The 57,671-nt window shown below is 71.7% G+C and carries 49 protein-coding genes and 1 tRNA gene (1 of these 50 running past the window's edge); 27 read left to right on the top strand and 23 right to left on the bottom strand.

What is annotated here, in order from left to right; all coding sequences use genetic code 11:
• Positions 1-405: the final stretch of a class I SAM-dependent methyltransferase gene (locus RR3_RS00250; protein WP_064065917.1), read on the top strand. 756 nt of this gene lie to the left of the window's left edge; only the last 405 of its 1,161 coding nucleotides appear in the window; the start codon falls outside the window, past its left edge; its stop codon occupies positions 403-405.
• On the top strand, positions 402-1,856 hold the full coding sequence (locus RR3_RS00245; protein WP_064065916.1) for a sugar transferase: 1,455 nt from the start codon (positions 402-404) through the stop codon (positions 1,854-1,856). Before RR3_RS00250 ends, RR3_RS00245 begins: the two co-directional genes overlap by 4 nt.
• 24 nt (positions 1,857-1,880) lie before the next feature.
• Here RR3_RS00245 and RR3_RS00240 read toward each other — a convergent pair whose 3' ends face one another.
• A complete protein-coding gene (locus RR3_RS00240; RefSeq protein WP_064065915.1) occupies positions 1,881-2,711 on the bottom strand; it encodes a glycosyltransferase family 2 protein in 831 nt (276 codons plus the stop codon).
• Between the two features lie 231 nt (positions 2,712-2,942).
• Between RR3_RS00240 and RR3_RS00235 the strand changes: the two genes are divergently transcribed.
• Genes RR3_RS00235 through RR3_RS00205 form a run of 7 tightly spaced genes read left to right on the top strand, consistent with a single transcriptional unit; the run spans position 2,943 to position 11,619 of the window.
• Positions 2,943-4,004 carry a glycosyltransferase family 4 protein gene (locus tag RR3_RS00235; protein ID WP_064065914.1) on the top strand — a complete coding sequence of 354 codons (1,062 nt, stop codon included), beginning with the start codon at positions 2,943-2,945 and terminating at the stop codon, positions 4,002-4,004.
• Positions 4,001-5,155 carry a glycosyltransferase family 4 protein gene (locus tag RR3_RS00230; RefSeq protein ID WP_064065913.1) on the top strand — a complete coding sequence of 385 codons (1,155 nt, stop codon included), beginning with the start codon at positions 4,001-4,003 and terminating at the stop codon, positions 5,153-5,155. Before RR3_RS00235 ends, RR3_RS00230 begins: the two co-directional genes overlap by 4 nt.
• The gene (locus RR3_RS00225; protein WP_010592930.1) at positions 5,152-6,444 is read left to right on the top strand and encodes a lipopolysaccharide biosynthesis protein; all 1,293 of its coding nucleotides are present in this window, start codon (positions 5,152-5,154) and stop codon (positions 6,442-6,444) included. The genes RR3_RS00230 and RR3_RS00225 overlap by 4 nt, the downstream gene beginning before the upstream one ends.
• Complete coding sequence (locus tag RR3_RS00220) at positions 6,441-7,532, top strand: CgeB family protein (RefSeq protein ID WP_010592931.1); 1,092 nt, start codon at positions 6,441-6,443, stop codon at positions 7,530-7,532. Before RR3_RS00225 ends, RR3_RS00220 begins: the two co-directional genes overlap by 4 nt.
• The gene (locus RR3_RS00215; protein ID WP_064065912.1) at positions 7,529-8,917 is read left to right on the top strand and encodes a hypothetical protein; all 1,389 of its coding nucleotides are present in this window, start codon (positions 7,529-7,531) and stop codon (positions 8,915-8,917) included. The genes RR3_RS00220 and RR3_RS00215 overlap by 4 nt, the downstream gene beginning before the upstream one ends.
• Positions 8,904-10,238, top strand: coding sequence for a tyrosine-protein kinase domain-containing protein (locus tag RR3_RS00210; protein WP_029539903.1), 1,335 nt, complete (start codon positions 8,904-8,906; stop codon positions 10,236-10,238). Before RR3_RS00215 ends, RR3_RS00210 begins: the two co-directional genes overlap by 14 nt.
• A gap of 25 nt (positions 10,239-10,263) precedes the next feature.
• Positions 10,264-11,619, top strand: a complete 1,356-nt coding sequence (locus RR3_RS00205) for a glycosyl hydrolase family 28-related protein (protein ID WP_064065911.1) — start codon at positions 10,264-10,266, stop codon at positions 11,617-11,619.
• Between the two features lie 30 nt (positions 11,620-11,649).
• Here the strand turns inward: RR3_RS00205 and RR3_RS00200 are convergent, their stop codons facing one another.
• A complete protein-coding gene (locus tag RR3_RS00200; RefSeq protein ID WP_064065910.1) occupies positions 11,650-12,759 on the bottom strand; it encodes a glycosyltransferase in 1,110 nt (369 codons plus the stop codon).
• A gap of 329 nt (positions 12,760-13,088) precedes the next feature.
• On the opposite strand from RR3_RS00200, the gene RR3_RS00195 reads away from it, so the two are divergent.
• Positions 13,089-13,787, top strand: coding sequence for a GNAT family N-acetyltransferase (locus RR3_RS00195; protein WP_010592936.1), 699 nt, complete (start codon positions 13,089-13,091; stop codon positions 13,785-13,787).
• On the opposite strand, the gene RR3_RS00190 is transcribed toward RR3_RS00195, so the two are convergent.
• The gene (locus RR3_RS00190) at positions 13,729-15,138 is read right to left on the bottom strand and encodes a polysaccharide pyruvyl transferase family protein (RefSeq protein WP_010592937.1); all 1,410 of its coding nucleotides are present in this window, start codon (positions 15,136-15,138) and stop codon (positions 13,729-13,731) included. The two genes, RR3_RS00195 and RR3_RS00190, sit on opposite strands and share 59 nt — an antisense overlap.
• Before the next feature lie 255 nt (positions 15,139-15,393).
• Between RR3_RS00190 and RR3_RS00185 the strand changes: the two genes are divergently transcribed.
• Positions 15,394-16,773, top strand: a complete 1,380-nt coding sequence (locus RR3_RS00185) for a glutamate-1-semialdehyde 2,1-aminomutase (RefSeq protein ID WP_064065909.1) — start codon at positions 15,394-15,396, stop codon at positions 16,771-16,773.
• On the opposite strand, the gene RR3_RS00180 is transcribed toward RR3_RS00185, so the two are convergent.
• The 6 genes from RR3_RS00180 to RR3_RS00155 all read right to left on the bottom strand — a co-directional run bounded on the left by RR3_RS00180 (position 16,758) and on the right by RR3_RS00155 (position 23,895).
• Complete coding sequence (locus RR3_RS00180) at positions 16,758-17,645, bottom strand: nucleoside triphosphate pyrophosphohydrolase (protein WP_064065908.1); 888 nt, start codon at positions 17,643-17,645, stop codon at positions 16,758-16,760. The genes RR3_RS00185 and RR3_RS00180 overlap by 16 nt on opposite strands.
• Before the next feature lie 100 nt (positions 17,646-17,745).
• Positions 17,746-21,378, bottom strand: coding sequence for a transcription-repair coupling factor (gene mfd, locus RR3_RS00175; RefSeq protein WP_064065907.1), 3,633 nt, complete (start codon positions 21,376-21,378; stop codon positions 17,746-17,748).
• A gap of 163 nt (positions 21,379-21,541) precedes the next feature.
• Complete coding sequence (locus RR3_RS00170; RefSeq protein WP_010592941.1) at positions 21,542-22,111, bottom strand: PIN domain-containing protein; 570 nt, start codon at positions 22,109-22,111, stop codon at positions 21,542-21,544.
• Between the two features lie 11 nt (positions 22,112-22,122).
• A complete protein-coding gene (locus tag RR3_RS00165) occupies positions 22,123-22,455 on the bottom strand; it encodes a helix-turn-helix domain-containing protein (RefSeq protein WP_040274480.1) in 333 nt (110 codons plus the stop codon).
• 51 nt (positions 22,456-22,506) lie between these two features.
• Entirely contained in the window at positions 22,507-23,142 is a 636-nt protein-coding gene (locus RR3_RS00160; protein ID WP_010592943.1) for a ScbR family autoregulator-binding transcription factor, read from the bottom strand.
• Positions 23,143-23,301: 159 nt separating this feature from the next.
• Complete coding sequence (locus RR3_RS00155; protein WP_010592944.1) at positions 23,302-23,895, bottom strand: TetR/AcrR family transcriptional regulator; 594 nt, start codon at positions 23,893-23,895, stop codon at positions 23,302-23,304.
• Positions 23,896-24,131: 236 nt separating this feature from the next.
• Here RR3_RS00155 and RR3_RS00150 point away from each other — a divergent pair.
• From RR3_RS00150 to RR3_RS00125, 6 genes are all read left to right on the top strand, one after another.
• Positions 24,132-24,203: transfer RNA gene (locus RR3_RS00150), tRNA-Gln, on the top strand.
• Positions 24,204-24,274: 71 nt separating this feature from the next.
• Positions 24,275-25,753, top strand: coding sequence for a bifunctional UDP-N-acetylglucosamine diphosphorylase/glucosamine-1-phosphate N-acetyltransferase GlmU (glmU, locus tag RR3_RS00145; protein WP_026137480.1), 1,479 nt, complete (start codon positions 24,275-24,277; stop codon positions 25,751-25,753).
• Positions 25,750-26,730 (top strand): ribose-phosphate diphosphokinase, encoded by a 981-nt coding sequence (locus RR3_RS00140; protein WP_003937863.1) that lies wholly within the window; start codon positions 25,750-25,752, stop codon positions 26,728-26,730. The genes glmU and RR3_RS00140 overlap by 4 nt, the downstream gene beginning before the upstream one ends.
• Before the next feature lie 53 nt (positions 26,731-26,783).
• Entirely contained in the window at positions 26,784-27,413 is a 630-nt protein-coding gene (locus RR3_RS00135) for a DUF2461 domain-containing protein (protein ID WP_010592946.1), read from the top strand.
• Between the two features lie 193 nt (positions 27,414-27,606).
• A complete protein-coding gene (locus RR3_RS00130) occupies positions 27,607-28,260 on the top strand; it encodes a hypothetical protein (RefSeq protein ID WP_010592947.1) in 654 nt (217 codons plus the stop codon).
• Positions 28,261-28,492: 232 nt separating this feature from the next.
• Positions 28,493-31,054 carry a LuxR C-terminal-related transcriptional regulator gene (locus RR3_RS00125; RefSeq protein ID WP_064065906.1) on the top strand — a complete coding sequence of 854 codons (2,562 nt, stop codon included), beginning with the start codon at positions 28,493-28,495 and terminating at the stop codon, positions 31,052-31,054.
• A 109-nt stretch (positions 31,055-31,163) separates the two neighbouring features.
• Here the strand turns inward: RR3_RS00125 and RR3_RS00120 are convergent, their stop codons facing one another.
• On the bottom strand, positions 31,164-31,805 hold the full coding sequence (locus RR3_RS00120; RefSeq protein ID WP_010592950.1) for a class I SAM-dependent methyltransferase: 642 nt from the start codon (positions 31,803-31,805) through the stop codon (positions 31,164-31,166).
• Between the two features lie 54 nt (positions 31,806-31,859).
• Here RR3_RS00120 and RR3_RS00115 point away from each other — a divergent pair, with 54 nt between their 5' ends.
• A complete protein-coding gene (locus RR3_RS00115; protein WP_040274475.1) occupies positions 31,860-33,089 on the top strand; it encodes an MFS transporter in 1,230 nt (409 codons plus the stop codon).
• Positions 33,090-33,093: 4 nt separating this feature from the next.
• Here the strand turns inward: RR3_RS00115 and RR3_RS00110 are convergent, their stop codons facing one another.
• The 6 genes from RR3_RS00110 to RR3_RS00085 form a co-directional block, all read right to left on the bottom strand.
• On the bottom strand, positions 33,094-34,290 hold the full coding sequence (locus RR3_RS00110) for an MFS transporter (RefSeq protein WP_083600053.1): 1,197 nt from the start codon (positions 34,288-34,290) through the stop codon (positions 33,094-33,096).
• Between the two features lie 71 nt (positions 34,291-34,361).
• A complete protein-coding gene (gene egtD, locus RR3_RS00105; RefSeq protein WP_064065645.1) occupies positions 34,362-35,318 on the bottom strand; it encodes an L-histidine N(alpha)-methyltransferase in 957 nt (318 codons plus the stop codon).
• Positions 35,315-36,061, bottom strand: coding sequence for an ergothioneine biosynthesis protein EgtC (gene egtC / locus RR3_RS00100; protein ID WP_064065646.1), 747 nt, complete (start codon positions 36,059-36,061; stop codon positions 35,315-35,317). Before egtC ends, egtD begins: the two co-directional genes overlap by 4 nt.
• A complete protein-coding gene (egtB, locus tag RR3_RS00095; protein WP_010592956.1) occupies positions 36,054-37,349 on the bottom strand; it encodes an ergothioneine biosynthesis protein EgtB in 1,296 nt (431 codons plus the stop codon). Before egtB ends, egtC begins: the two co-directional genes overlap by 8 nt.
• Positions 37,346-38,578: an ergothioneine biosynthesis glutamate--cysteine ligase EgtA gene (egtA, locus tag RR3_RS00090; RefSeq protein WP_017679502.1), complete on the bottom strand. Its 1,233-nt coding sequence runs from the start codon at positions 38,576-38,578 to the stop codon at positions 37,346-37,348. Before egtA ends, egtB begins: the two co-directional genes overlap by 4 nt.
• Before the next feature lie 79 nt (positions 38,579-38,657).
• A complete protein-coding gene (locus tag RR3_RS00085; RefSeq protein WP_064065647.1) occupies positions 38,658-39,899 on the bottom strand; it encodes an APC family permease in 1,242 nt (413 codons plus the stop codon).
• Between the two features lie 45 nt (positions 39,900-39,944).
• On the opposite strand from RR3_RS00085, the gene RR3_RS00080 reads away from it, so the two are divergent.
• The 4 genes from RR3_RS00080 to pth all read left to right on the top strand — a co-directional run bounded on the left by RR3_RS00080 (position 39,945) and on the right by pth (position 44,169).
• Positions 39,945-41,123: an aminotransferase class V-fold PLP-dependent enzyme gene (locus tag RR3_RS00080; protein WP_064065648.1), complete on the top strand. Its 1,179-nt coding sequence runs from the start codon at positions 39,945-39,947 to the stop codon at positions 41,121-41,123.
• Between the two features lie 88 nt (positions 41,124-41,211).
• Positions 41,212-42,681: an FAD-dependent oxidoreductase gene (locus tag RR3_RS00075; protein ID WP_010592960.1), complete on the top strand. Its 1,470-nt coding sequence runs from the start codon at positions 41,212-41,214 to the stop codon at positions 42,679-42,681.
• 206 nt (positions 42,682-42,887) lie between these two features.
• Positions 42,888-43,493 carry a 50S ribosomal protein L25/general stress protein Ctc gene (locus RR3_RS00070; RefSeq protein WP_017679498.1) on the top strand — a complete coding sequence of 202 codons (606 nt, stop codon included), beginning with the start codon at positions 42,888-42,890 and terminating at the stop codon, positions 43,491-43,493.
• Positions 43,494-43,596: 103 nt separating this feature from the next.
• The gene (gene pth, locus RR3_RS00065) at positions 43,597-44,169 is read left to right on the top strand and encodes an aminoacyl-tRNA hydrolase (protein WP_010592962.1); all 573 of its coding nucleotides are present in this window, start codon (positions 43,597-43,599) and stop codon (positions 44,167-44,169) included.
• Between the two features lie 45 nt (positions 44,170-44,214).
• Here the strand turns inward: pth and RR3_RS00060 are convergent, their stop codons facing one another.
• Positions 44,215-45,849, bottom strand: coding sequence for a fatty acyl-AMP ligase (locus RR3_RS00060; protein ID WP_010592963.1), 1,635 nt, complete (start codon positions 45,847-45,849; stop codon positions 44,215-44,217).
• Between the two features lie 217 nt (positions 45,850-46,066).
• Between RR3_RS00060 and RR3_RS00055 the strand changes: the two genes are divergently transcribed.
• Together RR3_RS00055 and RR3_RS00050 are read left to right on the top strand one after the other, a co-directional pair.
• Entirely contained in the window at positions 46,067-47,737 is a 1,671-nt protein-coding gene (locus tag RR3_RS00055) for a peptide chain release factor 3 (RefSeq protein WP_010592964.1), read from the top strand.
• A 104-nt stretch (positions 47,738-47,841) separates the two neighbouring features.
• Positions 47,842-48,375, top strand: coding sequence for a hypothetical protein (locus tag RR3_RS00050; protein WP_048771946.1), 534 nt, complete (start codon positions 47,842-47,844; stop codon positions 48,373-48,375).
• Between the two features lie 95 nt (positions 48,376-48,470).
• On the opposite strand, the gene RR3_RS00045 is transcribed toward RR3_RS00050, so the two are convergent.
• From RR3_RS00045 to RR3_RS00030, 4 genes are all read right to left on the bottom strand, one after another.
• Positions 48,471-49,508, bottom strand: coding sequence for an enoyl-CoA hydratase/isomerase family protein (locus tag RR3_RS00045; RefSeq protein WP_017679495.1), 1,038 nt, complete (start codon positions 49,506-49,508; stop codon positions 48,471-48,473).
• An 83-nt stretch (positions 49,509-49,591) separates the two neighbouring features.
• Entirely contained in the window at positions 49,592-50,038 is a 447-nt protein-coding gene (locus tag RR3_RS00040; protein WP_017679494.1) for a VOC family protein, read from the bottom strand.
• A 44-nt stretch (positions 50,039-50,082) separates the two neighbouring features.
• Complete coding sequence (locus RR3_RS00035; protein ID WP_017679493.1) at positions 50,083-50,562, bottom strand: nuclear transport factor 2 family protein; 480 nt, start codon at positions 50,560-50,562, stop codon at positions 50,083-50,085.
• 97 nt (positions 50,563-50,659) lie between these two features.
• Positions 50,660-51,283, bottom strand: coding sequence for a TetR/AcrR family transcriptional regulator (locus RR3_RS00030; RefSeq protein WP_017679492.1), 624 nt, complete (start codon positions 51,281-51,283; stop codon positions 50,660-50,662).
• Positions 51,284-51,374: 91 nt separating this feature from the next.
• Between RR3_RS00030 and RR3_RS00025 the strand changes: the two genes are divergently transcribed.
• Complete coding sequence (locus RR3_RS00025; RefSeq protein ID WP_064065649.1) at positions 51,375-52,889, top strand: TLP1 C-terminal extension domain-containing protein; 1,515 nt, start codon at positions 51,375-51,377, stop codon at positions 52,887-52,889.
• Positions 52,886-53,680 carry an enoyl-CoA hydratase-related protein gene (locus RR3_RS00020; RefSeq protein ID WP_017679490.1) on the top strand — a complete coding sequence of 265 codons (795 nt, stop codon included), beginning with the start codon at positions 52,886-52,888 and terminating at the stop codon, positions 53,678-53,680. Before RR3_RS00025 ends, RR3_RS00020 begins: the two co-directional genes overlap by 4 nt.
• Before the next feature lie 100 nt (positions 53,681-53,780).
• Here RR3_RS00020 and RR3_RS00015 read toward each other — a convergent pair whose 3' ends face one another.
• Together RR3_RS00015 and RR3_RS00010 are read right to left on the bottom strand one after the other, a co-directional pair.
• Complete coding sequence (locus RR3_RS00015) at positions 53,781-55,577, bottom strand: ABC-F family ATP-binding cassette domain-containing protein (protein WP_017679489.1); 1,797 nt, start codon at positions 55,575-55,577, stop codon at positions 53,781-53,783.
• 21 nt (positions 55,578-55,598) lie between these two features.
• Positions 55,599-56,525, bottom strand: a complete 927-nt coding sequence (locus RR3_RS00010; RefSeq protein ID WP_017679488.1) for a 4-(cytidine 5'-diphospho)-2-C-methyl-D-erythritol kinase — start codon at positions 56,523-56,525, stop codon at positions 55,599-55,601.
• A gap of 75 nt (positions 56,526-56,600) precedes the next feature.
• Between RR3_RS00010 and RR3_RS00005 the strand changes: the two genes are divergently transcribed.
• The gene (locus tag RR3_RS00005) at positions 56,601-57,590 is read left to right on the top strand and encodes a helix-turn-helix transcriptional regulator (RefSeq protein ID WP_017679487.1); all 990 of its coding nucleotides are present in this window, start codon (positions 56,601-56,603) and stop codon (positions 57,588-57,590) included.
• Positions 57,591-57,671 lie beyond the last annotated feature (81 nt).

Here is a 57,671-nt window from a genome sequence, read left to right as displayed (position 1 = left end):
GCCGACGAGCAGGCCGTTGCCTTGCGCACCTGCCTGCAGGCGATGGCGCGGCAGGGACGGCGTGTCTACGCCTACGGCGCGGCGTCCCGCGCGGTCGCGCTGTTCGCCCGGGCCGGCCTCGATCAGCACCTGGTGGCGGGGGTCGCAGACGCCTCCCCCGCCAAGCAGGGCCGGCGGATGCCCGGCACCGACGTGCCGATCATCTCTCCCGAGCAGTTGCTGCGCCTACGGCCGGATCGCGTGCTCCTGACCCTGCCCGACCTGCTGCCAGAGGTGCGGCGGCGTTATCCGGAACTCGACGGACGGTGGATGATCCCGGCCGACCATGCGGCGCCGCGACGCGGGACGCACGGCCTGCGAGCCGCGCGGGTGACCACCGGCGCCGGAAGCGAGGTGCAATCGTGACCACCAACGCGCGCCGCGGCCCACGGGCCGTGTTCCTCCACCGGCCGCAGGCCGTGCAGCCCCGCGGCGCCCTGCCGGCCTCCGGTTCGGACGCCGCGGCGGGGCCGATCACCCCACGGCACTTCGCCGCTCGGTTGCGGGCGCACATCGACTTCTTCCCACTGACCGCGGACCTGGTGGTGCTCTCGGTGGTCTTCGCGCTCACCGCGGCCGGCGGACCGGTCGCGAGCGCCGCGCTGCTCGTCCTGCTCATGACGATCCTGGGCACCTACCGGGCACACCTGACGCTCTCGGTGCTCGACGACCTGCCACGCATGCTCGCCGCCGTCACCCTCGCCGGGGTGGTCACGGCGCTGACACTCGCACCCTACGGACCGTCCTTCGGCGCCGTGAAGGTGACCGCCGTCGCCTTCACGGTCGTGACGCTCTCCCGTACCGCCGCCTACGCCGCCGAGCGGCGTGTCCGGCGGAACGCGCGTCACCGGCGCCGCACCGTGATCGTCGGGGGCGGTGAGATCGCCGCGATGCTGGCGGACGAGATCGCCGGCGAGCCGTCGTGCGGACTCGAACTGGTGGGTCTTCTCGACGACGACCCCCGGCCCGATACCGTGCGCCGCCTCGACGTACCCGTCCTGCCACTGAGTGGAAACCTGCGAGAATTTCTCACCGCCAAGCAGATCAGCACGGCCATCCTCGCCTTCTCCCTCGTTCGCGACTGCGACATGCTGAAGATCCTGCGCGAGTGCGACCGCCTCGACTGCGAGATCTACGTCGTGCCCCGACTGTGGGAGATGGCGGCCGTGAGCGGGGACATGGAGCGCATCGGGGCGATGCCCCTCACGCGGGTCCGCCGTGCGGCGCACCGTTCGCTCACATGGGGAATCAAGTTGTGGACGAGCCGGGTCCTCAGCGCCGTCGCGCTCGTCGTGCTGGCGCCGCTGCTGGTGGTGACCGCTGCCGCCGTCTGGTTCTCCGACAGATCGGCACCGATCCTGTTCCGGCAGCGACGCATCGGCCTGGACGGCCGGGATTTCGAGCTGTTGAAGTTCCGCACCCTGAAGCCTGCGAACGAGGACGAATCCGCCACGAACTGGTGCATCGCCGGTGACGCCCGCCTCGGCCGCGTGGGCAAGGTACTGCGCGCGACGTCGCTGGACGAGCTGCCGCAACTGTGGAACGTCGTCCGCGGCGACATGACTCTCGTCGGGCCCCGGCCCGAGCGGCCGCACTTCGTCGACAAGTTCGGTGCGACGATCCCCAGCTACACGGCACGACACCGGGTTCCGGCCGGCCTGACCGGCTGGGCGGCCGTGAACGGGCTGCGTGGTGACACGTCGATCGTCTCGCGGGCCCGGTACGACAACTTCTACATCGAGAACTGGGGGCTGTGGTTCGACCTCAAGATCATGCTGCGCACCGTCTCGGCGGTCCTCTCGATGAAGGGACGATGATGGACACCCGGAGCGGCCGTGCCGTCAACGTCGCAGTGTCGCCAGCATTCCCCGGGACCGCGCCGACAACCGTTCGAACGCGGCCCGCACGAGGCGCGAGTCCCCGGCGATCACGTCCTTCCGGGACACCAGGTCCGGGTAGTCCTTCGCGATTCGGTGGTGAAAACGCATCATGTCCGTGAGCTTGCTGAGCGAGGACGTCCGGCTGCACAGGTTGAACGTCGAGTCACGCCATGCCGCAACACGTTCGGACATCCCGAAGAACATCCCGAAGGTCGAGACCCGGGCGAACAGGTCCACGTCCATCGGGAACACCAGGTCACCCCGGAAGCCGCCCACCCGGTCGAAGTGCTCACGCCGGAACATCGCGGCGGCGGTGGGACCGAAGTCGGCCGGCCCGCGGCGCACGATCGTGCCGATGAGGGCGCGCGGGGTGTGCAGGCCCTCGAGTCCGGGGATGCCCAGCCCGCTCTCCCGGATGTCGCCGGCTTCGTCGATGACGTCGAACCGTGCGGAGGTGAGCGCGACGGTCGGATCGGCCATCACCCTCGCCTGTGCCTCGATCGACCCGGGACGCAACAGGTCGTCGGCGCACACGATCTTCACGAGCGTCCCGCCGGACAGGGACACGGCCTTGTTCCAGTTGTCGCCGATCGAGAGCACCGCGTCGTTGCGGACCACCCGGACGCGGGAGTCGTCGAACGAGCGCGCGATGTCCGCGGTGCCGTCCTCGGTCGCGTTGTCCAGCACCAGGACGTCGAGGTCGGCGTCCTGTTCGAGGATCGAGCGCATGGTCGCGTCGAGAGTGCGGACTGCGTTGTACGCGGGGACGCAGACAGAGATCGAAGCGGTCATGAGAACCCTCCGTGACGTTCGAGTTCCGTCGCCGGAAGGGCGTCACCACCCAGGCGGCGGATCGTGCGGGGTGCCGGCTCGGACCTGCGTCGGAGCGTACCCGCATTCGAATCGGGATCGCACCGCATTCCCTCGACCCCTCGCGGACGCCGGGCAGCCGACGGCGGTGTCGCCGTGACACCCTCCGCCCCTACCTCCGATCGTCGGCCCGGCCCGCCGCTGCGGATCCACATGACCGGATCCGAGTGGTTCGCCACGGCACCCGGCGGGCTGAACCGGTACTTCACCGACCTGTACCGCGCCCTGCGCCACCGGCCGGGCGTCGACGTGTCCGCGATCGCGTTCGGCGACCCGGAAACGGGCGGGCAGAGCTGGGGCCCGACGGGCGGATCGACGCTGCGCCGAGCCTGCGCCGCCTTCCGGGACCGCACCGCGCTGCCCCGCCAGGCGATCATCGACCGGCATTTCAGCCTCTACGGGCGTCCGTCCGTCGGCCGGCGCGGCCCGCACCCGCTCGTGGTGCATTTCCACGGGCCGTGGGCAGCGGAGAGCCGCCTGGCCGGATCCAGCGAGATCGCCGCACGCGCCAAGTACCAGCTCGAGCGCGCGCGATATGCCGGCGCCGACCGGTACGTGGTGTTGTCCGGACACTTCCGGGACGTACTCGTCCACTCGTACCGCGTCCCACAGGACCGCATCCGGGTCCTCCCGCCCGGGGTCGACCTCGACCGCTTCCGTGCGACGGACGTCCCGGGTTCCGCACGCACGGTGCTGTGTGTGCGCCGGCTCGAGCGGCGGATGGGCGTGCACGTCCTTCTCCGCGCCTGGCCGGGCGTCGTCGCCGCACATCCGGACGCCCGCCTGGTGATCGTCGGCACCGGCACCGAGGAGGCCGCGCTGCGGGCTCAGGCCGCCGAGTCCGCGGTAGGCGATTCCGTCGTATTCGAGGGCCGCACCGACGATGCGCGGCTGGCACACCTGTACGAGCAGGCCGCCGCGACGGTCGTGCCGTCGGTGGCACTCGAGGGCTTCGGGTTGATCGCGCTCGAGTCGCTGGCTGCGGGCCGCGCCCCTGTCGTCACCGACTGCGGCGGTCTGCCCGACGCCGTGCGCGGACTCGACCCGTCGCTGATCGTGCCCGCAGGCGACGCCGAGGCCCTGGCCGACCGGATCGCCGGTGCGCTCTCGGGCCGGGTGCCGGGGCGACGGGGATGCCGCATCCACGCCGAAACCTACTCCTGGGACGTGGCCGCCCAGCGGCACGTCGCGCTGTACGCGGAGCTGGTGTCGTGACCAGCGCGCTCTTCGTGACCCACACGGCCGCACCGTCCGGCGCCGAGATCGCCACCGCCCGGTTGGCGAAGGCGCTACGGGACCTCGGTGTCGACGTGGCCGTGGCCTTCGCCCAGGACGGTCCGATGGCAGAGCGGTTGCGAGCGGTCGGCGTCGGCACCACGATCCTGCAGGGCACGTTCGACAGCCGGGCGATGACGGTCACCGATCCCACCCTGCCCGGGTTGCTCGCCGGTGCCGCTCGGCTGGTCCGGCTCGGATGGGAGCTGGGAGCCGTGGCTGCCGAGCGGGGTGCCACGGTGGTGATCGCCGAGAGCTCGAAGGCACTGATCATGGGCGCCGTGGCGGCGCGCCGAGCGCGAGTTCCCCTGATCTGGCACGTGCACGACCGGGTCTCCGCCGAGTACTTCGGTCCGGTGCTCGCCACGATCGTCCGGGGTCTGGGCCGCTCGCTCAGCCGCGGTTACATCGCCAACAGCAGATCGACGATGTCCTCGTTGATCCCGCGCCGGTGCGCCCTCGTGGCGTATCCCGGCGTCGAGCCGGCACGGAGTGCACCGCGGCCGCCGCAACGGGAACCGGCGGAGACGGTCGTCGCGGTCGTCGGACGGCTGACGCCGTGGAAGGGACAGGACGTGTTCCTGCGTGCCGTCGCGGAAACGGCAGTGCGTCCGGCGCACATCTACCTGGTCGGCGGCACGTTCTTCGACGAGGAACCGTACCGCGAGCGACTCGAACGCCTCGCCTCCGACCTCGACCTACCCGTGACCTTCACCGGGCATGTGGACGACCCCGAGGGCTACATGCGGGCCGCAGACATCCTCGTGCACTGCTCGGTCATCGCAGAGCCGTTCGGCCAGGTGGTGGTGGAGGGGATGCGGGCCGGATGCGCGGTGATCGCCTCCCGCCCGGGTGGCCCCACCGAGATCGTCGATCCCGGAGTGAACGGACTGCTGGTCGACGCCGGTGACCGACACGGGCTCACCGCAGCGCTGGACACCCTGATCGGCGACCCGGACCTGCGCAGCCGGTTGGCGGTCGCGGCCCGGCAGCGCGCCGAGAGCTTCGACATCACCGAATCCGCGCGGGCGGTGGCGCGTTTCCTGGACACGCTCGGAGTCCCCTCCCACGCGGAGGTGGACGCCACATGATCGAGGAACGCGGAATGAACAAGGCCGTCGCGCTGGTGCGGGACATCGGCTTCGTCAGCTTCGGCAAGTACGGTCAGTACGTCGTCACGGCCGTGACCCTCCCCCTCATCGCGCGCGTCCTCGGGCCGGAAGGGCTGGGACTGCTCGCGATCGGAATGTCGGCCTACTTCATCGGATCACTCCTCGTCGATCTCGGGATCACCCAGTTCCTGGCGGCGAAAGTCCCCAACTCGGACGTCAACCAGATCCGCGGCGACTATCTCACCATCCGCCTCACTGTTCTCGGCACCCTCGGCACGGCGCTCGTCGCCGGCCTGATGCTGGGCGTCGACCCCCACGTCCACATGATCCTGCTCGGCTTGTTCGCCGGAGGCTTCTGGTCGGTGTCGGAGGACTGGGTGTTGATCGGGCAGGGCAGGTTCGTCGCCTCGACGGTCTACCAAGGGGCCGGCCGGCTCGCGTACCTCGCGCTGTTGCTGGTGGTGCTCCCGCGCTTCCCGAGCGCCTCGGTGGCATTGCTCTGCATGCTCGTCTCGTCGATCCTCACCGTGGCGCTCACCTGGCGGGATTCGCTGCGCAAGTACGGACGTCCCGCGCGGCCGCGCCGGATCGTTCCCACCGTCCGGATGGCCGCACCCGTGTTCACCTCCCGCCTGCTCGTGGTCAGCTACGGGCAGGGGGCCGCGGCCATCTACTCGGCCGTGCTCGACGCGGCATCGCTCGGCCTGTACTCGGCCGGCGACCGCCTGGTGCGGGCCGTGCAGTCCATGCTGGATCCGATCGGTTTCGCGCTCCTGCCGCGCATGGCCCGTAGCAGCGGCGGCGCTCGGTTCTGGCGGCGCGCGACCCTCGCGATGCTCGCGTGCGTCGGCATCGCCGTCCTCGTCACCGCGGCATTGTGGATCGCCGCGCCGCTCGCGGTGCGACTCGTCTTCGGCAGCGACTTCGCCGACGCCGTCCCGCTCCTTCGCGTCGAGGTCCTCATCCTGCCGGCGACCGCACTGAGTTCCTTCGTCACGACGGCGGTACTGCCGGTGCGGGAGGACACCTCCGGCGTCCTGATCGGCGCGATCATCGGCACCTGCATCGCGGCCGTCGCGCTCTACATGGCCTTCCGGACCCATTCGGTGTGGGCGCTCGTGTACGGCACCGTCGCCTGCGAGTTCGGCGTGGCCCTGTGGTACGTCCTGCGGACACGGCACCTGGCTCTGCGCGAACGGCGACCCGCGCCGTCCGAAGCGGACGTCGACGCCGCCGACGTCCCCGTTCCCCGGGGGGAGAAACGATGAGAATCCTCTACATCGGCGACGACTGGGTCGGCAGCAACGCCCGCTCGCTGGCCGACGGCTTCCGGCAGGCGGGACACGACGTGGTCGTCGTGGACACGACCTCCGTGACGCTCCCGGCGCGGTTCTCGCCGCCGTGGATCTACTCGAAGACCCGAGGACAGCGCGCACCGTGGGACCTCGACGCCGTGCACCACCGGATCGAGTCGATTGCGGCGGACTTCCGGCCCGATCTCCTGTTCTGTTTCCGCACAGTACATCTCGACCAGCGCCGGTTGCTCGACACACCGGCCCGCCTGCACGTGCACTACAGCCCCGACGATGCCTCGAATCCGTACAACACGTCACCGGGTTACCTCCGGTGCGAACGCGAGTGGGATCTGGTGGTCACCACGAAACGGCACAACGTGCCGGAACTGATCGATCGCGGAGCCCGCGCGGTGAAATTCGTCCCGAGCGCCTACGATCCGGCCTGGCACCACCTCTCGGCGCGTCGGGACCCGCGCCGGTACCTGGTCGGATTCGTCGGCAACTGCCGGCCCGACCGCCGCGACACCGCCGTCGCCCTGGCCCGCCGTTACGGCGAGCGGATGCTCGTCCGTGGCCCCGGCTGGCGACGCGTGCCGGCACTGCGTCGCACCCACGCCGTCGTCGGCGGGCCGGTGTACGGGGAGCACTTCTCCGTGTCGGTCGCCTCGATCACGGCCAATCTGGTGTTCCTCAACTCCGACAACCGCGACACCCACACGTGCCGCACGTTCGAGGTGCCGGCGGCCGGCGGGTTGTTCGTCGGGCAGCGCACGAACGAGCACGCGGCGCTGCTCGCGGAAGGCCGCGAGTGCCTGCTCTTCTCCGACGACGACGAGCTGCTCGAGATCCTGCAATGGTGCGAACAGCATCCCGAGCAAGCCCGCGCGATCGCCGAGGCCGGACACCGACGGATCGTCACCGGTCACCATCGGTACGTCGACCGGGCGGCGGAGATCGTCGCGGTGCTGGAGGACGGAGAGAGCTCGCCCGGCGCGGGCATCGCCGGGCTCGCACCCGCCGTGGTGGACCGCGACCGCGGAGTGCAGGAGGGGGCACGGTGACCGGCCCCGGCATCGAACTCGTCCTCGTGGGCACCGCGCTGATCACGATCGTCGTCGCGGCCGCCTACATCCGCGGCGTCGCGCGGGTGTTCCTGATCGCGCAGGCCGTCTACTGGACCCTGTCGTACATCGCGCGTCCGCTCGTGTTGCTCGCGGTGCAGCCGCGACCACGGTACGCGGACAACATCGCCGACCCGCGGCTGGCCACGATGGGCTACGACCGTGGCATCGCGGAGGTCCTGCAGCCGGTGGCGTTCGGCCTGTGGGTGTACGCCGGTGCCGTGGTGGCCTACGCGATCTGGGCTCGCCGGCACCACCCCGCACCGCGGCCGGCCGCCGGTGACTTCGTCCCCACCCTGGCGGCCGTGTACGCCCTCGGTCTCCTCGGACGCGCGGTCACGTACCTCACCGGATCGACGGGGCAGGCCGGTGACGTCCAGAGTTCCAATCCCATACTGGGATTCGTCGCCCAGCTCGCCACTGTCGGGGCGATCGGCCTGATCATCTTCATCCGGCCTGCGGACCGCCGGACGACCGTCGCACTGCTCGCAGCGCTGCTGACGGTGGAGTTGCTGTGGACCGTCGTGGTCGAATCGAAGACGCCGATCATGAGCGCCGCGATGGCCGTGGCCGTCCGCTTCGCCATGTACGGCTGGACGCGACTGCGCGTGGTGTACGTCGCCGTGATCTCCGTGGTGGGCATCGGCGGGTTCGGGTGGCTGCAGTCGATCAAGCAGCCCGACTACATACAATCCGAAGTCCTGGCCCGAGATTCGGCGTATCCGCCGTGGGTGCAGCCGTATCTGAGCATCCTGCGGCGGTTCGATCTGCTCGAGGCGGCCACGGACAGCTACTACATGACCATGCGCCCGTGGATGACCCCGTTCGAGGTAGTTCAGCACGGTCTCCAGAGCCTGATTCCCGCGCAACTCCTCGGCACCGAGAAGCTGCGATCCGGCACGGCGTGGGCCACCGAGGTACGGGGGTCGTCCATGGACATGAGCCGGGTGTCGGTATCCCTCGCCGACGGGAACATCAACGAGGGCTTCGTCATCGCCGGCTACGCGGGCGTGGCGGCCGGGGTGCTGTTCACCTTCGGCCTGCTCCTGCTCGGCGTGCGGGCGCTGCAGGCGCGGCACATCGTGGTCGTCGGCCTGGGCCTGGCGATCACGGCATCCCCGATCCTCTTCGAACGGGGAATTCTCGGCAGCATGGAGGTCATCGGCAAGTCCCTCCAGCTCGTAGTGCTGATCTGGCTCGTCGACATGACGGTGCGCGAATACCGCACACGCACCGGCGCGGCGAAAGACCCGGTCTCGGCACCACACGAAATCGGCACAGTCGTCGGGGTACGAACAAAGGGGTGGAGCAATGGCACTGAGTGACTACACGGGCATAATCCGGCGCAGATGGTTGACGGTGGTGGCGACGGTCCTCGCCTGCACGGCCCTGGCGTGGGCGTACGCGTCGACCATTCCGACCGCGTACGTGTCGACGACCCGGATGTACGTGTCGATGGCGACCGGAACGTCGGTCAACGACTCGTACCAGGGCGGTCTCGCGGCGCAGCAGCGCATCACGTCGTACCCGTACGTCGCGACGGGCGCCACCGTCGCGGACCGGGTGGTCGACAGGCTCGGGCTGACCATCTCCCCGGGCGAGCTCCAGGGCAAGGTGTCGGCGACGTTCCCGCCGGCCACGACCCTGCTGGACATCACGGTCACCGAGACCACCCCCGAAGCCGCGCGGCAGCTCTCCCGGGCCGTCGCGGACGAGTTCGCGCAGCTCGTCGCGGAGATGGAGACCACGGTGATCGGAGCGGCACCCGCCGCCCGGGCCTCCGTGATCGATCCGGCCCCGCTGCCCAGCGCACCCGTCGGCCCCGACACGAAGCGCATCCTCGCACTCGGCGTCCTCGCCGGTCTCGGACTCGGATTCCTCCTCGCGTTCCTCCGGGACCGGTTCGACCCGACGATCCGGACACCGGAGCAGCTCGGCCGCACCGTCGGCCTGCCGATCCTCGGGACGATCTCGCGCAGCAACACCGACGCGGCGAAGGACATCGGGCGCCTGCGGGCCCACATCACCGCCGCCCGCGGTGACCGGGACCGGATGGTGGTGATGCTGACGAGCTTCACCGAGCGCTCGAAGCCGTGCGTCGCGGCCCGGCTCGCGAAAGCACTGGCGGACACGGGTGCCCGCGTGGCGCTGATCGACGCCGACACCTCCGGGGACGGAGTCACGGGCCGGCTCGACATGCAGTCCTACGCCGGTATCGCGGAATGGCTGCGCGACCAGTACCCGCCGCTGACCGAGCTGCCGACGTGGTCGGAGGCCGGAGTTTCGGTCCTGCCCCTCGGCGCCGCCGACGAACGCACGCCGGACCTGCTGACGTCCGAGCGGTTCGCCGACATCCTGTCCGGGCTCGGGGAGCATTTCGACTACGTCCTCGTCGCCACCGCCCCCGTGCTCACGGACTCGGCCGCCCTGAGCCTGTCCGCGCACTGCGACGCGACGATCGCCGTGGTCGAACTCGGGACGACGAAGGCACCCCGGGTACGGGCTGCCGCGGACAGCTTCGCCGCGTCCGGAACCGGCCTCGTCGGTGCGGTGGCGACCGTCCCGGCACGCGCGCGCCGGTTCCCCCAGCCGAAGAAGCGGCGCACGCAAGCGGAACCGGACCTCGGTCTCGTCTACTCCCCCTAGTCCCGAGGGTCCCGGAGGTGAATGCATGGCCGACGAGGTGGTGAGCCGCCGGCGACTGCTGGCCGCGTCGCTGGGCGCGGCCGCAGTGCTGCCACTGGCGGCGTGCCCGTCACAGCAGGCGCCACCGAACGTCGAAAGGGAGGTCCCCGAGGTGTCGAGAGTGTCGCCAGGGCGCAACGTACGGGACTTCGGGGCGGTCGGCGACGGCATGGCCGACGACACCGAGTCCATCGCCCGCGCGGCGGCGGCCGGGGAGGGTCCCGCAGTGCTGTACCTGCCGGCCGGGTACTACCGCGTCACCGCGTGGCCGGATCTGCCCGACTTCTCGACGGTCACCGGCGACGGCGGCGACGTCACCATCGTCTTCTACGAGGGCGACGGCACCCTGGTCTCCCTCCGCGACCGGCACCGCGTGCGGTTCGCGCGGATCGGGTTCTATCTCACGGGCCCGGAAGCGGTGGCCGTGTCGCTGTCGGGCTCGTTCCGGTGTTCGTTCGACTCCGTCGTGCTGCGGGGCAGCCACCTCAGCGAGAATTTTCCGCAGTACCGGGCGCAACAGGGTGTCGTCCTCGAGGGGAACACCGGCGGAACGGCGTTCGTCGACTGCGACATCAACAACTTCGGCATCGGGATCGTCACCTCGTGCATCCAGAACTACCTGACGGCGTCGAAACTGACCAACAACTACGTCGGCGTCCTGGGCACCGGCAACGACAACAATGCGGGATTGTCGCTGACCAACGTCGAATTCGTCTCCGACAACGACCCGAGGACGACGGACAAGCACATCCGCATCGACGGCGCCGCGAACAACTGGTGGCTGACCAACGTGTGGTTCGAGGGCGCCGACATCGCTCTGTCCGTCGGTGAGCGCGGCCGCGGCGGCCCCTCCCAGTTCGGACTGATCAACTGCAAGATCGCGGCCAGGAACGTGTGCCTGGACCTGATCCATTGCCGGCAGCCGTATCTCGCCAATGTCCGCTTCGATCCGGACACCGAGGTCTTCCCCACCGAGTTGCGGATAGACCCGGAGGGCTGCCCGGAAGGCACGGCCGTCAACCTCGTCTCCAGCGCGTCGACCGACATCGATCTCGCGGTGTTTCCGGAGGGCTGGAACGTGACCGGACGCGGAATCGTCTCGGGCGCGGTCTTCGCGGGGCCGGTCGTGGCCCGCGCGGTCGGCGACGACGACCTGCTGCAGGCGCAGAATCGCGACGGTGAAACACTTTCCGCGATCCTGTCCGACGGGTCGTGGCTGTCGGACAGGCCCGAGTCGGGTCCCATCCTCAAGGACGACGACGGGCGGTACTGGCGGTTGCGGGTCACCACCGACGGCAGGCTCGGAACCGCGCCACTGGGCGATCGACGGCCGGCGGGATGAGCGGGAACCACACCGCCCGTGCGGGACCGGTCACGACAGCACGCCGTCGACGACGTGCTGCATCCGCTCCCGGAACACCGCGCGCGAGAACGTCTCGGCATGGGCGCGGATCACGGCGGGATCGTAGGGAGCCCCGTCGAAGCCCGTCATGGCGGCGGCGAAGTTGTCCACCAGCTCGGTGTCCCTGCCGCCTGGAACGAGCCGCCCGCTCACCTCCGGGACGACACTGTCGAGGGCCCCGCCCGCGCCGAGGGCGAGCACCGGCGTGCCGCAGGCCATGGCCTCGACCGGCACGATCCCGAAGTCCTCGACCCCGGGCATCACTAGAGCCCTGGCCCGCCGATACATGTCGACCAGCTGCTCGTGCGGCGCCCGCCCGAGGAACGTCACCGTCGGCCCCGCGATACTGCGACAATGGTCGAGGCTGCGGCCGTCGCCGACGACCACGAGACGCACCCCGGCCGCGTTGGCGGCCAGGATCGCCAGATCGGGCCGCTTGTAGGGCACCAGGCGCCCCGCGAGCAGGAAGAAGTCCTCCCGGGGAAGACGAGGATCGGGGGTGAACGACTCCGTGTCGACCGGCGGATGCACGACCACGGCGTCGCGGTGCCACCACCGGTTGATCCGGTCGGCGACGGCCGTGGAGTTCGCCACGATCCGGCGCAACCGCGGCGCGGCGGCGAGTTCGGCGCGCCGGGCGGACGACGCGAGCAACGCCAGCGCCGCCCCTCCGAGCCGGCCACCGGCCTCGCCCTTGCGCAGCGAGGCGTCCCACGCCCACCGGGCCGGGCTGTGCACGTACGCGATCGTCGGCACGGTCGTGGCGAACACGGCCTGCGTGGCGAACGCGTGATGGCTGACGAGCACGACGTCCGCGTCGGCCAGGTGCATCCCGCGAAAAGCCCGCGGCATCAACGGCAGAAGCGGCGCGTACGACCGCTCCCCGCCCAGGTGGTACAACCGGTCGAGCCACGTCGTGTCGGTCCGCGTGCGCAGGACGGGTGGGATTCCCGACGAGCGCGCGATCGGCACGTGGGCCCGCGCGTCCGGCCACTGCACGGCCAGCTGCTCGACGACGTGTTCCGAGCCCGCGATCTCGGTGAACCGCTCGTGGACGAGGGCGACGCGGGGGGCGTTCATGGACCGGGACGACCGGCGGCACCGGCGCCGCGAGACGTACGCGGGGATCCTCGATCCGGACGGATCATGCACCACCCCTTTCGGTCCGGACTGCTCGGACGACCTCCACCCCAGCATGGACGGTACCAGCACGCGACCTCCGCGTCAGGGCATTCGGGCTGCTCGCACGGGCTCCGCGGGCGGGCGGCCCCGACCCGATTCCGGATCCGATTCGACCGTTCCGGTCGAAACCGTACGGCTCCTACGGGTACGCTTGGCACACACCCTCGACCGCCGATGCCGCCGTTGTCTCGTCCACCCCGGCCGGACCGCTGAGCAGAGGTGAACGCGTGAAACGTCCCAGGCCGTCGGTCGTGCTGTCGTCAGCCGGCCGCCTCTATACCCGCCCCCTGCGGCACCGGTTCCGCCGCCGGCAAGGGCGCACCCTGTGCTTGCGGATCGGTCCGGTCGAGGTGTCCGGACACGTTGTGTCCCTGCGGTCGCCACGGTTGTCCGATTGGCCGCAGTGGCAGGCCATCCGGCTACGGGATCAGAAGTTCATCGAGCCGTTCTGGACGTCGTCCCCGCGCCCCTGGGCGCAACGGCACACCGAACGGGACTGGGCCGACGAGTTCCTGCACGCCCGACGCGAGGCGCGCGCCGGGCGGGCACTGCCCCTCGTCATCGAGGTGGACGGCCGGCTCGCCGGTCAGTTCAACCTCGAGCGCATCGACCGGTGGGCCGGCTTGGCCGAGGCGGGAGTGTGGATCGACTCGACCCTCGCCGGCGAGGGAATCGCCCTCGCCGCCGGTTACCTCCTCGCCGAGTACGCGTTCGGCACCGTCGGACTGCACCGCATCACCGCGCCCGTGTGCGTCGGCAACGCGCCGGCGGCGCACTGCGCCGAGCAGGGCGGGATGCGCCGGGAAGGCACCATGGTCAGTTATCTCGATGTGGGCGGCCGGCGCAAGGACCACGACCTGTGGGCCATCACCGCGGAGATGTGGGCGGCGCAGAAGGACCGGATTCCAGATCGCGCCCGTCGGTGAGCTCGCCGTCGACAAACCGCGCGATGCGGTCGAAGACGGCCCTGCTCGCCCGGATCTGGTCCTCGGCCCGGGCCAGCAACGCGGGCCGCGACTCGGGCGCGCCGGCCCACATGCTCCGGATTGCATCGCGGAGCCGGTCCTCCATCCCGTCCCGGTCGAGCCGCACCGTCTCGATGCCGGTCCCGAACATGGAATTCAGGCCGGCGAACTTGTCGTCGTAGTACCGGGACGTCGACAGTCCCACCACCGATATCCCCTGGGACAGCGCGAAGACCGCGACGTGGTAGGCGCCGGTGACGATGATCCGGCACCGGCCGACCTGCCGCGAGAGTGCGCGAGCGCCGGCGAACCGGCCGAGGGGCCGCACCGCGCCGGGATATCCGTCCAGGAGCGGCATCGTGGACCGTCGGTCCTCCGCGTCGTGCTCGGACACGATCAGCGGAACGATTCCGCCACCGTATCCGGCCGCCGCATCGCGCACGACACGACCGACGGAGTCCTGGATCACGGCCCCGACCGGTGAGTACTCCGCGACCCTCAGGCACACCCCGAGGTCCGTGCCGAGCTCGGCCCGGCGCGTGGAATAGCCCAGTTCGACCGCATCGTCGCCGGTCACCACGATGCGCTCCGGCGGAACCCCCAGGGAGCGCAGCAGTTCCGGGCCCCGCACGTCCTCGCGCAGTGCGATCAGGTCGACCCGCGGAAGCACGCGCGCCGCCCGCTCGAGCAGGTCCGGTTCGGTCAGCGGGCCGAGACCCTGACCCGTCATCGCCGTGGGGATTCCACGCTCGGTGGCGTATTCGAGCAGATCCAGAGTACGTTCGGTCTGGAACCGATCGACGTCGGTCATGTATCCACCGCCGATCGCCACCACGACCGAGGCCGTGTCCACCGCGTTCGGCACGCATCCACCGTCCCTGCTGAGTGCAGCGCGGCCCGGAACGACTGTCCTCGACGCGGGCTCGTTGCTCGCGGCGCCGCGGCCGACAACTCGCCACACCCGCCGCGCGACCCTCCCCGGAAGAGCGACGGCGGCGTCCCAGCCGTTCATCGGCACACCCGCGACCTCGGGGCCGATCCGGCTCATCGGACCCGGCCGCCGGCGCCACCGCGGCCAGTTCCCGCCCCGCTGGTAGCAAATCGGATCGACACGCGATTCGTAGGCGCGCAACAACGCCGGGGCGGAGGTGAGAACCCCGATCCGTGCATCCGGCCACCGTTCGGCGAACCGCCGGACGGTCACGTCGAGAATCGCCAGATCGCCCCTGTTGTTGAGCCAGTACTCCCCGTTCTCGAGGAGGACGCGGACTTCGGACCGGGGGGACGCCGCGCGTGGAATGCGATTCGCCATGTCAACACCTTCGGGCATTCGCAGAGTCGGGGATCTCGGGCCGCAAGCCACACGCGCCTGCCCGAATTGTCCGGGCCGGCAAGGTAGGTCGAGTCGACTCGAACAATACCCGATTCCGTGCGGCCGCGTCCGTACCGTGGGCGCTGCCGGTCGGGGCGGGCCGGGTACGCAACACCGAATTCACCCGTTCACCACGACGATCGTCGCCGCGGATGAAACAATCGAAGCCCGCGCAAGTTCTCCGGGGGTTCGCGCATGAGTCACCCGTCCGAACATCTCCGTCGATCGTTCACCCGGTCGACCGCACTCCAGGCCCGGCTCCACGAGATCGTGCCCGGCGGTGCGCACACGTATGCCCGGGGCTCCGACCAGTACCCGGAATCCATGGCACCCGTCCTCGAACGCGGGGCGGGGGCCCGCGTGTGGGACGCCGACGGAAACAGCTACGTCGAGTACGGGATGGGCCTGCGGTCGGTGACGCTCGGGCACGGCTACCGTCCCGTCGTCGACGCCGTCGCCACCGCGATCGCCGACGGCACCAACTTCAGCCGGCCCACCACTCTCGAGGTGGCCGCAGCCGAGGACTTCCTCGCCCTGGTGCCCGGCGCCGACATGGTGAAGTTCGCCAAGAACGGCTCCGACGCCACGACCGCCGCGGTGCGCCTGGCCCGGGCCGTCACCGGCCGCCGGCACGTGGTGGCGTGCGACCAGCCGTTCTTCTCCGTCGACGACTGGTTCATCGGCACCACCCCGATGAAGGCAGGAATCCCCGAGGAGATCACCGAGCACACCCACCGGTTCCGGTACAACGACCTCGACTCGCTCGACCGGGCGCTGTCGGCCAGGCCGACCGCGTGCGTGATCCTCGAGGCCGCCACCGCCCTCGCCGAACCCGATCCCGGCTTCCTACCCGGCGTGCGCCGACTGTGCGACAGGCACGGGGCCCTGCTGATCTTCGACGAGATGATCACCGGATTCCGCTGGTCCGAGCACGGGGCACAGGGCGTGTACGGCGTGCGGCCGGACCTGTCGTGCTGGGGCAAGGCGATGGGGAACGGCTTCCCCGTCGCGGCCCTCGCCGGCCGGCGCGAATTCATGGAGCTCGGCGGTCTGCGCACCGACGGGGACCGGGTGTTCCTCCTGTCGACCACGCACGGACCGGAGTCCGGCGGACTGGCCGCGTTCCGCGCGGTGGTGCGTGCCTATGCGACCGAGGACCCGATCGGCCGGATGGAAGCGGCGGGCCGCAGACTGGCCGACGCCGTCAACGCCGCGGCCGCGGACCTCGGCGTGGACCGGTACGTCCAGGTGATCGGTCGACCGTCCTGCCTGATCTTCGTCACCCGCGACCCGAACCTGCAGCCGTCTCAGGAATTCCGCACGCTGTTCCTGCAGGAGATGCTCCTCCGGGGTGTACTCGGGCAGTCGTTCGTGATCTCGGCGGCCCACACCGACGCCGACCTCGAAGAGACGGTGGAGGCGGCGCGCGGCGCCCTCGCGGTGTACCGGCAGGCGCTCGACGCGGGCGGGGTCGCCGGCTTCCTGCACGGCCGGCCCGTCGCCCCGGCTCTGCGCGCCCGTGCGGAGCCGCGGCGGCTCGGCGAGGCGCCGGTCGGAACTCACTTCTCCCAGTAACGCACCCATGCGTCCGCGTCGAGACCGCCGTACGGCACGCCGTCGGCGTGAGCGGCCTTCTCCGTCGCGCGCACCGTCGCGACGAACTGCAGCGTCGCGCTGCGCAGCGCGTCCTCCGCGCCACCGTCGCCGGTGACGTACACCGTCCGGAGTTCGGGCGGGACGAGGTGCGCGGGAAGCCCCGCCCGGGTGGCCCGGGCGATCACCTTGTCGGTCAGCGCCAGCGCCGGCTGCGCCGTCGCGATGCCGTCGAGGCAGGAGGGCCGCGCCTTCTCCGCCGCCTTCGCCACCTCCCACGCCGCCTCCTGCTCGGCCACGTCGATCGGGCCGGTGTGACCGTTGGTCAGGTGCGGGCTGCGCGACGCGAGCTTGGCGGCGAGCGTGTCGGCGACATCGTCGACGGTGAACGGGTCGGTGCCGGACTCCTGCGCGATCCGCGAGTGGAACAGCACCTGGAGCAACAGGTCTCCCAGTTCCTCGCGCAGGCCGTGCGGGTCACCCTCCTCGATCGCGTCCAGCAGCTCGTACGTCTCCTCGAGCAGGTAGCGGCGCAACGAGTCGTGTGTCTGGGTGACCTCCCAGCCGCCGAAGCCCCACAGCCGGTCCATCACGTCCACGGCACGCAGCAGGCGCTCCCCCGGCGCGGGCGGGGCGGCGATCACCCGCTCTCCCCGCCGTACGCGGTCGCGCACCGCCTCGTGTCCCGCATCGACGGCGATCAGCGTCTCGGCGCCGGATCCCACGGGGGCGCCCAGGGTTTCGCGCACCGACACCGGCACGTCGTCGGTGCAGTCGAGCGGCCCGGTCAGCAGCGGCACCGCCTCGAGCGGCACCGATCCGGGCCGGTACGGGTCGAGCAGAATCACCGTCACCGCCGTCGCCTCACATTCCCCGTCGCTGCGCTCGCCCCGGTCGTCTTCCCCGTCGCTGCGCTCGCCCCGGTCGTCTTCCCCGTCGCTGCGCTCGCCCCGGTCACACGCTCGCGGCGGTCGGCACGCGCACGTCCACCGATCCCTGCGCCTTGCCGTCCAGGGCGAGCAGGAAGTCCGCTATGTACTGCAGCAACTCGACGTCGCGCACCCGCTCGGAACCCACGCCGCCGGTCCGCGGCAACGGCAGTTGCACGATGCCGCTCGTGGCGCGGTACTGCGCCGCCGGATAGAGCCGCTTGAGCCGCATCTGCTTCGAATCCGGCAGGTGCATCGGCGAGATCTTCAACTGGGTGCCGGAGACCGCGACCTCCTCGAGGTCGTACTCGCGGCACAGCAGGCGCAGCTTGGCCACCGACACGAGCCGGCCGACCTCCTCGGGCAGCGGACCGTACCGGTCGACGAGTTCCTCGACCACCGCGGCGATCGCGTCGTCGTCGTGCGCCGCCGCGAGCTTGCGGTAGGCCTCGAGCCGCAGCCGGTCGGAGGTCACGTAGTCCGGCGGGATGTGGGCGTCGACCGGAAGATCCACGCGCACCTCCTTGGCGGCCTCCTCCGTGGCGACGGGGCGGCCGTCCGCGGCGGCCCGGAACGCCTCCACCGCTTCGCCGACGAGACGCACGTACAGATCGAATCCGACGCCGGCGACGTGACCTGACTGCTCCGCGCCCAGAACGTTTCCCGCGCCGCGGATCTCGAGGTCCTTCATGGCCACGGCCATGCCCGCGCCGAGATCGGAGTTCTGGGAGATCGTGGCGAGCCGGTCGTACGCCGTCTCGGTCAGCGGCTTCTCGGGCGGGTACAGGAAGTACGCGTAACCCCGCTCGCGGGAACGGCCGACGCGTCCGCGTAGCTGGTGCAGCTGCGACAGCCCGAGCGAGTCGGCGCGTTCGACGACGAGGGTGTTGGCGTTGGAGATGTCGAGGCCCGTCTCGACGATGGTGGTGCACACCAGGACGTCGTACTGACGCTCCCAGAAGCCCTGCACGGTCTTTTCGAGGGTGTCCTCGTTCATCTGTCCGTGCGCGACCGCGACCCGCGCCTCGGGGACGAGGTCGCGAATTCGCTTGGCGGCCTTGTCGATCGAGCTCACGCGGTTGTGCACGTAGAACACCTGTCCGTCGCGCAGCAGCTCGCGGCGGATGGCGGCGGCGACCTGCTTGTCCGCGTAGGCGCCCACGTAGGTGAGCACCGGGTGCCGCTCCTCGGGCGGGGTGAGGATCGTCGACATCTCGCGGATGCCGGCCATGCTCATCTCCAGGGTGCGCGGAATCGGCGTAGCGGACATGGTCAGCACGTCGACGTGCGTGCGCAGGGCCTTGATGTGCTCCTTGTGCTCGACGCCGAATCGCTGCTCCTCGTCGACGATCACGAGACCGAGGTCCTTCCATCGCACGCCGGTCTGCAGCAGCCGGTGGGTGCCGACGACGATGTCGACCTCGCCGTCGGCGAGGGCGGCGATCGTCTCCTTCGCCTCGGCGGAATCGGTGAAGCGGCTCAAGCCCTTGACGGTGACGGGGAACGACGCCATCCGCTCCGTGAAGGTCTGCAGATGCTGCTGCGCCAGCAGCGTGGTGGGCACCAGCACCGCGACCTGTTTGCCGTCCTGCACGGCCTTGAACGCGGCACGCACCGCGATCTCGGTCTTGCCGTAGCCGACGTCGCCGATGACGACGCGATCCATCGGGACCGCCTTCTCCATGTCGGCCTTGACCTCGGAGATGACGGTGAGCTGATCCTGGGTCTCGGTGAACGCGAACGCGTCCTCCATCTCCTTCTGCCACGGGGTGTCCGGCGCGAACGCGTGCCCCGGGGCGGCCTGGCGGGCCGCGTACAGCTGCACCAGCTCCCCCGCGATCTCGCGGACGGCCTTGCGCGCCTTGCGTTTCGTGTTGGCCCAGTCGGAGCCGCCGAGCTTGCTCAAGGCGGGCATCTCGCCGCCGACGTAGCGGGAGAGCTGGTCGAGGGACTCCATCGGCACGAACAGCCGGTCACCCGGCTGCCCGCGTTTGCCCGGCGCGTACTCGATGACCAGGTACTCGCGGCGGGCGCCGCCCACGGTCCGCTCCACCATCTCCACGAACCGGCCGATGCCGTGCTGATCGTGGACCACCATGTCTCCGGCGGTGAGTGCCAGCGGATCCACCTGGTTGCGGCGCTTGACCGGCGTGCGCCGGCCCTCGGCGGCGGTCACCCGGTTGCCCGTGAGATCGGACTCGGTGACGAGCACCAGTCCGGGCACGTCCGCGCCGTCGCCCGGCAGCACCAGGCCGTCGTGCAGCGCGCCGCACAGCACCCCGACCGTGCCGCGAACCGGTTCGGCCCCCGGATCGAGCCGCGCTGCGGGTACGTCGTTCTCCTGAAGCCGCTCGAGCACCCGCTGCCCGGTGCCGGCACCTGCAACGACGATCGCCGCCCGCCCGCCGGTGGTTACGTGCGCGCGCAGGTTCGCGAAGAGCATCGTCAGCAGTTCCTCGGACCCGCGCACCTCCGGCGCCGACTGCACGTCGAGCACGACCTCGGTGTCGGCGCCCGACGCCAGCGGGCTCAGCGTCCACCACGGCCGGCCCGCCGCTTCCGCCGTCTCCCGCACCCCGGTCAGCGGGCGGTATGCGGAGGCGGCCAGGTCCACGCCCTTCATGTTCGCGGTGTCCAGCGGCGCGGCCCCGCCGAGCGAGGCCGCGGTCCACGACGCCTCGAGGAACTCCTGGCCGGTGCGCATCAGGTCCGCCGCGCGGGTGCGGACCTTCTCCGGATCGCACAGCAGCACGTGCGTACCGTCCGGCACGACGTCGGTCAGCAACTGCAGTTCGCCGGTCTGCAGCACCGGCAGCAGCGCCTCCATGCCCTCGACCGGAATGCCGGAGGCCATCTTGTCGAGCATCTCCACCAGGGCCGCGTCGGCCGGGTTGTCCTGGGCGAGGCGCGCCGCGCGTTCCTTGACCTGCTCGGTCAGCAGCAGTTCCCGGCAGGGCGGGGCGATGAGGGTGCTCACCTCGAGTTCGGGGATGGACCGCTGGTCGGCGACGGAGAACGGGCGCAGCTCGGTGACCTCGTCACCCCAGAACTCGACTCGCACCGGGTGGTCCGCGGTCGGCGGGAAGACGTCGAGGATGCCGCCGCGCACCGCGAACTCGCCGCGCTTGCCGACCATGTCGGCACGGGTGTAGGCCAGCTCGACGAGCCGCTCGATCAGCTCGTCGAAGTCGTGCTCCGCGCCGACACGCAGGGTGACGGGCTCGATGTCGCCCAGACCGGGGGCCATCGGCTGCACCAGCGAGCGCACGGTCGCGACGATCACCCGCAACTCGGGTCCGTAGTCGCGGTCCTCGGGGTGCGCGAGCCGGCGCAGCACCTGTAACCGGCGGCCGACGGTGTCGGCGCTGGGCGAGAGCCGCTCGTGCGGCAGCGTCTCCCACGAGGGGAACTGCGCGACGACGTCGCCGAGCATTTCGCGCAGCTCCGCCGTGAGATCGTCCGCCTGACGGCCGGTCGCGGTCACCACGAGCAGCGGCGTCTTCGCGGCGAGCGCGGCAGCGACGAACGGCCGGGCCGCGGGCGGGGCCACCAGGGCCTGTGCGGCGGTCCCGGCGAGGGCGGCCACACGCTCGAGCTGCGCGTCGGCCAGCGCGATCCGCGCCAATCCGGACAGGGGGGTGACGGACACGTCGGACACGGGAAGGGCGCTCCTGGGGTTCGAGAAGAGGACCGTCCGAGTCTATGCGGTGTCCGGTTCGAACGGCCAGGACCACTGCCGCGGGCGGCACGGCAACACAGCCGCGGGCGGCACGGCAACACAGCCGCGGGCGGCACGGCAACACAGCCGCGGGCGGGACGGTTCAGGGCGGGTCCGCTGCCAGTAGGTCGGCGCTGTTGTCGCCGAGCGCTGCGCGCGCCCACGCGGCCAGCCGCGACCGCAGAGCGGCGTCGGCGAGCTCCTCGCCGGGCCCGAGCCATCGCCGTCGCGCCATCTGGTGCAGCACACGCACGGCCCGCCGGGGATCGGCGTCGAGGACGTACGCGACGAAGGCGTCGGGTGTCTGTGGCTCGACTCCGGACCGCTCGAGCGAGCGCGCGAGACCGGCGTCCGTGGTGACGACGACGTCGGCCTGTGCGAACAGCGCCACCGCCGTCAGGTGCGCGTCGCGGGGATCGCTGACGTACGGCACCTCGCGCAGCACCGTGGCGGGCCAGCTCACCCGTGCCTCGGGGAAGGCCGTGTCGAGTTCGGAGAACAGGAAGTCCCGCGCCGGGCGCGACATGTGCGCCGGCAGCCTCCGCTCCACCTCGGCGACGATGCCGTCGCTCCAGTAGGGCCGGTACAGCGCGTCCTCGGCGAGGGCGAGCAGCACGTCGCGCACGCGCGGCGGCGTCAGTGCCGGCGCGTCGAGTACCGCCCGGATCGGCACGATCGTTCCCCCTAGAAGTCGTCGTCGTACAGGCCGTCGCGTCGGCTCAGGTCGGCGACGGCGTCCAGGGCCCGGCTCCGGGCTTCGGCCCTCCGGGCGGCACAGGCGAGGACGTCGGCGCGGCGGATGCGCCGGTGCAGGCCGTGGAACCGGGAGGGCAGGGTGCCGTCGTCGACGAGACGGGCCACGTACGCCCGGCCGACACCGAGCACGTCCGCCGCCTGTGCCGTGGTCAGCAGCGCGGGCACCGGGACGATGGTCACCGCGGCGTCGGCTCCGGACTCGTCGAGGATGCGGGCGAGTGCCGCGCCGGCCGCAGCCGCGTCGAAGGGTCCCAGGGTCACGGCGGCGATCGTGTCAGGCGAGGGCGGCCGGCGCAACGATTGCCTCCGGGATCAGACCCGGAGCCGGCGCGAGGCGAACTGCTTGAAGTACTCGGCCTTGGCGGGCGGGACCAGGGCCGGCAGCATCAGTCCCCACGCGTTCTCGAGGTATTCGACGAGGGCCTCACGACAGTCGAGCGCCGCCGCGACCATGCGTACCCCGGTGAGCACCTGCAGGAGGAACAGACCGACCATGTCGGGGTCCACGTCCTCGTTCAGGTCACCTTCGGCCAGGGCGCGCTTCGCGAGGTCGCGCATCGTCGCCAGCCAGGTGTCGAACAGGCGGTCGCCGGTCCCCCGGTAGTCCCCGATCTCCACGGCCAGGCGGAACATCGCCCGGACGACCGGATCGTTCCGGGACAGGTCGACGGTGAGGACGGACAGCTCGATCAGTGTCTCGAGGGCCGGGGTGCGGTCGTTGATGGTCGTCACCGCGGCCTCGGCGAGACGCGCGAAGCCCGCGTCGACGACGCCGCGGGCGAGCTCTTCCTTGGACGCGAAGTGGAAGTACAACGCACCTTTGGTGACGCCGGACTCCTGGATGATCTCGTTGAGGCTGGCGTTCGCGTAGCCGAGGTTCATGAAGATCTCCGCGGCACCGCGGACCACGGATTCGCGGGTGACTTCCGCGCGGACCTGCCGAGCCATTCACGGCCTCCCGGACGGACTCGTACGCAGGAGACGATCCGGGCGATCGGCGCCGATCGCCGCTCGGTTGATCACCGCGATCACCTGGCATCCCTTCTCGAGTCGGCTGGGCAACGATACCACCTGGTAGAGGGACGATCGGGGGACTGCGCCACCGGCTCAGGAGGTCCCGAGCTGCGGGTCCGCCTCGAGGTGCGTGAGTCCGTTCCAGCACAGGTTCACCAGGTGGGCGGCCACGACCTCCTTCGACGGGCTGCGCTCGTCCAGCCACCACGTCGCGGCCGTCGCGACCATGCCCACCAGTGCCTGCGCGTAGAGCGGAGCCAGGTCCGGGTCGAAGCCGCGGCGGGAGAAGTCGCCGGCGAGGATGTGCGCCACCTGCCGCACCGCCTCGTTCAGCAGGGACGAGTACGTGCCCTCCTCCGCGGTGACCGGGGAGTCCCGCACGAGGATGCGGAAGCCGTCGGTGCGTTCCTCGACGTAGGTGAGCAGGGCCAGCGCCACCCGCTCGACCCGGACGCGCGAGCGGTTCTGCGTCAGGCTCGCGCTGATCATCGACATCAGGGTCGACATCTCCCGGTCCACGACGACGGCGTACAGCCCCTCCTTGCCACCGAAGTGCTCGTAGACCACCGGCTTGGAGACCTGGGCCCGATGGGCGATCTCCTCGATCGACGCCGCCTCGTAGCCGCGCTCGGCGAAGATCGCCCGGCCGATCTCGATGAGCTGTTCCCGGCGCTGGGTGCCCGTCATCCGGACCCGCGGGCTGCGGTCGGCGTGGTTCTGCGACGGTTTCGACACGTAGTACATCCTTTCCGGCACCCGGCCGGACCCCGGGGCCACCGGAAAACCCCGGGGACGACGCGCGGCGGGTTGCGCTCAGCCTATCCGGGACGACGACGCGCCCGGCCCCGCGTTCGACTCCGGGCGTGGCGGCATGCGAGGATCACAGACGCATGACCGGGGCGTCGGCGCCGGGAATGCGGCAGTCCGCCGTGGTGTAATCGGCAGCACCTCTGATTTTGGTTCAGATAGTTCAGGTTCGAGTCCTGGCGGCGGAGCAGGGCAGTCGGGGCCCGTGAGCTCCCCTGCCGGTGCCGAACCTGCGCATGTCGAACGTCGAGGGAGCTTCATGCAAGTGCAGACCGCAGTTGTCGTCCTGGCGGCCGGAGCGGGTACGCGAATGCGGTCCAAGACCCCCAAGGTGCTGCACACCCTCGGGGGCCGCACGATGCTCGCCCATTCGCTGCACGCGGCCGCGGAGCTGGACCCGGACCACCTCGTGGTGGTCGTCGGGCACGAGCGCGAGCGGGTGTCCGCCGCGACCGCCGACATCGCCGAGACGCTCGACCGCAAGGTGTCGATCGCGGTCCAGGACCGGCAGCTCGGCACCGGCCATGCGGTGCAGTGCGGGCTCGACGCCCTGCCCGGCGACTTCTCCGGCGTGGTCGTCGTCACCAACGCCGACGTCCCGCTGCTCGACGGCCACACGCTCGAGGCGCTCGAAGCCGAGCACCTCGCCGAGCCGATGCAGTCCGCGGTGACCGTCCTGACGTTCCTCGCCGACGATCCCACCGGGTACGGCCGCATCGTCCGGAACGGCCACGGCGAGATCCGCGAGATCGTCGAGGAGGCCGACGCCGACGCCGAACAGGCCGCCATCGACGAGGTCAACGCCGGCATCTACGCCTTCGACGCCGAGTTCCTCCGCGGCGCACTGACCCGGCTGCGGGCCCACAACGCCCAGGGCGAGCTGTACCTGACGGACGTGGTCACGATCGCGCGGCAGGACGGCCGGGCGGTGTTCGCCGCCCAGCTCGCCGACGCGACGAAGGTCGCGGGCGCGAACGACCGGGTGCAGCTCGCCGCGCTCGCGGCGCAGCTGAACCGGCGCACCCTCGAGCACTGGATGCGCTCGGGCGTGACCGTCGTCGACCCGGCCAGCACCTGGGTGGACGTGGACGTCGTCCTCGCCCGGGACGTGACCCTGCTCCCCGGGGTGCAGCTGCACGGCCGGACCGTGGTCGGCGAGGACGCGGTGATCGGCCCGGACACCACGCTGACGAACGTGCGGGTCGGTGCCGGAGCGTCGGTGGTGCGCACCCACGGTTCGGACTCCGTGATCGGCGAGGGGGCGACCGTCGGTCCGTTCGCCTACCTGCGTCCGGGCACCGACCTCGGCGAATCCGGCAAGATCGGCACCTTCGTGGAGACGAAGAACGCCGAGATCGGACCGCACTCGAAGGTGCCGCACCTGACCTACGTCGGCGACGCCACCATCGGCGAGCACTCGAACATCGGGGCTTCGAGCGTGTTCGTCAACTACGACGGCGTGCACAAGTCGCACACGGTCGTCGGATCCCACGTCCGGACCGGATCGGACACCATGTTCGTGGCGCCCGTGACGGTCGGCGACGGCGCCTACACCGGCGCCGGCACGGTCCTGCGCCGCAACGTTCCACCGGGGGCGCTTGCGGTGTCGGGTGCGCCACAGCGCAATATTGAAGGCTGGGTCCAGCGGAACCGCCCCGGGACCCCCGCGGCCGAGGCAGCGACTGCAGCACGGCAGCAGCAAGAGATCGAACGGCAAAAGGACGGCCAGGACCAGTGACCTCCAATTGGATCGACAACCAGAAGAACTTGATGCTCTTCTCCGGCCGGGCCCACCCCGAGCTGGCGGAGCAGGTGGCGAAGGAGCTCGACGTCCAGGTCACCCCGCAGACCGCGCGGGACTTCGCCAACGGCGAGATCTTCGTGCGGTTCGAGGAGTCCGTCCGCGGCTCCGACGCGTTCGTGCTGCAGAGTCACCCGTTCCCGCTCAACCAGTGGGTGATGGAACAGCTCATCATGATCGACGCGCTCAAGCGAGGATCGGCCAAGCGCATCACCGCCGTTCTGCCGTTCTACCCCTACGCCCGCCAGGACAAGAAGCACCGCGGCCGTGAGCCCATCTCCGCCCGCCTGATCGCCGATCTGCTCAAGACCGCCGGCGCGGACCGCATCATCACCGTCGACCTGCACACCGACCAGATCCAGGGCTTCTTCGACGGCCCCGTCGACCACATGCACGCCCAGGGCCAGCTCGCCGAGTACATCCGCGACAAGTACGGCGTCGAGAACATCGCCGTGGTCTCCCCCGACTCCGGTCGCGTCCGCGTCGCCGAGAAGTGGGCCGACACCCTCGGCGGTGCCCCGCTGGCGTTCATCCACAAGACCCGCGACCCGCTCGTGCCGAACCAGGTCAAGTCCAACCGTGTCGTCGGCGAGGTCGAGGGCCGCACCTGCATCCTCATCGACGACATGATCGACACCGGCGGCACGATCGCCGGCGCCGTGAAGATCCTGAAGGAGGCCGGCGCGGGCGACGTCGTCATCGCCGCCACCCACGGTGTGCTCTCGCATCCGGCCTCCGAGCGCCTGGCGTCGTGCGGCGCCAAGGAGGTCATCGTCACCAACACGCTGCCGATCGACGACGAGAAGCGTTTCCCGACGCTCACCGTCCTGTCGATCGCACCGCTGCTCGCGCGCACCATCCAGGAGGTGTTCGAGAACGGCTCGGTGACGTCGCTGTTCAACGGTTCCGCGTAGCCGCGGGAGGCGGTGTACTTTCGGACCGTCACCGGACCGAAAGGACACCCGGCATGTTCACCGGCTTCCCCGTTGCCGCCCTCGACTTCTACGAGGATCTCGAGGCGGACAACAGCAAGCCGTTCTGGGCCGCGCACAAGGCCGTCTACGACGACTGCGTGCGCGGCCCGATGCTTGCGCTGCTCGCGGAGCTCGAACCGGAGTTCGGAGCGGGCAAGGCGTTCCGCCCGCACCGCGACGTGCGCTTCAGCACGGACAAGTCGCCGTACAAGACCCATCAGGGCGGCTTCGTGCAGACCGGGCCCGGCGTCGGCTTCTACGTGCAGATCGACGCGGCCGGGCTGCGGGTCGCCGGCGGCTTCTACCGGGGCTCGTCCGACCAGGTCGCCGCATACCGTGCCGCCGTGGACGATTCGCGCCGCGGACCGCGACTCGAACCGCTCGTCCGGCGGCTGCACCGGGCCGGGTACGAGATCGGTGGCGAACGGCTGAAGACCCGTCCGCGCGGTGTCGCCGAGGACCACCCCCGACTCGACCTGCTGCGGCACAAGTCCCTCACCGCCGCGCGGGCACACCCCTCGCCCGAGTGGATCGACACCCCGCGCACCCTCGACGAGGTGCGCTCCGCCTGGCGCGACGTCCGGCCCCTCGTGGAGTGGCTGACCGCCGCCACCGCCACCTGAAAAGCGTTCGCATCGCGGACGATCCGAGGGTTTGCGTGCCGTACCGATCGGTACGGAAAGTGCTGTGGCACAAGAGTTTGCCGCCCGTACACCTGCCGTCGGCATGATCTTCGTCACGCCGACACCTTCAGTCGCAGGTCGCGCCGGACCCGCCCGAGCGGACCCCACCGGTCTTCACTTAAGGTGGCTCCTCGTGATCGACGCGCGAACCCTCGAGGCCCCCACCGAAAACGCGAAACTCGAGACCGTCCGACGGTGGAAACCCGGAGCCTGCGTCTGGTGCGGCGACACCGAGTCCGTCGAGCCGTTCCGTAACGAACCCCGTTGCGGCACTTGCCGCACGCACGAATCCATCATCGACGAGGCCCGCAAGTTCGTCGGCATGTACGGTCTGCGCCCCATCGGCGGCACACTGCAGTCGGACGACGAGGAGGAGTACGAGCACCGCAAGGCCGCCCGCGACTCGCGCCGCGTCCTCAACGACATCCGGCTCGCCGAGCAACCCGATCCCGCCCTCGTGCGCAAGGCCCTGCGCCCCCGCGCCGCCGCCGTCGTCGCCGAGACCGTGCGCCGGCCCGCCACCCCGCGCACGCCCTCGGTGCGCCCGTCGCAGCGCGCCGCCGAACCGGCGCCGGTACGCACCGGCGGCGTCGACGTCGACGAGATCCAGAACCGCGCCCTCGCGCTGCTCGATCAGCTCTCCGCGATCGATGCGCAGCTCGCGCTCGTCGCCGAGCAGTCCGGCCTCGCCGCCCGCGCCCGCCGCGGCGACCTCGAGAAGCAGAAGGCCACCATCCTGCGCACCCTGGCCGCCCTGGAGAAGGCGCGGCTCAGCGCGACGAGGTAGGAGCTCTCGCCCCCAGGGGAGGTTGTCGCGGCACCGTCCGGTGCCGCAGTCGACAACCTCCCCTCGTCGTCTGTAACGCCTGGTCGGACTACGCAAACCGGACATCCCTCTCCTCGGCCCGGAAGAGACCGGGTAGTCTGCCCGTGCCGAGGGGTCTGTCGGGGACACCGGGGACAACGGTGGAGACCGCACATGCCGGCGTGCGTCGACAGACCGAGCGAGAGGAGTTGCCGTGAGTGTCCCCGGCGCCGTCCGTACCGGGGTACCGACGTGGCGGACGCTGGCCACCGCCGTGCCCCGCGCCCGCCTGTTCGACATGCTCGACCGCGGGTCCGCGCTCACGGTGGTCCACGCACCGGGCGGATTCGGCAAGAGCACGCTCCTGGCCACGTGGCTGCACCGGGGCGGCGCACCCGAACGCGACATCGCGTGGGTGCCGGTGGCGGACGACGCGGCACCGGACCGCATCTGGTCCGACGTCTGCACGGTGCTGGGCGAACACGTCGCGCCCGGTGACCCGGCCGAACAGCTCGCCGAGGTCCTCCGATCCCGCCCGGCGCCGTCCCTGCTCGTCCTGGACGGGCTCCCCGCCACCGCGCTCGACGACCTGCTGCCGGCGATCCGGCACCTGCTCGACCGCTGCCCGTCCGTCGACGTCGCCGTCTGCGTACGGGGCAGCGCCGCATCGGCGGCCGTAGCCACGGCCGGCGTGGACTGCACGTTCGTCTCCGCCCACGATCTGCGGTTCACGCCGCGCGAGACCGCGGAGTTCTTCCGCGCCGCCGGGGTGGAGCTCGCGGCCGACGAGTACGGCGACCTCTGCCGCGCGCTGGGCGGGTTGCCGCAGTTGATCTCGGGTGCGCTGAACGTCGCGCGGCTGCACCGGGGCGCACCGGTCGACCAGGAGGGCCGGCCGTCGCCCGAACTGGCCGTCGCCATCGCCGGGTCCGCATCGGTTCTGCTCGACACGCTGACCGCCGAGGAGCGCGCGTTCGCGCTGCGCGTGGTCGCCGCCCGTGCTCTCGACGCGGAACTCGCCGCCGAGCTCACCGGCCGGTCGGACGCGGCCGGACTTCTCGACCGGCTCGAAGCGCGGGGCCTGCTCGTCGTCGACGAGGCAGCCGAGACCCGGACGTGGGCGTGGCCGTCGGCCCTGCGGCTCGCGGTGCTCGACCAGGCCCGGCAGGAGGAACCCGGGCGGGTCGACGAGCTGATGACCGCGCTCGCGCGCCGCCATCGGGACGCGGGCCGGCCGGCGCCGGCCGCGACGTATGCGGCCGAGGCCCGCAACTGGGCGATGGCCGCGGGCATCGTCGAACGCAGCTGGGGCCAGATGGTCGCCGAGCATCTCGAGGAACTCATTCTCGTGCTGCGGACGATTCCCGAGGACTTTCTGCAGGACTACCCGGCCGTGCTCGCCGGGCGGGCACTGTTCGTGCAGATGCTCGCCGACCATCCCATCCTGCGGGCCTCGCTCCCCGGCGAGCCCGACGAACTGCACGCACTCGGCGCCGGGCCGGACGCCGCGAACGTCCTGCACCTGGCGACCGTGCAGTCGCTCGCGCTGCGGGTCGCCGGCGACTACGTCCGGGGTGCCGCGTGCACGCGGCGGCTCGAACCCCTGGTGCAGAGCATGCTCGCGCACCAGCCGGACAACATCACCCCGCAGTTGCCGCTGCTGCGCGTCCAGTGGGCGATCACCTTCCAGCTCGCCGCGGATCTCGCCGAATCCAACCGGCAGTTCGAATCGGCCTACCGGGGCGGCGTCGCCGCGGGCACCCCGTACATCGTCCAGAACGCCGCCGGCAGTTCGGCGCTGAACTGGGCACTGGTCGGCGACGTGCCGCGTGCCCGCCGGTGGCTCGCCCGGGAGGCGACGGCGGAACCGTCCGACGGGCTCTTCGGCGAACTCGTCAAGGTCGGCGGCCGGGTCGCCACTGCCCTGACCCATCTCGACGCCCTCGACGTCGACGCGGCCGAGGCGATGATCGACCTGCTCGGCGCGCCCAGCGACCGGGAGGAGCTGTGGGGATTCGTCGCCTACGCCCACGCCCAGCACGCGCTGCTCACCGTCGAGGCGTACGCGGGTCTGACGTGGTTGCACCACACCGTCGCCGGCCACGCCCATCGGCACGGCGACGGCGCGTTCTCCCGAACGCTGCTCACCGCGACGGAGATCGACCTGCACCTGGCTCTCGGCAACGGCAACCTGGCGCGCGCCGTGGCAGATCTCGAGCCCCGGCACCACCCGATCCTCGTCGTGCCGGACGCTCGGGTGGATCTGCTCGGCGGGAATCCCGGCCGGGCCGTCAAGAAGCTCGCGCGGGTGTCCTGGCCGGACTGCGGCTTCCCGCGGGCCCACCTCGAGGCGCTGCTGCTCGAGGCCGCCGCCCAGCTCGACCTGGGTAATCCGGGGGCCGCGGCCGTGTGCTGGGAGCGCGCCTGCGCCCTCGGGCAGACGCTGGGCAATCGGCGCGCGTTCACCACCGTGCCGGACCGGCACCGGCGCGAACTCGAAGAGCGCAGCGGAATTGCGGTGCCCGGCGGTCCCGTCGGGGCGGTGTTCCCGGACGAGGTCGCACGGGTCGAGCTGTCCCCGCGGGAGAGGGAGGTGCTCGCGCTACTGGCCGAGGGATGCCCGCAGAGCGAGATCGCCCGCCTCCTGTTCGTCTCTCCGAACACGGTCAAGACGCAGCTGCGCAGCATCTATCGCAAGCTCGGGGTTCACACACGGGTCGAGGCGATCACCCGCGCGCGCGAGCTGCGGCTGCTGCCCGTCACCAGCGATCTCTAGACCCGCCCCACGGGCGGTAGGTCTCGCCGCCGCCCGCCCGACCCGAGCGGAGGTATCGCTCACCCGCTCGGACCGACGCAACGGCACAGGCGCTCGGCTCCGGGGAAGGTCAGGCCGGCTTGTGGGCGAGCACCCGGAACACGATGCCCATCCGCCCGGTGCGGTGCACGTCGTCGACGACGAACCCGGCCTCGGTGAGATAGGGCGCCGGGTCGCGGAGCAGGTGGTCGGCGCCGAAGCGGATGCTGAGCGGCTCGATGCCCCGCTGCAGGGCACGCAGCACCCGGTTCGTCGACGGCCCGTGCTCGGCGAGCACGATCCTGCCCCCGGGGACGAGCACGCGGTACGCCTGGGCCGCGGCGCGGGCCGGGTCGGGCACGGTGCAGAACGTGAAGGTCGAGAGCACGGTGTCCGCGCTCGCGTCGGGCAGGTCGAGGGCCTGCACGTCGCCCTCGCGCAGTTCGACGCGCGGGTCGGCGGCGGCCTTCGTCCGGGCGAGGTCGAGCATCCTCGGCGAGATGTCGACGCCGACGACGTGTTCGACCTCGGGTCCGTAGAGCGGCAGGTTGAGGCCCGTGCCGACGGCGAGTTCGACGACGCGGCCGCGAGCCTGCGCGGCCGCCCAGTGCCGGGCGGGGCCGAGTATCAACCGCTCGACCAGGCTCATGCCGCGGTCGTAGTTCTTCGACATCTCGTCGAAGATCCGCGAGACGCGGGCGTTCTCGTTCTCGACCTGCTCCGAATCGGTCACTGTGTCTCCTCACCGAAGTGTCACCGCCGACGGTACCGGCGTACCGTCCCGGCTGTGACCGAACCGATCCCGGAACAGCGCCGCGTCCTGACCGTACTGGTGGCCGCGCAGATTCTCAGCGGCGCGGGCCTGGCGGCCGGCGTGACCGTCGGCGCGCTCCTCGCGCAAGACATGCTGGGCAGCACGAGTCTCGCCGGGGTGCCCAGCGCCCTGTTCACGATCGGGTCGGCGGCGGCGGCCGTCGCCGTGGGGCGGATCTCGCAGCGCGCCGGGCGCCGTGGCGGGCTGACGTTCGGGTACGCCGCCGGCGCGCTCGGCAGCGCGGGTGTGGTGGCCGCCGCGGCGCTCGACACCGCGGTGCTGCTGTTCGCGGCCCTGTTCGTCTACGGAGCGGGCACCGCGACGAGCCTGCAGGCGCGCTACGCCGGCGCCGACCTGGCCGCTCCGGAGCGCCGGGGGCGCGCGGTGAGCACGGTGCTGGTGGCGACGACGCTCGGGGCGGTGGTCGGCCCGAACCTGACCGCCGTCATGGGCGACGCCGCCGAATCCTGGGGCATTCCCCGGCTGTCCGGGCCGTTCGTGCTCTCCGGCGTCGCCTACGGGCTCGCCGCGGTCGTCCTGTGGGTCCTGCTGCGTCCGGATCCGCTCCTGCTCGCCCGCAGCCGCGCGGCGGCCGCGGAGCCGGCGCCGGACGGCGAGCGGCCGGCCGTGGCCCGGCAGTGGTCGCCCGCGGTGACCGCCGGGGTGGTGGTGATGATCGTGACACAGCTCGTGATGGTGGCGGTGATGACGATGACGCCGATCCACATGCGCGACCACGGGCACGACGTCGGGGCGACGGGCGTGGTCATCGCGATCCACGTCGCGGCGATGTTCCTGCCGTCCCCGATCGCGGGGATGCTCGTGGACCGGGTCGGGCCCTACCGGGTCGCGGCCGCCGCGGGACTCGTCCTGCTGGCCTCCGGGGTGTCGGCGGCGCTGGCCCCGCCGCATTCGGTGCCCGCCCTCGCGTTCGCGCTGGGCCTGCTCGGTTTCGGGTGGAGCCTGGGTCTGGTAAGCGGCACCGCGCTCGTCACCGATGCGGTGCCGCTCGAGTCCCGCGCGGCCACGCAGGGCACCGCGGACCTGTTCGTCGCGCTGGCGGGGGCGGGCGGCGGTCTGGGTTCGGGTCTGGTCGTCGCGGCGGCGGGGTTCCCGGCGCTGGCGCTGACCGGTGCGGCGGTGTCGCTGGTGATCCTTCCGGTCCTCGCGCGACGGTCCGCCGCGCAGCCCGCCCTCCGCTAGCGGGTCAGGCCGGCACCGCGACCGCTCGTCGCGCCACCCGCAGATCCGCAAGCCACACCAGGGCGGTCGCGGCGGCCGCCGCGACACCGAACAGGCACACCCCGGTCCAGCCGGCGCTCGTCCACGCGAGCGCGCCGAGCGCCGAACCGGCCGCGGCACCGATGAAGTACGTCGTCATGTACACCGCGTTGATGCGGGAGCGGGCCGCGGGCGCCAGCGCGTAGACGATGCTCTGGTTGCTGATGTGGACGGCCTGCAGTGCCAGGTCGACCGCGACCATCCCGACCAGGAACCACGCCAGCGAGTGGGCTCCGGCCGCCAGCGCGGCCCAGGACACGACGAGCACTGCCGCGCCGGCGCCGGAGGCGAGCTGCGCGAGGCCACGGTCGGCGAGACGGCCGGTGAGGTTGGCCATCACCGCGCCGGCGACCCCGGCCAGGCCCACCAGCCCGATCTGCACCTCGTCGAATCCGTAGGGTTCGCCGGACAGCAGGAACGCCATCGTGGAGAACAGGGCGCTGACGGATGCGAACGACAGGGCGCCGAGCAGCGACCGGGTCCGCAGCCGCGGCTGGGTGCGCACGAGGGTGCCGAGCGAACGCAGGGTGGTCCCGTAGCCGATGCGCTCGGCGGGGCGCGACGTCGGCAGCGCTCGCCACAGGGCCAGCGCGACGAGGACCATCACGGCGGCGCTCACCCGGTAGACGGTGGCCCACCCGCCGAGACCGGCGAGCAGCCCGGCGACGCTGCGGGCGAGCAGGATGCCGAGCACCAGGCCGCTCATCACCGTCCCGACGGCCTGCCCGCTGCGCTCCGGTTCGGCCAGGGTGGCGGCGAACGGCACCAGCACCTGCGCGGCGACCGAGAACAGCCCGGCGATCGCCGTGCCGACGGCCAGCACCGCGATGGTCGGGGCGAAACCGCTCAGCGCCTGGCCGGCCGCGGCGGCGAGCATGAGCCCCACCGTGAGGCGGCGCTTGTCGAACATGTCGCCGAGCGGCACCAGGAACAGCAGCCCGAGGCCGTAGGAGACCTGGGCGACGGTGACGGTGGCCGCGGCGGCGGAGTGGGAGGTGCCCAGGGCGACGGCGATCGAGTCGAGCAGGGGCTGGTTGAAGTAGTTGCCGCCCACGCACAGGCCGGTGGCCGCCGCCATCAACAGCAGGACGGGGGTGGTCAGCACGGGTCGGGGGGACGTCACGTCTGCCAGCCTCGCGCGGCCGGGACCGCGCTGTCCAACCGGCGTCGCGTCGGCGGCCGGGACCGCGCGGGTCAGCTGCGGCTCGCGCCGATCAGCGCGAACCGGCCGTCGGGATCAATCCACTCGCGCCGTACGACGAACCCGGCCTCGGTCAGTTCGCGGCCCATGCCGTCGAGCCGGAACTTGGCGGAGATCTCGGTGCGCAGCTGCTCGCCCGCCTCGAACGCGATCTCGAGGTCGAGGCCGGGAATCCGGACGGTCATGGGCTCGGTGGCCTCGAGTCGCATCTCGATCCACTCGTTGATCGGGTCCCACACGGCGAGGTGCCGGAACTTCCCGGGTTCGAAGTCCGCGCCGAGCCGGGCATTGAGCACGTTCAGCACGTTGCGGTCGAACTCCGCGGTGACCCCGGCGGCGTCGTCGTAGGCCGGCACGAGCACGTCGGGATCGGTGACGAGGCCGATTCCGAGCAGTAGCCACTCCCCCGGCTCGAGCACCGCGGCGAGGTCGGTGAGGAACGCGGCGCGCTCGGTGGGCGCCAGATTGCCGATGGTGCCGCCGAGGAACGCGATCAGGCGGCGTCCGCCGCCGGGCAGGTGCGTGAGCGACCCGGTGAAGTCGCCGACGACGCCCCGCACGGTCAGGTCCGGGTATTCGACGGAGAGCCGGGTCACCGCGGACTGCAGGGCGACCTCGGAGACGTCCTGCGGTACGTACGTATGGATGTACGGTCGCAGCGCGTCGAGCAGGATCTCCGTCTTCTCCGAGGATCCCGATCCGAGCTCGACGAGCATCTCGGGCCGCGCCTCGTCGGCGAGCTCCGACGAATGCTGTTGCAGCAGAGACCGTTCGGTGCGGGTGGGATAGTACTCCGGGAGCCGGGTGATCTGATCGAACAGCTCGCCGCCGCGCTCGTCGTAGAGCCACGTCGGCGAGAGCCACTTCGGCGACGCCGTCAGCCCGCGGCGCGCGTCGGCCCGCAGCGACTCGTCGAGCTGCTCCGGCGTCAGGTACACGTCCACCGTCATGAGACGGCCACCTCCATGGGGGACACGATGAGGTGCCCCGGTCGGGCGCTGACCAGGTGCCGGTCCGGCACCTGGCGCCAGCGCGGATCGTCGTCGTACGGTTCCGAGGACACCACGGCGACGTCCTCGTCGACGAGGGTCCACAGCGAGTGGTACCAGGCCGTCGCCCACAGCCCGGAACCGTTGCCCAGCAACAGGTTCAGCCGCGAAGCCGGGGCGACGTCGAGCACGTCGTGCACGAGCCGCATCAACGCCTGCTCGGGCCGCGAGGAACGCAGCCGCGAATACAACAGCAGCCACAGCGCGGCGGCGTCGGTGGGCGACTCGAGCCGCAGCAGTTCGGCCACCGGCAGGCGCTCGGCCAGCGAGACGAGCGACCCGGGCCAGCCACGGACGACGCCGTTGAGGCTGAACGCCCAGCCGTCGCGGGTGAACGGGGCGCACGCCGAGCGCTCCACCGGCATACCTTCCGTCGCCGAACGCAGCGACGCCATGACGGCTCCGGCGCTGATATGCGAAAGACCCTCGGTGACAAAGGGATCGGACCAGATGGGGGCGGGGTTCCGATAGCGGCCGAAGCCGTCCGCACCCCACCATGCCACTCCGAACCCGTCGGCGTTGATCGTGCCGCCACCGCGCATGTCCTTCGGCGCCCACGACTGGCGCACCAGCGACCGGGGCCCCTCGGTCACCAGGGAACTGACCGAGCGGACCGGCCCGAGGTATCCCAGGTGTCTACACATCCGGCACGTCCCGCGCGCAGCGGAAGCCGGCGAAGATCTGCCGCCGGATCGGCAGGTCCCAGTTGCGGAAGGTGCCGCGGCAGGCTGCAGGATCGGTGCCGAAGGAGCCGCCGCGCAGCACCCGGAAGTCGCCCCCGAAGAACACCTCCGAGTACTCCCGGTACGGGAAGGCCGCGAATCCGGGGTACGGCTCGAATCCGGACGCCGTCCATTCCCACACGTCCCCGATCAGCTGGTGCACCCCGAGACGCGACGCACCCGCGGGGTACGCCCCGACGACGGCCGGCTCGAGGTGCCGCTGGCCGAGGTTGGCGTGGGCCTCGGTCGGTTCCTCGTCGCCCCACGGGTAGCGCCGGCTCTGCCCGGTCAGCGGGTCCCAGCGGGCGGCCTTCTCCCACTCGGCCTCGCTGGGCAACCGGCGTCCGGCCCAGCGGGCGAACGCCTCGGCCTCGTGGAAGCACACGTGCACGACGGGCTCGTCGGGGTCGAGCGGCACCGTCACCCCGAACCGGCGGCGCCACCACGTGCCCGCGTCGTCGCGGGTCCAGAACTGGGGAGCCTCGAGTCCCGCCTGCTCGCGGTGCAGCCACCCCTGCGGGCTCCACAGTTCCCGGCGGGCGTAGCCGCCGTCGGCGAGGAACTCGAGATAGCGCCCGTTGGTGACCGGCACGGTGTCGATCGCGAAGGCCGGCACGTACACCCGGTGTGCGGACCGCTCGTTGTCCAACGCCCACGGATCCGTCGACGTCCCCATCTCGAACTCCCCGCCCGGGATCAGCACCTCCGCCGCGGCCGGTGCTTCGGCGCGCCGCGGCGCCGGCGGCGCGTCGAGGACCGGGGGCCCCGCCCGCAGTTGGTGTGTCGCGAGCATCGTCTCCGCGTGCTGCACCTCGTGCTGGACACTCATCGCGAACACGAAACCCTCGCGGGTGAGGTCGGTGTCGAAGCGGCACCGCGCCAGCACGTCCGCCGTGTGCGCGCGGACCTCCGCCGCGTAGTCGCGGGCCGCCCGCGGCCCGAGCAGCGGCAGCGCGGGCCGGTCCGCCCGCGAATGGCGGAAGGCGTCGTAGAGGTCGTCGACGTCCGGGCGCACACCGTCGTGACCGCCGGCCGCCCGGAGCAGCCAGCGTTCCTCCTGGTTGGCGATGTGCGCGAGGTCCCACACGAGGGGACTCATCAGCGGTGAATGCTGGGCCGTGAGTTCCGCGTCGTCGATGTCGGTCAGCGCGAGCACCCGCGCCCGCGCCCGCGCGAGATCCCGGTCGAGCCGGGCATGCAGACCGCTCACCGATCCTGGACCTCCGGGGTGCGACCGCGGCAGCACCGCTCCGCCGCCGCGTCCAGCGCCGCGGTGAACCGCATGTCCGGCGACGCCTCCGCGGCGAGGGCGAGCAGTCCGACCGCCGCGGCCCGGATCTCGAGATCCGCGAGTCCGAACTCGGCCGCCTCCTGCCAGCGATCCACGACGGGGGCGGCGACGGCCAGGGCCTCGTCCATGACGGCCGGCGAGGTGAGCAGTGCCTCGACCGCGGCGACCGGGACCTGCCACAGGGCCCCCGGCTGCGCGTCGATGTACCGGACCTCGAGGTGCCCGGCGGGACGCACCGGCGGGAACAGGGTGGTCAGGTGGTAGTCCAGGTCGGCGACGGTGGGCCGGCGCCCGATCTCGTCGTCCAGGTCGCCACCCAGCCAGTCCGCGAACGACGCGCCGGGCGGCGCATGCCAGTCCCCGCCGGTCGCGCGCACACACAGCAGCGGCGCGTCCAGCGCCCACGCCGGGTAGCGCGCCGGATCGGGCACGGGGGTGGTGCGGTCGGCGTCCAGCGCCAGCCAGGTGCGCATCCGCTGCGACGCCCAGTTCCCGTCCGGTGCCCCACGCAGCGAAGGCGAACACGCGAACGCGGCCACCAGCGCCGGTCCGACGGCGTGCAGTACCCGCCACCGCCGGGCCAGCTCGTCGTCGTCGGCGCCGGCGTCGACGCTCACCTGGGTGGCGGCGGTGCTGTTCATCATCAGCCGGCCCAGCGGCCCGATCCGATCGAACCGCAGTTCCATCGCGCTGTAGCGGGGAGTGCGCAGCAGCCGCTGCGGTGGGCGCAGCCCGTCGGCCGCCGCGTCGACCAGGTCCACCGACCGGCGCGCCAGCAACGCACCCAGCATGCGGGCGTCGGCGGTGAGACGATCGCAGACCTGCCGCGCCGAGACACACGGCACGCTCGACAGTTCCACCTGCCCACCCGGCTCGAGGGTCACGGCGCTGCCCGACGGCAACGGCCGCGCCGAGGAGCCGGGAGCCAGCTGCCGGGGGGCGTGCGGACCGAGGGCCTCGAGGATGGCCTGCAACTCCGGCCGGGCGCGAGTGCCGTCGGCCCGGGCGGTGAGCCATTCCAGTTCCACGCCGATCAGCCGGGGCGGCCCGAAGCGGAAGCTCACCCGGCGCACGTGCAGCTCGGCGGCGGTTCGTGAGGCGATGCCGGCGTCCGCGCGCGGCACCGCCGGGTCGACTGTGATCACCACTCGGTCCGCCCCTCCCTCGCCTGTGGGCCAGCTCACGGACGAGCCTAACGTCAACCGGCGACAGGAGGCGGCTGAACGCTCACGCCGCGGCCCGGCGCGTCGCCCGGACGACGACACCGGCCGCGAGCACCACGATGCCGGCCACGACCGCACTCGGCGGCAGCGTCAGCACCAGGACGACGCATCCGACGGCGCCGACGACCTGCAGGAACCGGGGGTAGCGCCGGTTCTCGTCCCGCTGGGTGAAGGCGGCCAGATTCGCGACGAGGTAGTACACGAGAACACCGAAGGATGAGAATCCGATCACTCCGCGCAGATCGACGGTCGCGACGAGCACGCACACCGCCGCCGCGACGGCGAGTTCGGCCCGGTACGGCACCGCGAATCGCGGATGCACCGCGGCGAGCGGCCGGGGCAGATCACCCTGCCGCGCCATCGCGAGCGCGGTGCGGCCGACGCCTGTGACGAGGGCGAGCAGAGCCCCCAGCGACGCCGCCGCGGCCCCGGCGACCACGACGGGCGCCGCCCACGCCCAGCCACCCACGCGGACCGCGTCGAGCAGCGGCGCGCTGCTCGACGCGAGCCGGTCCGGGCCGAGGCATGCGAGCAGGGTCACGCCGACGACGGCGTAGAGCAGCACCACGAAGCCGAGGGCACCGACGATCGCCCGCGGGATGGTCCGGCGCGGCTCGCGCACCTCCTCACCGAGGGTCGCGATCCGCGCGTAGCCCGCGAAGGCGAAGAACAGCAGGCCGGCCGCCTGCAGCACCCCGTAGGCACCGCCGACGGGACCGAACGGATCGGCGGGTTGCGCCCCGGGACCGGCCCAGCTCGCCGTGATCGCGACGGCCAGCGCCACGAGCACGAGGGTCACGATGATGCGGGCGAGCCGGGCCGTGCGCGTGATGCCGCGGTAGTTCACGGCGGTCAGGGCGAGGACCGCGGCGACGGCGACGGGCCGCCGCCACGGTTCCGGCACGACGTAGGAGGCGAACGTCGCGGCCATCGCCGCACAACTGGCGGTCTTGCCGATCACGAAGCCCCAGCCCGCCACGAAACCCCACCACGGCCCGAGCCGTTCCCGCCCGTACACGTAGGTGCCACCGGACGTCGGGTACTGCGCGGCGAGCTGCGCCGACGAGGTGGCGTTGCAGTACGCCACGACCGCGGCGAGGGCCAGGCCGACGAGCAGGCCCGCGCCGGCGGCTGCCGCGGCCGGCGCGAACGCCGAGAACACCCCCGCCCCGATCATCGCGCCGAGCCCGATGGCGACGGCGTCGCCGGTGCCGAGCCGGCGTTGCAGGGATTTCGATTCGCTCACGTATACATTCCAAGCACGAAGACATGAACGGGAGGTGCGTCCTCGATGCTCGACCTGCAGCGCGCCCGTCGCGACACGCCCGGCTGCTTCGACCGGGTCTTCCTCGACAGCGCGGGCTCGTCGCTGCCGCCGACCCCGGTGCTGGAGACGACCGTCGCGCACCTGCGACGCGAGGCCGAGGTCGGCGGGTACGTCGCCGCCGCGGAACGCGCCGACGACCTCGCCGCGGTGAAGACCTCGATCGCGCGGCTGATCGGCGCGGAGGCGCCGTCGATCGCCCTCGTCGAGAGCGCCACCCGGGCGTGGGCGAGCTTCTTCTACTCGGTGCCGCTCCGCGCGGGCGACCGGATCCTGCTCACCCGTTCCGAATACGCCAGCAATGCGGTCTCCGCGCTGCAACGGGCCCGGGCGACCGGCGCGACGGTGGAGACGATGCCGACGGACGCGCTCGGCCGCATCGACGTCGACGCCCTCACCCGCACGCTCGACGAGCGGGTCAAACTGGTGTCCGTCGTGCACGCCCCCACCAACGGCGGGCTCGTCAACCCCGTGCGGGAGGTCGCCGACGCGGCGCACGCCGTCGGCGCGCTGGTGCTGCTCGACGCGTGCCAGTCCGTCGGGCAGCTGCCGGTGAGCGTGCCCGAGTTCGACGTCGACGCCCTTTCCGCGACCGGACGCAAGTGGCTGCGCGGACCCCGCGGCACGGGCTTCCTGTACGTCCGCCCCCGGCTGGTCACCGAGCTCGAACCGGCCGTCCTCGATCTGCACAGCGCGCAGTGGACGGCCCCGGGCGAGTACCGCCTCGCCGACGACGCGACGCGGTTCGAGCTGTGGGAGACGAACGTCGCCGCCCGCCTCGGGCTCGGTGCCGCCGTCGACTACCTGCTCGACCTCGGGGTCGACGCGGTGACCGAGGCGGTCGCCTACCGCGCCGAACACCTGCGCGAGGGCCTGGGCCGGATCCCCGGCGTGGCCGTGCGCGACCTCGGGAAGGAGCACAGCGGCATCGTCTCGTTCACCGTCGACGGCTGGGAGCCGCCGCGGCTGCGGGAGGCGCTGGCCGCCGAGGCGATCACGGTCACGGTCAGCGGGCGCGGGTCGACGCTGCTCGAGATGTCGGCGCGACGGCTCGAGTCGGTGGTGCGCGCCTCCCCGCACTACTTCGTCTCCCCCGCCGACGTGGACCGGTTCCTGGCGGCCGTGCGGTCGCTGACCCGGTCCTGACCGTCCCGGCGACCGGGACGACCGGTTCCGTCCGGCGGCTCACGCGGTCAAGGTGTGCGAATCCCCGCACCACTTCGAGAGGATCGCGATGACCGAGACCAGTCCCGTCCGTCCTGTTCCCGTCGACCGGATCTCCGCCTGGGATCTCGAGGCCGACGTCGTGATCGCCGGGTACGGCATCGCCGGGGTCTGCGCGGCCGTCGGCGCTGCCGACGCCGGAGCCGACGTGCTGGTGCTCGAACGCACCGGCGGGTGGGGCGGCGCCGCCGCCCTCGCGGGCGGCTTCGTCTACCTCGGCGGCGGCACGGCCGTGCAGAAAGCCTGCGGATTCGAGGACTCGGTGGACGACATGCGCGCGTTCCTCACCGCGGCACTCGGACCGGGCGTGGACGAGGAGAAGATCGCCGCCTACTGTGCGGGCTCCGTCGAGCACTTCGACTGGCTCGTCGGCTGCGGTGTGCCGTTCAAGCACGAATTCTGGGGCGAGCCCGGCTGGGAGCCTCCCACCGACGCGGGCCTGCAGTACACCGGCGGGGAGAACTCGGCGCCGTACGCCGCCGTCGCCCGGCCCGCGCCGCGCGGCCACGTGCCGCAGATGAGCAACAAGCGGACCGGTGAGCAGGGCGGCGGCTACATGCTCGTGAAGCCGCTCGCCGAGAAGGCCGAAGCCCTCGGGGTCCGCGCCGAGTACGACGTCCGGGTGCAGACCCTCGTCACCGACGCGTCCGGCCGGGTCGTCGGGGTGCTGGCCAAGCGGTACGGCACCGACCTGGCGATCCGGGCCCGCCGCGGGGTCGTTCTCGCCACGGGCAGCTTCGCCTACAACGACGACATGGTGCGGGCCCACGCCCCGCACCTGGTGGGTCGTCCCGCCGCGTCGATCGAGGAACACGACGGTCGCGCGATCCGGATGGCGCAGGCGCTCGGCGCCGACCTGGCCCACATGAACGCCACCGAGGTGGCGTTCTTCTGCGATCCCCAGCTGATCGCGCGGGGCATTCTCGTCAACGGTCGCGGCCAGCGGTACGTGCCCGAGGACACCTACCCGGGCCGCATCGGGCAGCTGACCCTGCTGAAGAACGACAACGAGGCGTTCCTCGTCATCGACGAGGAGTCGTACGAGGCCGGGGTCGCCGCCCCGACGTCGTCGGCGCAGCTGCGCCACCAGCCGAAGTGGGTGTGCGAGACCGTCGCGGAACTTGAGGCCGAGATGGGTCTGCCCGAGCGGGCGCTGCAGTCCACGGTGGAGGTGTACAACCTGCACGCCGAACGGGGCGCCGACCCGCTGCTGGGCAAGAAGCGCGAATGGGTGAAGCCGATCGGGTCGCCCGTCGCGGCGATCGACCTGCGCGGCATGACCGGCGGGTTCACGCTCGGCGGCCTGCGTACGAGCCTGCACGCGGAGGTCCTGCACGTCGACGGTGCCCCGATTCCGGGGCTGTATGCGGCGGGACGCGCGGCGGCCGGACTGTCGGCGTGGGGGTACTGCAGCGGCGTCTCCCTCGGCGACGGCAGTTTCTTCGGACGGCGGGCGGGCATCGCCGCCGCGGGCGGCTGAGCGCAGGGGTGGCATTCGACCCGCTCGGGCGGATCCGGTAGAGTCGATCGAGTTGTCTCGGCGAGGGTGAACCGCGAAATCGCTGGCTCACCGTGATCGACGCGGCTGCGGCTCCGCTCGAGCGTGCCCACGCTCCTGGCCGCGCGCGTCGCCCCTCGCCGGGAAGACCGCCCCAGTTCGAGCCATATGCGTAGGAGCCTTTCAGCATGTCCGAGGAAAACCGTATCGCCGCCGTCGTCCGCACCGAGTTCGGCAAGGGTGCCGCCCGCCGCGCCCGCCGCGACGGGCAGGTGCCCGCCGTCCTGTACGGCCACGGCACCGATCCCCAGCACCTGGCGCTGCCGGCCCGCGAGTTCGCGGCCGTGCTGCGCGCCCACGGCACCAACGCCGTGCTGACCCTCGACGTCGACGGCTCGGAGGAGCTGGCGCTGACCAAGTCGGTCGTGGTCCACCCGATCCGCAACTACATCGAGCACGCCGACCTGCTCGTCGTGAAGAAGGGCGAGAAGGTCACCGTCGAGGTCCCGCTCGTGGTCACCGGTGAGGCCGCCTCCGGCACCCTGGTCGTCAACGAGGTCAGCACCGTCCAGCTCGAGGCCGACGCCCTGAACCTGCCCGAGCAGGTCGAGGTGTCCATCGACGGTGTCGAGGCCGGTACCCAGATCCTCGCGAACGACGTGCAGCTGCCCGCCGGTGCGACCCTGCAGGGCGACCCGGAGCTGCTGCTGGTGAACGTGGTTGCCGCACCGACCGCCGCCGCGATGGAGGGCGAATCCGCGGAGGGTGAGGCCGCCGAGGCCGAAGAGGCCTGAGCCCCAACCGGTTCCGCGTGACACGGGCGAGCGGCGCGTCATCCCCTCGGGGTGACGCGCCGTCGTCGTAGCACTACCCGCCGCAACGGAAGGACACCGCCAGGTGAGCGACGCCACCGCACTCGTCGTCGGGCTGGGCAATCCCGGCCCGCAGTACGAGAAGACCCGCCACAACATCGGCTTCATGGTGGCCGACACGCTCGCCGCCCGCGTCGGCGGGAAGTTCAGCGCGCACAAGCGCAGCAACGCCGAGATCGTCCAGGCCCGCCTCGACGGCCGGCAGGTGATCATCGCCAAGCCGCGCACCTTCATGAATCTCTCGGGCGGACCCGTCGCGGGTCTCGCCCGCTTCTTCTCGGTCGAGCCCGCCGACATCGTCGTCGTGCACGACGAACTGGATCTGGACTTCGGCACGGTCCGGCTCAAGCTCGGCGGCGGGGAGAACGGCCACAACGGGCTGCGGTCGATCTCGAGTGCCCTCGGCACCAAGCTCTACCTGCGTACCCGGGTCGGGATCGGCCGCCCGCCGGGCCGCATGGACCCGGCCGACTACGTGCTCAAACCGTTCTCGTCGACCGAACGCAAGGAACTCGACCTGATCCGCGAGCAGGCCGCGGACGCGGTGGAGCTGCTGCTGCGGGTCGGCCTGGAGGACGCCCAGAACCGGGTCCATTGACGTGTGCCCTTCCGGACCGGCCGCGGTCCGGAAGGACACCCCGCGCTACCCGCCGAGCAGGTGGACGGAACTGCCGCGCCGCAGCTTGCCCGACGACGTCTTCGGGATGCTGCCCGGGCCGAGCACCGCGACGGTGCGCGGCCGCACCCCCACCTCCGCGACGACCGCGTGCACGACGTCGCGTTCGATGCGGCGCACCTCCTCCGGGTCGTCGATCCGGTTGGTCTCGACGGCGACCGCGAACGACTCCCGCTTCTCGCCGGAATCGAGCCGGATCGCGACGGCGTTGCCGGGGCGCACGCCGTCGACGCTGCACGCGGCTCGTTCGATGTCGGTGGGATAGACGTTGCGGCCACCCATGATGATGACGTCCTTGACGCGCCCGCACACCACGACCAGGCCGTCCTCGGTGAAGTAGCCGACGTCGCCGGTGTCGAACCAGCCCTGCGGGTCCTGCGCGGGCACCGGACCGTCGACGGTGAGGTAACCGTGGGTGACGGCCTTGCCGCGCAGCTGGATGATGCCGACGCCGCGGGGCGGCAGTACCTGCCCGTCCTCCCCGACGACGCGGCCCTCGAGGCCGGGCACGAGATGCCCGAGGGTGGGCAGGCGCCGGGCGTTGGACCGGGTCGACGGGACCGCCATCCCGCCGGCCTCGAGCAGGTCGGGGTCGACGAGATCGAGGATCTGCCCGCGTCCCGGATCCGGCACCGAGACCGCCAGGGTGGTCTCGGCCATGCCGTAGACCGGCGCGAGCGCCGCCGGATCGAGCCCGAACCGGGCGCCGGCGGCGGCGAGGGCCTCCATGGTGTCCGGGTCGACCGGTTCGGCACCGTTCCACATCCACCGCACCGACGACAGGTCGACGGCGCCGTCGGGCGCCTGTGCGAGCTTGCGAGCCAGGAGTGAGTACGCGAAGTTCGGTGCGGCCGTCACGGTTCCGCGGTACTTGCTCATCAGCTCGGCCCACAGCAGCGGGGAGCGCAGGAAGTCGAGCGGGGTCACGGAGACGACCTCGGCGCCGACCTGCATGGGCACGCTCAGGAAGCCGACCATCCCCATGTCGTGGAACAGCGGCAGCCAGCTGACCATCACGTCGTCGTCGAGGGAGAACTTGATCCGCTCGATCATCGCGTACGCGTTGACGTAGAAGTTCTCGTGCGTGATCTGCACGGCCTTCGGGGAGCCCGTGGACCCGGAGGTCAGCTGCTGCAGCGCGATGTCCTGCTCGTCGGTGGGCAGCGGGTCGACCGGCGTGCCGGCATCCATCTCGGCGATCGTGACGACGGGAATTCCCCGCTCGGCCAGGAGCGGCGCGGCGATCTCGAACGGCGCGCCGAGCACCACCGCGCGGGCGCCGATCATGCCGATGACGACCTCGGTGTCCCGTGCCCACAGCGCCAGGTCGGTGCGCGGGGTGGGCTGGTGCAGCATCGTCACCGAGGCGCCGCGCATCCACACCGCCTGACAGGCGGGTGCGATGTCCACCGGATTCCCCGCGAGGATGCCCACGGCGTCGCCGTGACCGATGTCGGCCGCGGCGAGGGCACCGGCCATGCGCCGGGCCTGCTCGTGAATCTGCCCCCAGCTCTGGCGCCGGGGAGCGTCGGGCTCGCCGGTGACCAGACCGTGCGGGGAACGATCCGCGGTCTCGTACATCTCGTCGGTGAATCTGCTCACGAACCACTCCTCACGTCGATTCGCCCCCGGGCACCGGGTACGACGTTGCCCAGGGTGCCCCCGATCCGTCCCGGGAGTAAGTCTCTTCGGAGAATGTGACCGAATCTCACGGAAATCGACATTCGATTGCCGAGTAACATGGACGAGTTGTCTGCGATGCGCGAGCCGCCCGCGTGCATCGACGAGCCGCACATCCGCTTCGAGAGGTACTTCCGCGTTGACTACCCCGCCCGTTTCCACCGGCAACGACGCCGGCACCACCGCCGTGTCGTCGAAGGAAGTGCTCGCGGAGGCGGGTCGCCGCCGCACCTTCGCGGTGATCTCCCATCCGGACGCCGGCAAGTCCACGCTGACCGAGGCGCTGGCCCTGCATGCGAAGGTCATCGCCGAGGCCGGTGCGGTGCACGGCAAGGCCGGACGCAAGTCCACGGTGTCCGACTGGATGGAGATGGAGAAGGCCCGCGGCATCTCCGTCAGCTCCACGGCGTTGCAGTTCAACTACCGCTCCGAGGAGTCCGACGACGACGTCGTCAACGTGATCAACCTCGTCGACACACCCGGTCACTCCGACTTCTCCGAGGACACCTACCGGGTGCTCACCGCCGTGGACGCGGCGGTGATGCTGATCGACGCCGCCAAGGGCCTCGAGCCGCAGACACTCAAGCTGTTCCAGGTGTGCCGTCACCGGGGCATCCCGGTCATCACCGTGATCAACAAGTGGGACCGGCCCGGCCGGACCCCGCTGGAACTGCTCGACGAGATCGACGAGCGGATCGGCCTGACTCCCACCCCCCTGTTCTGGCCCGTCGGCATCGCCGGGGACTTCCGTGGCCTGCTGCGGCGCGGGGAGGACGGGGCACCCGTCGAGTACGTCAAGTTCACCCGCACCGCCGGCGGCGCGCGGATCGCTCCCGAGGACCGGCTCTCCCCCGCGGAGGCCGAGGACCGGGAGGGCGGGACGTGGACCGAGGCGGTGGAGGAGTCGGAACTGCTGTCGGCCAGCGGTCAGGACCACGACCAGGAGCTGTTCCTGGCCGGACAGACGTCGCCGGTGATCTTCGCGTCGGCCATGCTCAACTTCGGCGTCCGGCAGATCCTCGACACCCTCGTCGCGCTGGCGCCGCCGCCGCGCGCCCGGCTCGACGTGAACGACGCTCCCCGCAACGTCGACGACCCGTTCAGCGCCGTGGTGTTCAAGGTGCAGGCGGGGATGGACACCGCGCACCGCGACCGCCTGGCGTTCATGCGGGTGGTGTCCGGGGTGTTCGAGCGCGGCATGGTCGTCACCCACGCGCAGACGGGCAAGCCGTTCGCCACCAAGTACGCGCTGACGGTGTTCGGCCGGGAACGGTCCACGGTGGAGAACGCGTACCCCGGCGACGTGGTCGGGCTGGTCAACGCCACGGCCCTCGCCCCCGGGCACACCCTGTACGTGGACCGGAAGGTGGAGTTCCCGCCGATCCCGTCGTTCGCGCCCGAGCACTTCTCGATCCTGCGCGCCGAGAGCGCCTCGAAATACAAGCAGTTCCGCAAGGCCGTCGATCAGCTCGACTCCGAGGGCGTGGTGCAGATCCTGCGCAACGACATCCGCGGCGACGCGTCCCCGGTGATGGCCGCCGTCGGTCCCATGCAGTTCGAGGTGGTGGCGGCCCGGATGAAGGCCGAGTACAACGTCGAGCCGCGGATGGAACCGCTGGGCTACGCGCTGGCCCGCCGCACCGACGCGGCCTCGGTGGACGAACTGAACCGGCAGCGCGGCGTCGAGGTGTTCACCCGGTCCGACGGTGTGCTGCTGGCGCTGGTCAGCGACAAGTGGCGATTGCAGTACCTCCTCAAGGAACTGCCCGACCTCACCCTCGAGCCGCTGGTGGCCGCCGCCGACCAGTGACACCTGTGGTGGGTGGGACCGGTGTGGCTGTGCGTGGGACCGGTGTTGCTGGTAGTTTGCTGTGCCGTCGAGCCGACCCGGGCTCGCGGATGTCAGGAGCGTTCATGGACGACGACTCGACCGCACCGACCGACGGCACGCCGCTGCGCGGCCGTTCCGAGCCGGCGGACGAGTCGCCCGGACCCAAGCGGGCGGGCACCTTCGTCTATCCCCTGCCGGGAACCCTGACCGGCAACGGCGCGTCCGCCCCGCACGCGGTGGGAAGCCACGCGGCGGACCACGACGTCGCCGACGAGGCCGGAGGCAACGGCAGCGATCCGCTCTCGCTGCCGAGCTTCGACGAGATCGTCGCCGGCACGAACGGCGTCGCCGCGGACAGCACGCCGACCGCCGCGTCGCGCCGCAACTCGATGGGAGTGGCATCCGTGCGGATCGCGGCGCGACTGGCGCACACCGAGCTCGCCGCCCGCGCGCAGCGTCCCCACGCCTCCGATCCGACGGTCGAGACCGACGAACTGCTCACCCTGCTCGGTGAGTACCTCGTCGCGGGCGGATTCGAGAAGCCGGAGATCCGCGCCGTGCTGGGCGGGCAGGAGATCGTCGTCGACCTGCTCGCCCCGCGGCGCACCGCGCTCTGACGTCCGCATCCGCGCACCCCCTGGTCGAACGCGCACGAAATTACCTGTGCGGATGACTATTTCGTGCGCGGATGGTCGTCCGGCCGGCCGGGTGCCTACTCCCGGAACAGTCCCGCCACGACGGCCGGGTCCACGTCGCCGATCCCCCGCGGCGACCACGACGGGTTGCGGTCCTTGTCGACGAGCACCGCGCGCACCCCTTCGGCGAAGTCCGGCTCGGCGGTGATGCGGACCGCGACCTCGAGTTCCCGCGCGAAGCACTCGCGCAGCGGGCTCTCGGCGCCGCGGCGCAGCAGCTCCGCGGTGACCCAGAGGCTCGTCGGGGATGCCGCACCGAGCGCCGCCCGGGTGGTGACGGCCCACGTCTCGTCGATGTCGTGGTTGCCGGACAGGCGCTCGACGACGTCGGCGACGGTGCCGTCACCGAACACCGCATCGATGTCCGGGTACCGGTCCGCGATCGCCGACGCGGGGGCCGCCTCGGCGAACTCGTCGAGCGCCGGCTGCCAGTGGCCCTCGCGGATCCGGTCGGCGAGGGCGTCGATCCGGTGACTGGGAACGAAGTGCGTCGCGAGGCCGACGGCGATGGCATCGCCGGCGTCGACGCGGGCGCCGGTCAGCGCCAGGTACAGGCCGACCGCGTCGCAACGGGCCGTGGTGCCGCGCAGCCGCGGCAGGAAATGACTGGCGCCGACGTCGGGGATGAAGCCGATCGCCGTCTCCGGCATCGCCAGCACGGCCCTCTCCGTCACGACACGGACCGCGCCGTGCACCGAGATGCCCAGCCCGCCGCCCATCGTGACTCCGTCGAGGAGCGCGAGATACGGCTTGGGGTAGGTGGCGACCAGTTCGTCGAGCCGGTACTCGTTCGCGAAGTAGTCCCGGACCGTGGCGGTGTCCCCGGCCACGGCGGCGTCCCGCACCGACTTGATGTCGCCACCGGCGCAGAACGCGCGGTCGGATGCGCTGGTGACCAGGACCGCGGTGATCTCCGGGTCGTCGCGCCATGCCAGCAGGGCCTCGTACATGTCGCGGATCATCGACGAGTCGAGGGCGTTGAGGGCCACCGGCCGGTCGAGCACCACCTCGCCGATGCCGTTGGCGACGCGGGTGCGGATGAAGGTGTCGGTCACGCGCCGGAGCCTACCGGCCCCTGCCCCGGCAGCCGATCATGTGGGAGCCCCGATCGCGCACGTGTCTGCGCGGGGCGCCGGACCTACCTGCCGGTACCGGTGGCGGCGCCCTGCCGGCGGCCGGTCAGGGGCCCGACGAGCAGCCATCGGTGTCCGAACGGATCGAGCAGCGTGGCGTTGCGGTGACCGTGACTCTCGGCGATCCAGCGTTCGACGGTGCCGCCGGCGTCGCGGGCCTTGGTGAGCACGGCGTCGGTGTCGTCGACCGGGAGCATCAGGCTCACCGACGTCGCGCCGGCCTCGGGCGCGGACAGGCCCATCTCGGGGAACTCCTCCGCCAGATACACCATCCCGGTGGGAAAGACCAACTCGGCGTGGCCGATCCGGCCGTCCTCGAGCACCACGGGGTCCCCCGCCAGCGTCGCGTCGAACACCTGCCGGTACCAGTCGATGGCACTGCGGGCGCGACCCACGATGAGGTACGGGAGCGCACCGGCCCGGGGGAAGACTTCGGTGTCGGTCGCGGTCATCGGACGGGTCCCCTCCTCTCGGCCGGTACGGGTTCGCGGCCGGTTCAGGACGCGCGGGGCGGCTGCTGCAGCAGCGACCACCGGTTCGAGGTGAGCCGGAAACTGGGCATGTCGGCAACGGACGTGACTGTCTCCCAGTTCCTTTCGTAACCGGTGTGGGAGATGCGCCAGAGCCCGTCCGTGCCGCGCACGTAGCGGTCGTGGTAGTAGGCGGACCCGCGCATCACGAGCCCGTCCTCGGGCACCACCACCGTGTCGGCGAGGAACCAGATACCCGTGGCCGTGTCCCCCTCGACGTCGATCTCGGGGTGGCCGCAGTGGTGTTCGGTGATGACGTGGGATCCGAGGGTGTTCTCGAGGAAGTTCAGGAACGCGTCGCGCGATTCGAAACTCAGGTGTTCGCCGTAGACGGCGGTGGCCTCGGGAACCATGGTGTCGGCCAGTTCGATCCACGACTTCGTGTCGAGCGCCCGCGCGTAGCGGTACTTCAGCCGCTCGATCTCACGTATCGCCTGCAGGTCCATTCTCGCGCCTCCCACCACAGGGCCTGTCTGCCAGGCTAGCCGGGATCCCCCTCGGGGGGTATCGATTCCGGCGGCTCGCCGGGCAATTGGATTGCAGTTAGGTCACGGGACCTGGATCGTGTTCCCGTTTCGCGATCAGGGCGCGGATCGCGGCGTCGACGAGCGTGCGGGCGTAGGCGTCGTCGTCCGCCGCCGGTCCGGCGAGGGAGAACAGCACGTGGCTGAGCGCCGCACCGGTGACCATCTCGAGCAGGAGGGTCACCGAGACCTGCGGCGGCAGCTCACCGCGTTCGACCGCCCGCAACACGATGGTGCGGGCCGCGACGAGGCGGCTCCGATTGAGCGTGGTGGTCAGGTGGGCCAGCAGGTCCGGGTGCACGCGCGCGTCGAGCGCGACGCGCAGGCTCACCAGCCCAGGTGTGGTGCGGTAGCCGCGCAGCAGCTGGGTGACCAGTTCGACCAGGTCCGAGCGCAACGCCCCGGTGTCGATCGGCACCGGCAGCGGGCTGCGCGCCTCGAGCGCCTGCACGAGCAGTTCGTCCTTGGTGGCCCAGCGGCGGTACAGCGCCGCCCGTCCCACCCGGGCGCGCCGGCCGACCGCGTCGAGCGTGAAGCCGCGCCAGCTCGTCTCGGAGTAGACCTCGATCACGGCGTCGTAGACGCGATCCTCGAGGTCGGCATCGCGGGGTCGGCCACGGCGACGCACGATCGGCTCGGTCACGGTGAGCAGTGTGCCAGACCATTTACAGACTGAATCAGTCCGTATTACTGTGCGGGTGACCGTTGCCCCGACCACTCCCCCGAGGCCGCACATGACCGACCCTGCCCGGACACCCGTCGTCGTCGGCGTCGGCGACCTGCGCTCCGGACGCGCCGGCGCCCCCGCCGACCCCCGCGAACCGCTCGACCTGATCCACGACGCCGCCGGGGCGGCCCTCGCCGACACCGGCGTCGACGGCATCGCGCGGCGCATCGACGCCGTGTACGCCGTCAAGACCGCGAGCTGGGCGTACGACGACCTCCCCGCGCTCCTCGCCGCACGTCTCGGCGCCGCGGCGGCCCGCACCCACACCAGTCCCCTCGGGGGGCACTGGCCGGCAGCGCTGCTCGACCGCATCGGCCACGAGATCGCCACCGGCACGACCGGCGTCGCGCTCCTCGTCGGCGGCGAATCCCAGGCCTCGGTCACCGCCGCGACGAAGGCCGGCACCGACCCCGCCGCACTCGGCTGGACCACCGACCCCGGCGGCCCACCCGCCTTCGACCCGGACGACCTCGGCAGCCCCGCGATGCAACGCGCCGGCATGCTCGCCCCCACCCGCGTCTACCCGCTGTTCGAGACCCGGCTCAGCCACCAACTCGGGCACTCCCACGACGAATCGCTGGCCTGGTCCGCGCAGCTGTACGCCGCGTTCTCCGAGATCGCCGGACGCAACCCCACCGCCTGGAACCCCGATCTGCGCACCGCCGAGGACATCACCACCGTGGGCCCGCGCAACCGGATGGTCACCGCTCCGTACCCGCTGCTGCTCAACGCGATGCCGTTCGTCGACCAGGCGGCCGCCGTCGTCGTCACCTCCCTCGCCACCGCCCGCGAACTCGGCGTCGCCGAGGACCGGATCGTGTACGTGTGGGGCGGGGCGGGCGCGACCGAACCGGCCGACATCCTCGCCCGCGCCGGCCTCGGCCGGTCCGCGGCACTCGCCGACGCCCTCGCCCGGACGCTCGAACGCACCGACCTGCGGCCGGCCGACCTGGACATCGTCGACGCCTACAGCTGCTTCCCCGTGGTGCCGAAGCTGCTCGTCGAACACCTCGGCCTGCCCCGCGAGACCGTCCCGAGCGTCACCGGCGGCCACTCCTTCTTCGGCGGACCGCTCAACAGCTACACGCTGCACTCCCTCGTCGCCGTCACCCGCCGGCTGCGCACCGACGGCGAGATCGCCCTCGTCCACGGCAACGGCGGCTACCTGACCTACCAGCACACCGTCGTGCTCGCCGCCGCCCCGCACACGCGCGGGTACGTCGGCGATCCCGAGCCACACGTACTGCCCGCCACCGGACCCGATCCCGCCGTCGGCTACAGCGGTGACGTCGAGATCCATACGGCAACCGCGGAATACGGACGCGACGGCCATCCGGCGATCGGGTTCCTGGTGGGCACCACCCCCGACGGCCGTCGAGTCTCCGGCTACACCGACGCCGCCGGCGCGCAGGTGCTCGCCGCGGGTGCGGACATCGTCGGGCGCACCGTCCACGTCGTCGACCGCGGCGGCGCCCTGACCGTCACCCTGACCGATCCCGTCACCGAGGAGTCCCCCGCATGACCGAGCCCGTCGTCCTGGTCGAACAGCGCGGCCACACGCTGCTCGTCACCATCAACCGGCCCGGGGCCGCCAACAGCATCGACGCCGAGGTGCACACCGGCCTCGGCGAGGCGTGGGAACGCGCCGACAGGGACCCGGACGTGCGCGTCGTCGTCCTCACCGGTGCCGGAGAGCGGGTGTTCTGCGGCGGCGCCGACCTCGAGGCCCTCGGGACCGCCGGACCGGGTGGGGTCACCCCGCCCGAGACCGCGCACTGGGGGTTCGCCGGCGTCGTCAGGCACCCGATCGCCAAGCCGATCGTCGCGGCGGTCAACGGCACCGCCCTCGGCGGCGGTACCGAACTCGCCCTCGCGAGCGACCTCGTCGTCGCCGCCGACACCGCCGAGTTCGGGTTGCCCGAGGTCCACCGCGGCCTCATCGCCGGCGCCGGCGGGGTGTTCCGCATCGTGCAGGCCATCCCGCGGTCCGTCGCGATGGAACTCGTGCTCACCGGCAGGCCGATGTCCGCGGCCGACGCTCTGCGCTGGGGCCTGGTCAACCGCGTCGTCCCCCGGACCGACGTCCTCACCACCGCGCTCGAGCTCGCCGACCTCGTCGCGACCGGCGCGCCCCTGGCCGTGCAGGCGAGCAAGACGATCGCCCGCGGCATCGTCGACGGCATCGTCCCGTCCGAGGAACCGGCCTGGGACGCGACCGAGGCCGCCCTGGCCCGGCTGACCACCAGCGCCGACACCGTCGAGGGCGTCATGGCTTTCATGCAGAAGCGCGCACCCGTCTGGAGCGGACGATGACCACCGCACTGGATCGGGAGACCTGGGACACCCCCGAGCGGGCGGCTCCGCCGCCGGTGCGTCCTTTGGGCTGCTACTGCCGCCCAAAGGACACACCGGTCTACAAGTTCTCGGCCAGCTCCATCCACTGCTCCTCGGCGGCTTCCTTCTCCGCGACCACGCTGCGCAGCTCGGCGTCGAGCTTCTGCAGGCGGTCGGGATCGGTGGCCGCGTCGGCGAGGTCGTGGTGCAGCTTCTCCTCCCGCTCGGTCAGCTTCGCCACGCTCCGCTCGAGCCGCGCCAGCTCCTTGCGGGCGGCCCGCTCGGCGGCGCCGTCGCGCTTCGGTTGTTCCGCGCCCTGTTCGGGCATCGACGTCTTCGCGACCGTGGAGGCCGACGACGGGATGTCCCCGTCACCGAGCGCCGCACGACGGCGCAGGTACTCGTCGATCCCGCCCGGCAGGTTGGTGAGCGCGCCGTCGCCGAACAGCGCCCACGTCGAGTCACAGATCCGCTCGATCAGATAGCGGTCGTGCGAGATGACCACGAGGGTGCCCGCCCACCCGTCCAGCAGGTCCTCGAGCTGCTGCAGGGTGTCGATATCCAGGTCGTTGGTGGGTTCGTCGAGCAGCAGCACGTTCGGCTCGGCCATGAGCACCCGGGTCAGCTGCAGCCGTCGACGCTCGCCACCGGAGAGATCGCCGACGGGTGTGCGCTGCCGCGCCGGGGTGAACCCGAGCCGCTCGGCGAGCTGGCCGGCCGAGATCTCCTTGTCCCCCAGTGTGATCCGTTCGGCCACGTCCTTCACCGCGTCGAGCACCCTCAGGTCGGTGGGCAGGTCGTCGAGTTCCTGCCGCAGCCAGCCGATCTCGACGGTCTTGCCCTGGATGCGACGACCGGACGCCGGTTCGATCTCCCCGGCGAGGGTGCGCAGCAGCGTCGTCTTGCCGGAGCCGTTGACCCCGACCAGGCCGATCCGCTCCCCCGGGCCGAGCCGCCACGTCAGGTCGCGCACCAGCTCGCGGCCGTCGGGGGTGGTCAGTGTCGCGTCCTCGAGCTCGATGACCACCCGGCCCAGACGGCGTTTGGCGAACGACGCCAGCGCCACCGTGTCCCGCGGCGGCGGCACGTTCGCGATCAGCGATTCCGCCGCCTCGATGCGGTAGCGCGGCTTCGAGGTGCGGGCCGGGGCCCCGCGCCGCAGCCAGGCGAGTTCCTTGCGCGCGAGGTTGCGGCGCCGTTCCTCCATCGCGTCGGCCTGCCGGGCCCGCTCGGCACGAGCGAAGATCCAGTCGTTGTAGCCGCCCTCGTAGCTTTCCACCTGCCCGTTGACGACCTCCCACGTGCGGGTCGCGACGGTGTCGAGGAACCACCGGTCGTGGGTGACGACGACGAGGGCGCTGCGCCGGGCGAGCAGGTGCTCGGCCAGCCACTGCACACCCTCGACGTCGAGATGGTTGGTGGGCTCGTCGAGGACGAGCAGGTCGAGGTCCTGCACGAGGGCGGCGGCCAGCGCGACGCGTCGGCGTTCGCCGCCGGAGAGCCCGTCGACGAGGGCGTCGAGGCCGAGCCGGTCGACACCGATACCCGCGAGGACGGAGCGGATCCGGGCGTCGCCGGCCCATTCGTGCTCGGCCACCCCCAGCGGTCCCAGCACGACCTGTCCGACCGTGGATCCGGCCGGCAGGACGCCGCGCTGGGTGACGACCGCCATGCGCAGCCCGCCGACCCGGCTGACCCGGCCCGAGTCGGGCTCCTCGAGGCCGGTGAGGACCTCGAGGAGGGTGGTCTTGCCGCCGCCGTTGAGGCCGACGACGCCGATGCGCTCGCCCTCCTGCACACCGAGCGACACCGAGTCCAGCAGCGGTTTGATGCCGAAGGACTTCGAGACCTGTTCGAGGTTGATCAGATTCGCCACGCGGAGCAATGCCTTCCGAGATCAGGGGTGGGAGTTGTCGACGACGCGCGCGCCGGGGACCGGGCCGGAGGCCACGCGCACCGTCCGGCACACGCCGGCCCCGGCCAGTTCGGCGCTCACCGTCACCGCCGCGGCGGCGTCGGCGCACAGGAATGCACACGTGGGGCCGGACCCGGAGACGATGCCGGCCAGCGCGCCGGCCTCCACGCCCGCCCGCAGGGTACGGCGCAGTGCGGGCGCGAGCGAGAGGGTCGCGGACTGCAGATCGTTGCCCAGCAGCGGTGCCAGCGCGTGCGCGTCACCGGCGGCGAGGGCCTGCAGCAGGTCGTCGAGGCCGCGGACCCGGGGCGGAGAACCTTCCGCCCGGAGACGGTCGAGTTCGCGGAACACCACCGGAGTCGACAGGCCACCCTTCGCGAGGGCCAGCACCCAGTGGAAGGTGCCACGGGAGAGGACCGGCACCAGCTGCTCGCCGCGGCCGGTGCCGATGGCGGTGCCGCCGTGCAGGCAGAACGGCACGTCGCTGCCCAGTTCCGCCGCGAGGTCGTCCAGGTCGTCGCGGGCGAGACCGAGTCCCCACAGGGCGTCGAGTGCGACGAGGGTGGCGGCGGCGTCGGCGCTGCCACCGGCCATCCCGCCGGCCACGGGGATGCCCTTGTCGATCGTGATGGCGACCTCGGGTGCGCGCCCGGCGCGTTCGGCCAGCAGCGTCGCGGCCCGCCAGGCGAGATTGGTGGCGTCCGCGGGGACGGCCGCGGCGTCCGCTCCGCGTACCCGCAGGCTCAACACGTCGGCTCGCACGACCGACACCTCGTCGCTCAGGGACAGCGCGTGGAAGACCGTGCGCAGCTCGTGGTACCCGTCCTCGCGCAGGTCACCGACGGCGAGATGCAGGTTCACCTTGGACGGTGCTCGCACGGTGACGGGGCTCGGGACGACGGACAGCACGGATATACAGCTTACGCACCCCTGCGGTCCCGAATGCGGACGGCGGCTGTCCTCGTTCGCTGGCATGCTCGGACCATGCGCGAAACGTCCGCTCGCCTGTTGCGGCTGCTGTCGCTCCTGCAGACCCGGCGGGACTGGTCGGGTGCCGAGCTGGCCGACCGCCTGCAGATCACGACCCGCACGGTGCGCCGGGACGTGGACAAACTCCGCGACCTCGGTTACCCCGTGGACGCCACCGTCGGGGTCGGCGGCGGATACCGCCTCGGCGCCGGCGCGGAGATGCCGCCGCTGCTGCTCGACGACGAGGAGGTCGTCGCGGTGGCCGTCGCCCTGCAGTCCGGCGCGACCGGCTCGGTGACGGGGATCGGCGAGGCGTCGGGGCGTGCCCTCGCCAAGTTGCGACACGTGATGCCCTCGCGGCTGCGGCACCGGCTCGAGGCGCTGCGTGTGGAGGTCGTCGAGCGGGCGCCCGCCGCGTCCGCAGTCGACGCGGCGCTGCTGTCCGCCGTCGCCGCGGTGTGCCACGCACACGAGCGGCTGCGGTTCGACTATCGCGCGCACGACGGCGGCTGCTCGCGGCGGGAGGTGGAGCCGTACCGGCTGGTGCGGTCGGGTGCACGCTGGTATCTGATGGCGTGGGATCTGCATCGGCAGGACTGGCGGTCGTTCCGGGTCGACCGGATGGAGCCGAAGATCCCCACCGGTCCCCGGTTCGTCCCGCGCGAGCTGCCGCCGGGCGGGGCGGCGGAGTTCGTGAGCCGGGGCATCGCCCGCGGCATCGTCCGGACGCGGGCCCGGGTGCTGCTGCACGCGCCGTTCGACTCGATCGTGCCGATGGTCGACGAGCAGTGGGGAACTCTCGAGCCGGTCGACGAGAATCACTGTGCGGTCGCGCTCGGCGGCTCGTCGCTCGGGTCGATCGCGAGCTGGCTCGCGGAGTTCGACGTCGACTTCACGGTGCTGGATCCGCCGGAACTGCGGGAGGCGTGCCTGCAGGCAGGCCGCCGGCACGAGCTGCTCGCCCGGCGATACGAACGCGCCGGCTCCGTCGCGGGAAGCGACTGAGCCGGCGCGTGCGGTGACCGAATGTCACATCGGTTCGGTTCGATCGAGTGCGTGTGACATTCGGTCGGTGAGGCAGGTGGG

This window comes from Rhodococcus ruber NBRC 15591, from assembly GCF_001894945.1.
Classification (GTDB): Bacteria; Actinomycetota; Actinomycetes; order Mycobacteriales; family Mycobacteriaceae; genus Rhodococcus; species Rhodococcus ruber.
The sequence above is the reverse complement of the archived record's forward strand: the minus strand, read 5'-3'. Positions and strand labels throughout refer to the sequence as shown.

Excerpts from the sequence above, each read along its gene's own strand:
- RR3_RS00240 (WP_064065915.1), bottom strand. The coding sequence starts at position 2,711 with ATGACCGCTTCGATCTCTGTCTGCGTCCCCGCGTACAACGCAGTCCGC.
- RR3_RS00235 (WP_064065914.1), top strand. The coding sequence starts at position 2,943 with ATGACCGGATCCGAGTGGTTCGCCACGGCACCCGGCGGGCTGAACCGG.
- RR3_RS00225 (WP_010592930.1), top strand. The coding sequence starts at position 5,152 with ATGATCGAGGAACGCGGAATGAACAAGGCCGTCGCGCTGGTGCGGGAC.
- RR3_RS00220 (WP_010592931.1), top strand. The coding sequence starts at position 6,441 with ATGAGAATCCTCTACATCGGCGACGACTGGGTCGGCAGCAACGCCCGC.
- RR3_RS00210 (WP_029539903.1), top strand. The coding sequence starts at position 8,904 with ATGGCACTGAGTGACTACACGGGCATAATCCGGCGCAGATGGTTGACG.
- RR3_RS00205 (WP_064065911.1), top strand. The coding sequence starts at position 10,264 with ATGGCCGACGAGGTGGTGAGCCGCCGGCGACTGCTGGCCGCGTCGCTG.
- RR3_RS00200 (WP_064065910.1), bottom strand. The coding sequence starts at position 12,759 with ATGAACGCCCCCCGCGTCGCCCTCGTCCACGAGCGGTTCACCGAGATC.
- RR3_RS00190 (WP_010592937.1), bottom strand. The coding sequence starts at position 15,138 with ATGGCGAATCGCATTCCACGCGCGGCGTCCCCCCGGTCCGAAGTCCGC.
- RR3_RS00185 (WP_064065909.1), top strand. The coding sequence starts at position 15,394 with ATGAGTCACCCGTCCGAACATCTCCGTCGATCGTTCACCCGGTCGACC.
- RR3_RS00160 (WP_010592943.1), bottom strand. The coding sequence starts at position 23,142 with ATGGCTCGGCAGGTCCGCGCGGAAGTCACCCGCGAATCCGTGGTCCGC.
- RR3_RS00155 (WP_010592944.1), bottom strand. The coding sequence starts at position 23,895 with ATGACGGGCACCCAGCGCCGGGAACAGCTCATCGAGATCGGCCGGGCG.
- glmU (WP_026137480.1), top strand. The coding sequence starts at position 24,275 with ATGCAAGTGCAGACCGCAGTTGTCGTCCTGGCGGCCGGAGCGGGTACG.
- RR3_RS00135 (WP_010592946.1), top strand. The coding sequence starts at position 26,784 with ATGTTCACCGGCTTCCCCGTTGCCGCCCTCGACTTCTACGAGGATCTC.
- egtD (WP_064065645.1), bottom strand. The coding sequence starts at position 35,318 with ATGACGGTGGACGTGTACCTGACGCCGGAGCAGCTCGACGAGTCGCTG.
- egtC (WP_064065646.1), bottom strand. The coding sequence starts at position 36,061 with ATGTGTAGACACCTGGGATACCTCGGGCCGGTCCGCTCGGTCAGTTCC.
- RR3_RS00080 (WP_064065648.1), top strand. The coding sequence starts at position 39,945 with ATGCTCGACCTGCAGCGCGCCCGTCGCGACACGCCCGGCTGCTTCGAC.
- RR3_RS00075 (WP_010592960.1), top strand. The coding sequence starts at position 41,212 with ATGACCGAGACCAGTCCCGTCCGTCCTGTTCCCGTCGACCGGATCTCC.
- RR3_RS00070 (WP_017679498.1), top strand. The coding sequence starts at position 42,888 with ATGTCCGAGGAAAACCGTATCGCCGCCGTCGTCCGCACCGAGTTCGGC.
- RR3_RS00050 (WP_048771946.1), top strand. The coding sequence starts at position 47,842 with ATGGACGACGACTCGACCGCACCGACCGACGGCACGCCGCTGCGCGGC.
- RR3_RS00040 (WP_017679494.1), bottom strand. The coding sequence starts at position 50,038 with ATGACCGCGACCGACACCGAAGTCTTCCCCCGGGCCGGTGCGCTCCCG.
- RR3_RS00035 (WP_017679493.1), bottom strand. The coding sequence starts at position 50,562 with ATGGACCTGCAGGCGATACGTGAGATCGAGCGGCTGAAGTACCGCTAC.
- RR3_RS00025 (WP_064065649.1), top strand. The coding sequence starts at position 51,375 with ATGACCGACCCTGCCCGGACACCCGTCGTCGTCGGCGTCGGCGACCTG.
- RR3_RS00020 (WP_017679490.1), top strand. The coding sequence starts at position 52,886 with ATGACCGAGCCCGTCGTCCTGGTCGAACAGCGCGGCCACACGCTGCTC.
- RR3_RS00005 (WP_017679487.1), top strand. The coding sequence starts at position 56,601 with ATGCGCGAAACGTCCGCTCGCCTGTTGCGGCTGCTGTCGCTCCTGCAG.